The sequence below is a fragment of the Spirosoma terrae genome (assembly GCF_010435915.1).
Taxonomy (GTDB): Bacteria; Bacteroidota; Bacteroidia; order Cytophagales; family Spirosomataceae; genus Spirosoma; species Spirosoma terrae.
In genome coordinates, this window is record NZ_JAAFZH010000013.1 from 115,344 (window position 1) to 173,014 (window position 57,671).

Below are 57,671 nucleotides of genomic sequence, written 5' to 3' on the forward strand. Positions count from 1 at the left end.
CCATTCGTGACTTTACGTACAAGACGAATCAGATAGTTTTTTCATCGCCGATTCGCAAGTTCGATTATCTGGCTGGTCGTTTCCTGGGCTCCTTTACTGTGGCTCTGATTCCATTTCTGGGTATTTCGCTTGGGATGATTTTGGGCACCTGGATTGGCCTGCTGACAGGCGCCACCGATGCCGAGCGCTACGGTCCAATTGTCTGGTCGGCTCACCTGAACAGCTTTCTGATTTTTGCTATACCGAATACGTTTCTGGCCGGAGCCTTTATCTTCATGCTGGCCGCGCTCACGCGCTCGTCTATCACGGCTTTTATTGGAGCCATTGCCTTGCTCGTTGCTCAATTAGTAGCCGGAAATTTCCTGGGCGATGTTGAAAATGAACATCTCGCTACGTATTTCGATGCGTTAGGCGTTGGCCCTTTTCAGCTGATCACGAAATATTGGACAGTCAGTGAAAAGAATACGCAGTCGGTGGGTTTAACGCACAGTCTGGAACTGATCAACCGCCTGATCTGGCTTGGTGTTGGCGTGCTTTTTATTGTTGTTACGTATTTCCGTTTTTCATTCGAAGAAAAGGTTAAAAAGGTACGCAAACGCCGGAACAGCCTGTCCGATGACGCAACCGGCAAAGACGTTTTCACACCGCTTCATAGCCTGCCTCAGGTAAGTCTGAATTTTGGGAAGTCGGCTCAGTGGGTGCAGGCGCTACGTGTCTTTAAAACCGATTTCTGGGGAACGATTACAGGAACAGCCTTTATTATTATCCTGCTGCTCGGCCTCATGAACATGGGCTTTTCATTGCAGTACGCCAACAAATTTTACGGTCTCAGCTCCTATCCCGTTACGTATCAGGTTATCCAGCTCATCCACAGCACTATTTCTCTCTTTCTCTTTGCCATCATCATTTTTTATTCCGGGGCAATTATCTGGAAAGAGCGGGACGCCGACCTCGATCAGATTTATGATGCCATGCCGCACCGCAACTGGAGTGTGTTTGTCGGGAAGTTTCTGGCCATGATGGGTATTGTTGTCATCATTCAGATTCTTTGTATAGTGGCGGGGGTTATGACTCAGCTACTGATGGGCTATACCAACATTGAGTTAGGGCAATATCTCATTGAATTCCTGGCCATCGACATTCTCCGATTAGCTCCCATCGTGATGCTATCGATGCTGACGCATACGCTCGTCAACAACAAATACGTCGCTTTTTTTGTCGTGGTCGCCTTATTGATTGCCAACGCGTATATCTGGACACCGCTTGACGTGCAAAGCAATTTAGTGCAATACAACGCATCGCCCAGCTATACATACTCAGACATGAACGGCTGGGGACCCTACATTAAATCGCTGGTATGGTTCCGCGTGTACTGGACGTTATGGATTGCCGTGTTGGGAATGGTCGCTATTCTATTCTGGGTTCGCGGTAAAGATACGAGCTGGCGGAACCGGTTCCGGGCGGCCAGTCAGTCGCTGAACGGCTCGAATCGGCTTATTCTGAGCAGTATAGCAGTCACTCTGCTGCTTGTTGGCGGATTCATCTTCTATAATACCAACGTAGTAAACAACTACGTAACGCCGAAAGTGACCGAAAAGCGGCAGGTATCGTACGAACAGAAATACAAGCGTTACGAAAAGCGGCCACAACCCCGTATCAGCACTGTTAAATACAACATTGAGGTCTATCCGGCAGAGCGCAATCTGATCGTCAATGGCGACTACGTACTGGTCAATCGACACGACAAACCAATCGATTCCGTACACATTGTATTACCCAACCGGCTCGATTTCTCGATTAGTCTGGATCGGTCCAAACTAGCCTTAGACGATTCGTTGCTTTCGTACCGCATTTACAAACTCAGCCCGGCACTCGCCCCCGGCGATTCGCTACATCTGCGTTTTGTAACCAGAAAAATGACGCATGGCTTTGAAAATGAGGTACAGTATACCAAGCAAATCAATCAGAACGGCTCCTTTTTTGATAGTTTCGACATTGCCCCGCAAATCGGCTATCAGGAACAGGGCGAGCTATCGGATAAAAACGACCGTAAGAAATACGGCTTACCCGAAAAGGCCCGTATGCCGAAGCTCGAACGAAACTGTACGGGCAACTGCATGGATCATTACATCAGCAACAATTCGGACTGGGTCATGGTCGAAACCACCATCAGTACGTCGCCCGATCAGATTGCGGTTGCGCCCGGATCATTGCTGAAAGAATGGAAGGAAACAAAAGATGGTAAGCCTCGCCGGTATTTTCAGTACAAGCTCGACCATCCATCGCTTAATTTCTATTCATTCATTTCGGCCGATTATGAGGTCGCCCGTGAAAAATGGAATGGTATCGATGTGGAAGTTTACTACGACAAAAAACATCCGTACAACGTCCGCGATATGATGGAGTCCATCAAAGGGTCACTGGCTTATTACACCAAACATTTTGGCCCGTATTACCACAAACAGGCGCGTATTATTGAATTTCCGCGTTATTCCCGATTTGCGCAGGCATTTCCTGGCACGATGCCTTACTCAGAGTCTATTGGCTTTATTTCCAAAATAGACCCCGAAGAAGATATCGACATGGTCAAATACGTAGTAGCGCACGAAATGGGCCACCAATGGTGGGCGCATCAGGTAATAGGCGCCTATATGCAGGGCGCTACCATGCTGTCAGAAACGCAGGCGCAATATTCAGCGCTGATGGTGATGGAAAAAGCCTACGACAAAGGCCGGATGAAGCGCTTCCTAAAATACGAAATGGATCGGTATCTGTCATCGCGCGGAACGGAGTCCTTGAAAGAAGTACCGCTCGAGCAGGTGGAGAACCAGGGCTACATTCACTATAACAAGGGTAGTGCGGTTATGTATTATCTAAAAGAGCTGATTGGCGAAGAAGCCGTGAACAAGGCTCTTCGGGCTACCATCGATCAGTATGCCTATCGACAGCCACCTTACCCGGTTTCGTATAACATGGTAGACCTGTTCCGTCAAAACACACCCGATTCGCTGCAAGCGGTTATCACGGATCAGTTCGAGCGAATTACCATATTTAATAATCGGGCTACGGCTGTTTCATCGAAAAAACGGCCGGATGGTCAATACGACGTAACGATCAACGTTCAGGCTGAGAAATTTTATGCCGATTCGCTGGGTCGGGAAACACCAACGAAACTCAACGACCTGATCGACGTTGGTGTGTATGGTAAACCAGCCGACGGGAAAAAGCAGGGAAAATTGCTCGCCATTCGTCGGGAACGGATGCGGCAAAAGGATGGAAAATACACGTTTGTAGTAAAAGAGGAGCCGTATGAAGCCGGAATTGATCCAATCAATTTTCTGGTTGATCGGGTACCAGACGACAATTTGAAACGGGTAACGTCCTTGTAAGTACAGAATCGTATCGACGCCCGGCAGATTCTTATGATCTGTATGATTATTATAACTAGTAATCATACAGATCATAAGAATCTGCGTTCTATATTTCCGATGCGTGCTATCTTTGCCAGATTTTTAGCAGCATCACTCCCATGGCCCAATCGCTCAGTGTCCGCCATCTGGTGGGTATAAAAGACCTCACTCCATCTGATATTCAGCTCATTTTAGAGACGGCTAGTCAGTTTAAGGAAGTAATCAATCGCCCAATCAAAAAGGTACCTTCTTTGCGCGACGTAACGATCGCCAATGTTTTTTTTGAAAACTCAACGCGCACACGACTATCGTTTGAACTGGCTGAAAAACGTTTATCAGCCGACGTAGTGAATTTTTCAGCGTCGGGCAGCTCGGTAAAAAAGGGGGAAACCCTGCTCGATACGGTCAACAATATTCTGGCCATGAAGGTCGATATGGTGGTGATGCGCCATAGTAGCCCCGGCGCTCCGCACTACCTCACCAAGCACATTAAAGCCAACGTAGTGAATGCAGGCGACGGTACGCACGAGCATCCCACTCAAGCCCTGCTTGACTCGTTTTCGATCCGGGAAAAACTCGGCGACGTAGCCGGCAAACGGATTGCCATTATCGGCGACATTACCCATTCCCGCGTTGCGCTGTCGAATATTTTCTGTTTGCAGAAGCAGGGAGCCGACGTAATGGTCTGTGGCCCGAAGACACTTATTCCAAAGCATATTGAATCGCTCGGCGTTAAAGTCGGCCACGATGTTCGGGCAGCATTGGCCTGGTGCGACGTAGCAAACGTGCTACGTATTCAGCTGGAGCGCCAACAGATTAAGTATTTTCCGTCTTTACGTGAATATTCGCTTTACTACGGTATTTCGAAACAAATGCTCGACGAGCTGGATCGCCCTATTGTCCTGATGCACCCCGGCCCAATTAACCGCGGTGTCGAGCTAACATCTGACGCGGCTGATTCAGCTCATAGTATTATTCTGGATCAGGTCGAAAATGGCGTTGCCGTACGTATGGCTGTACTCTACTTACTAGCCCAGCTTTAAGCACCTAGATTCTATAAGATTAATATCAGCACAGAGCTACCTCTTTTGGGTAGCTCTATTGCTACATGAGCAAGCAATTTTACTTAAGTAATCAACAATTACTGCCTTTAGTAGTTCTATACGAGATTAAAATGCGTATAAATACAAATGATGTCTCAATGTGTAGACTAAGCAAAAATTAAGCGAATCTCTTTTTAATACAAGACACGCTTACCCATAAAATATTAATATCCAGCCAATTATAAGACTAAACAAACAAAAAATCTTGCCTGATTTTTATTATTTACCTAAATAATACAATTAGTAAATTGTTAAAAAATGTGAATTTTTCTGCTCAAATTCCTCTCTTTCCTCAATCAGCGTAAACCAAAATCCTAATCACGTCGTTGTCATTACAAGGATTTTAATGCCTTTTTAATGTTAATATTTATTTTGAAATATGGCGGTTAATACGCACCATCCCCCACCATCGCCGTTCCGACGATTGATGCGGCTGCTGGGTACAGAACGAAAAGATATCGTCTACACACTTTTATTTGCCATCATCACAGGCATAATCGGCCTCACACTACCACTTGGTATTCAGGCCGTTTTCAATTTGGTTTCCAGTGGTATGCTGTTCAGCTCCGTATACGTAATGATCGGTCTGGTCATTATTGGCGTACTCGTGGGCGGGCTCTTAACAGTTGTCCAATACACACTGGTTGAGATTATCCAGCAACGAATTTTCGTTAAAGCAGCTTTTGAATTCACCTACCGTTTACCACGTATCAAACCCGAGGCATTAAATGCTTATTACCCACCGGAATTAATGAACCGATTTTTCGACATGGTCACCCTACAAAAGGGTATGTCGAAAATCCTGATTGATCTGCCTTCGGCAATCATTCAGATTTTGTTCGGGATCATTCTACTGTCTTTTTATCATCCTGTTTTCATTGGATTTGGCGTAGTGACCTTGCTGGTTATTTACGGTGTTGTTCGTCTGTTTGGACCAGAGGGGACTTATACGAGCATTAAAGAATCGAGCGACAAATATCAGGTTGTTGGCTGGCTCGAAACATACTCGCTGGCCGTATCCCAAAATCGTGCGCTAGATGACCCACGCGAACCCATCGATCAGATTGATCAGCACCTGGCCAGTTATCTAAAAAACCGGAACAAGCATTTTAGCATTCTCAAACGATTTTACTATACCTCGATTGCTTTCCGCATGCTGGTTACGGGCGGTTTATTGATTTTAGGTACCTCGCTGGTCGTGAGTCGCGAAATGTCGTTGGGCCAATTTGTTGCTTCAGAGCTAGTTATCGTATTAGTGACAGCTGCTGTCGACAAATTAATTTCCAGCTTCGACACAATTTTCGATATGCTGGCCAGCATTGAAAAAATTGGAATGGTAACCGATTTACCCATCGAAACAGATACACCAGCCCATGCTTAATATATCGAATCAGGAAATTGACGCCGAGCAGGTTATAGCTGCCCATCCGCTCAAATCCTTACAGAAACTTCCGCATCCGCGAAGCAGCCGGAAACTAGGCCGCTGGATGTTGTTTTTTCTGATTTTAACCATCATTATCCTCTTCCTGCCCTGGCGGCAGAACATCAGTGGTACAGGTACAATAACGGCTCTTTCGCCACAGGATCGCCCTCAATCGCTCCAGAATGCGATTGCTGGCCGAATCGAACACTGGTCGATACAGGAAGGTCAGTACGTGAAGAAAGGCGATACGTTGCTGATTATTTCCGAAATAAAAGACGAGTATTTCGATCCAAACCTGCCACAGCGACTCCGCGAACAGTTGGAAGCGAAAGAAGGCTCACGTATAGCCAACGACGCTAAAATCAATGCGCTGGACGGTCAGATGCGGGCGCTGGGCGAAGGCGTTAAAGTAGATCTTGCTTCGGCTCGTAACCGAGTCAAACAAAGCCAGTTACAGGTACGAATCGACAGCGCTGACCTGGAAGCCATTCGCCGAAATTATCAGATTGCGGTGGCCCGGCTCGAACGGTATGAGAAGGGCTTTAAAGATGGTTTGTTTTCGCTGACCGACCTGGAAAGCCGACGAATCACGCTTCAGCAGGATTATGCGAAAGTTATCGTTCAGGAAAACAAACTGGACGTATCACGTCAGGCATTAACCAATGCGCGACTTAATCTGCAATTGATTCAGGCAAAATATGAGCAGGAAATAGCCAAAACGTTGTCGGACCGGAGTTCGGCAGTATCGAGTAAGGCCAGCGCTAACAATGAAATTGCCGTTATGCGTAATAAAATTGGCAACGTAAACGTACGTCGCGGTCTTTACGTGATTCGTGCCCCACAGAACGGCTACATTGTCCGCGCTCTCAAGGCTGGTATTGGCGAAACAATCAAAGAGGGCGAATCGATTGCTACGTTGCAGCCCGACAATCCGGCAATGGCCGTTGAACTCTACGTCCGTGCCATGGACGTACCGTTGATCCAGCGGGGCCGTATTGTGCGACTCCAGTTCGACGGCTGGCCAGCTATTCAGTTTTCGGGATGGCCGGCCGTTGCTGTCGGTACGTTTGGAGGTAAAGTGGCCGTTATTGATGCCGTCAGCAGCACGGATGGTAAATATCGGTTGTTAGTACGTCCCGAGGTAATGCCGGGTGATCAGCCCTGGCCCAGACAATTACGGGTAGGATCTGGCGTAGTAGGCTGGGTGATGCTCGACGATGTTCCCATCTGGTATGAAATATGGCGGCAGCTCAACGGATTTCCACCAAGTTTAAAACAAGAACCTGATAAGGCTGAAAAATAATGAAACCACACCTCTCTTACAGTTTGATTGGGGGTTTCCTACTTTGGTCAAGTTCTCTTTTCGGACAGCAAACACCCGCTCCTATCAATGCACCAGGTGGATTGATACCGCCAGTGGAAACGAACGTTCTATCACGTACGGTCATTGCTACATCGGGTACTACGTCAGGCGCGGTAACTCCCCCAAAGAACCTAACGCTGGCAACCGACACGTTGCCAACCTTTACGGCAGAAGAGTTCTACCAGGCGGTATTGCAACACCATCCTATCGTAAAACAGGCTACGTTGCTAAGCCAGGAAGCCCAAACGCAGGTTTTGCAGGCACGTGGGGCGTTCGACCCTAAACTGTTGACTGATTACGCCAAAAAGAACTTCGGCAATACATTGTATTACGAAAAATGGCGGTCGGGCCTATCGGTACCTGTGTTGCCGGGGGGACTTGATGTAAAGATGTATTACGACCGTAATGTCGGTAAATACCTGAATCCCGAAAATAACGTACCGCCGACTGGTCTTCTGAACCTGGGGCTAAACGTACCGATTACCCAGGGATTACTGATCGATTCACGGCGAAACACGTTACGTCAGGCCCAATTGTCGGTCAATATGGCCGAAGCCAAACAGCTCGACCTGATTAACAAAACGCTGCTCAACGCAGCCAAAGCCTATTGGGACTGGTATCAGGCCTATCAGCAATTTCGCTGGCTTGAGCAAGGGTACCAACTAGCCCAGACACGATTTCTGGCTATTCGGGAACGTAATCTGATCGGTGATGCCGCTGCAGTTGATACAACCGAGGCACTGATTACGGCTCAGGATCGTCTGGTACAATTGCAACAGGCCGATGTTCAGTTGCAAAATACACGCCTGCTGCTTAGTACATTTCTGTGGAGTAGTCAATCGGATGCCATACCCCAGCCGATTGATTTACCGGCTACGGTCGTTCCGCAGGCGGCTCCGCTCAACCAGGCCAATCAGATTCAGATTCAGGAGCTGGTCGAACGAGCGTCACAGCGACATCCCGAACTGATTCGGCTCAGCAATCGGCAACAGCAGTTAACCCTTGAAGAGCGTTATCGTAGGTCATTGCTGTTACCGAAAGTAAATCTGGAAGCCATGTTGTTAAGCCGGGGACCATTGCCCGCCGGTGCCGCCGATGGTGTCAATTACTACGGTTTTCAAACGGATAATCATAAAATTGGCATTGATCTGGCCTTCCCGATTTTTCTACGTTCGGAACGGGGCAGGCTTCGGCAGGTTCAGCTACAGAATCAGCAAACAGGTCTCGAACGGCAGCAGGCAGGCCGCGATATTGTCAACGATGTGCAACGTGCCTGGAACGAACTGGCTGCTCTTGAACGACAAATTACTACGCAGCAGCAAACAACAGCGAATCAGCAGATTCTGGTGCGGGCCGAAGTAGAGAAGTTTCAGTTGGGCGAAAGTTCCCTGTTTCTGGTCAACAGCCGGGAGTCGAAGCTGATTGATCTTCAGGTAAAACTGGAAGAACTTCGTTCGAAACAACAGAAAGCCCTGGCTAGCCTATGGTATGCTGCTGGCTCTAACGTAAGCACACGGTAAGCAGTAATCAGGGTCATAAAACAAAAGCAGGGGCTACCACGTGGTAGCCCCTGCTTTTGTTTTATGACCCTAAATGCGTTATTTCACTACGTAGCCTACTCATACAACCTCATCAATGAAACACCCCTCTACATTCTTCCCACTTTTTTTTCTGTGTTTTTTGTGCCTTACGCACTACGTGCACGCGCAGGACGATGTACTCCGGCAATTGCAGGAAATCGCCATCATCGAACAAAAAATAATGATGCCCATGCGCGATGGCGTTCGACTGGCAACCGACATTTATCGTCCTAAAACGGATCAAAAAGTCCCCATTGTTTTCTCGAAAACACCCTACAACTTCAACAGCTGGGGCGACGGCGAACAAAAGCCCAATACGTATCAGGCAGCGCTCGACGCCGTAAAACGAGGCTATGCGTATGTTGTTCAGAACGAACGCGGTAAATTCTTCTCGGAAGGCGACTGGGATATTCTGGGGCCACCCACTACCGACGGTTACGATGCATTTTCCTGGATGGCCAAACAACCCTGGTCGAATGGCAAGATTGGTACGTATGGTTGCTCCTCAACGGCCGAATGGCAGATGGCCGTAGCAGCCCTGGATCATCCGGCTCATGCTGCCATGGTTCCAATGGGGTTTGGTGCGGGTGTTGGGCGAGTCGGACCCTTTTATGAGCAAGGTAACTGGTACCGGGGTGGCGCACAGCAGATGCTGTTTACGGCCTGGCTATACGGTACGCAGGTCGATCAGTTTGCACGCCCACTTTTCCCTAAAACCGCCACCAGCGACGACCTGACCCGTGTTTCGCGCTTTTATGATCTGGCGCCTGAAATGCCTAAAGTCGACTGGTCGCAAGGATTGAAATTCCTGCCGGTTCAGGACATTATCAAAAATGTAAATGGTCAGAAAGGGATCTACGAAAAAATGATCGCCCGTAAACCGAATGATCCCGATTGGTACAAAGGCGGACTCTATCACGACAATATGCCGTTTGGTGTTCCGAGCTACTGGTTTGCGTCCTGGTATGACGTATCGACCGGGCCTAATCTGGCTCTATTCAATCACGTTCGCAAAAACGCCACTGATCCGCAGGTTCGTGATAATCAGTATCTGGTCATTGCTCCTACCCTACACTGTGCTTACAAACGGGCCACGGCTAATACCGTCGTGGGCGAACGTAGCGTGGGCGACGCCCGGCTGGATTACGACACCATGATTTATGGCTGGTTCGACCATTGGCTTAAAGGCGGTAATAGCGACGTAGTAAAAAATATGCCCCGTGTCAAATACTACACAATGGGTTCTAACAAATGGCAGACCTCCGATACATGGCCCCCGGCTAATATCGACATGACGACGTATTATCTGTCGAGCGGTGGACGAGCCAATAGTCTATATGGTAACGGTAAACTGACAACCAAGCCATTGGGGAAAGACGAAAAACCGGACTCCTTTGCTTACGACCCCGCCTACCCGGTACCTTCCTATGGCGGCAATGTATGCTGCACCGGCAATGCCGTTCAGGGTGGCTCCTTTGATCAGCATCAGATGGAAACACGGCAGGATATTCTGGTTTATACAACCGAGCCCTTCGCCGAGGGCGTTGAACTTACCGGCTCAATCGAACCGACGCTCTACGTATCATCGGATGCTAAAGACACCGATTTTACGGTTAAGCTGATTGATGTATATCCCGATGGCAAAGCCTATAATCTGGACGAAACCATACTACGTGCCCGCTACCGCGATGGTTTCGATAAAGAGGTCTGGATGGAAAAAGGGAAAGTGTATAAGCTTACGCTGAGCCCCATGTCGACGAGTAATTTCTTTGCGCCAGGTCATCGCATCCGGATTGAAATATCGAGCAGTAATTTTCCGCGATTTGACCGAAATATGAATACGGGTGGCGATAATTATACCGAATCAAAGGGAGTTATTGCGCATAATCAGATTATTCACACAGCGCAGTATCCGTCACAAATTCGATTGCCAGTTGTGAAAAAGTAGTTTTTCCATTACCATCTTTGACAAAGTTCTAAACTTTGTCAAAGATCAAGCGAGCGGATCATTCCAGAAAGCATTTTGGAATGATCCGCTTTTCTTTTTTTATACCTAAGATGTTGATCAGTTTGTGCCAAACAGCATAATCGTAGACACGAAACAAGATGCTGTTGGAGACAACTCACCACTTGACTTGAAGCCTAAACACACGTACCAGAGCAGGCTAAAGTTTAAAATTTTATTTGTAAAGAGTCTAAATAAAAAAATGTTTCCTACTTTTGCAGCCGATTCCAAATACAACTATGAAGAGAAAAATACATCTGCTGCTTTGGTGTCTCTGTCTTGGCAGCGGTATCGCGCTTGCTCAAACTGGTGGCATTCGTGGCAAGATTACATCAGCTGACGGTAATCCAGTAGAATCAGTTACGGTACATCTGAAAGGCACTCGTTATGGTACGCTGTCAACAGACGAGGGCACGTATGAATTGAAAAACATTAAAACTGGAGAGTACACGCTTCAAATTTCCCTGATTGGCCTGGAAACGCGGGAGCAGGCTATCAGCGTACAGGCCGGTCAGGTTACTGATGTAGCCGTTATTTCGCTAAATGAGAATACGAATCAACTCCAGGAGGTGATGGTAACAGCCGGGCGAGGCAAATACACCGATCCTAACATATCATCGTCGCTACGTCTGGCCGCTCCTATTGTCGAAATTCCGCAGAACATTCAGGTTATCACCAGCAAAGTACTGTCCGATCAGTTGGTAACCAGCATGAGCGACGGCGTAATCCGCAATATCAGCGGAGCCACCAAACTCGAACACTGGGGCGACATGTATTCGCGGGTCAATGCCCGGGGTGGGCGACTATCAGCGTTCCGTAATGGCATGAACATTACCTCTAGCTGGGGACCCTTGAACGAAGACATGAGCTTTGTCGATCATATTGAGTTTGTGAAAGGCCCAGCTGGCTTCATGATGTCGAACGGCGACCCGACGGGGATTTATAACGTAGTGACAAAACGGCCAACGGGAGTCACGAAAGGCGAAGCCAGTCTGATTCTGGGTAGCTATGACTTCTACCGGGCCACGCTTGATCTGGATGGCAAACTTAGTGCTGACGGCCGATTGCTCTATCGCTTCAATGCAATGGGGCAGACGAAGAACTCCTTCCGTCCCAATGAATTCAACAATCGCTACAGTATAGCTCCCGTCATCAGTTATCGTTTGAACGATCGTACTACGCTCACAGCCGAATACATTTACCAGTATTCGAAGATGTCGAACGTAGGCAGCTACTACCTGTTCGATACCCGTGGCTATGCAACGCTACCCCGCGACTACACCTTTGCCGAGCGCGGCCTTGATCCAACCACCATCAACGACCACAACCTGACCGTAAATATTCAGCATCAGATCAACTCAGACTGGAAAATCACGGCACAGGGTTCTTATTTCAACTACCAGCAAGTAGGCAGTTCGATGTGGGTAAATTCGGTAAACCCTAACGGCGATATTATCCGCAATGTCAGTATCTGGGACGCATCGAACATCATGAAATTCGGGCAGGTCTATGTCAATGGAACAGCACAGACGGGCGGTATCCAACATCGCGTACTGGCTGGTCTGGACCTGGGCAACAAAGAATACATGGCCGACTGGAATCAGGCATTTGATCTGGACACAGTAGGTTCATTTAATATTTATAGCGCCAACCGGGCGGCAACGCCCTATTATGGTTTCCGCTCTTTTGACCGGAGCCGCCCCCTTGTTCAACGGGCGGGGCCTTATGGTGTACTCATGCAATCCTACACGGGTGCCTATTTGCAGGATGAACTGGGTTTCCTTAATAACCGCATCCGCCTGACACTGGCTGGCCGTTACACCGACGTTAGAGATAATTCGTACGGCACCGTCACGAATGGCAAACGCTTTACGCCACGCGTAGGATTGAGTTTCTCAATCGACCCACAGACGTCCATATACGCTCTATACGATCAGTCTTTCGTACCACAAACAGGTATTCGGCGCGATGGTGGCGAGGTCAAACCAGTAACGGGTAACAACCGGGAAATTGGTCTGAAACGCGACTGGTTTGATGGCCGCTGGAGTACAACGCTTACGCTGTATAGCATTCTGCAAAACAACCAGAGTTCCGCCGACCCCACCAACACCGCCGGAGAGCAATATATTATTCAGTTTGGGCAGACTAAAACCCAGGGTCTTGAATTTGACCTGCGGGGCGAAATTGTTCGCGGTCTGAACCTGGTTGCCAACTATGCGCTTACGGATTCCAAAATTTCTCGTTCGGCAACCGAATCGCTGGTAGGTAACAAAGTGCCGGGCTATGCCAAGCACAATGCCAATGCCTGGTTAAGCTATCGGGTTCAACAAGGCGCACTACGTGGTTTTGGCGCATCGCTGGGCTTCACGTATCAGGGCGAACGTACCACCTGGGCCTGGACTGGCGCAACGGGTCAGCAAGCGTTGCCCGATTACTTCAAACTCGACGGCGGTTTGTTCTGGGAACAGGATCGGTTCCGGGTTACTGCCAACGTATTTAATCTAACGGACGCTTATTTGTATTCAGGCTCACCGTATCTGTCATTCTACTACTGGCAGGCTGAACCAGGCCGAAACTCGCGCATTGGTGTAAGCTATCGATTCTAGTCGGATTACCTTCCTTTTTTATAGAAGTCGCGCTCATTGGCAACCGGTCAATAGCGCGACTTTTGTATCTTTATACATGTTTCGACTTCGGGATAGTTGTTACGTAGCAGTCAGTATGGACAGTGCTGAACAAATCCGGAAAACGTTCTGTTCTCTCGATACAGTGTTCATGGCTATTTACGATTCAACGTACCGACATTTCAGTCAACCACTCATTAACCTATGAAAGGCTTTCAGTTCTCAAATTATATTCCGCCCGAGCAGAAAGAAGGCAGCAACTTCGACAAGCTGCTTAATATTTTTCAGCAACTTCTGCTGCTAACCTCGGGCGATGTGGAGCAGGCGATGTCGTGGATGAACCAGCTCGATCGTCAATACGGCCTGACCGACGACAAATACGGGATCGGTAATTTCTTCGATGACCTCAAAGAGAAAGGGTATCTGACCGAAGATAACCAGGAAGGACGTATTGTGATGACCCCGAAAAGTGAGCAGACCATCCGACGGTCGGCCCTGGACGAAATATTCGGGAAGTTGAAACGCTCAAAATCGGGCGGCAATCACAACACGCCCTATTCGGGGTCCGGGGATGAACTGAGCAGCGACCTTCGTACCTATCAGTTTGGCGATACGCTGGAGCAAATCTCGATGACCGAGTCCATTAAAAACGCCCAAATCAATAGCGGTGTCGACGATTTTCGGCTTATGGAACGGGATCTGGAAGTAACGGAGAAAGAGCAGAAAACGCAGACGTCGACGGTGCTGATGATCGACATCAGCCATTCTATGATTCTGTACGGCGAAGACCGCATTACGCCCGCCAAGAAAGTGGCGCTGGCACTGGTCGAACTGGTGAAACAGAAGTATCCGAAAGATACGCTCGACATTGTCGTATTCGGTAATGATGCCTGGCAGATACAGGCCAAAGAACTTCCCTATCTGGAAGTCGGTCCGTATCATACCAATACGGTGGCAGGACTCGAACTGGCTATGGATTTGCTACGTCGGCGGAAGAATAAGAACAAACAGATTTTCATGATCACCGACGGAAAACCGACCTGTTTGAAAGAAGGCATCAAGTACTATAAGAACTCGTTTGGCCTTGACCGGAAGGTTGTCAGCAAAACGCTTACGCTAGCCGCTCAATGCCGTCGTCTGGAAATTCCGATCACTACGTTTATGATTGCCTCCGATCCTTATCTGAAGCAATTCGTACAGGAATTTACGAAGGTCAATAATGGCCGCGCGTACTACAGCGGATTGCAAGGCCTGGGGAATATGATGTTTGAAGATTTTCAGCGCAACCGCCGGAAGAATATTAAGGGGTAAATAGTACGAGTAGTACTAGTTTTTTGTCATCCCGACGGCAGGAGGGATCTTCGATGTCCAACGTTTCTTTTTTCTACCGAAGATCCCTCCTGCCGTCGGGATGACAAAAAATATCGTTTAGTTATCAGGCAATCTGGTTCTGATCACGACTGAAAAAGTAGCAGACAGGCAGCCGGGACGAGAAATAACGAAATAACCGATGAAAAGGTGACCAGGATCGACGCGTTTTCCGTTTCGGTGTCGATAAAGGTGGCAAACACAACCAGGTTAGCCGCAATCGGGAATGATGCCATAAGTAGCATCAATTTTTGTTCATCGCCTTCTAATTGTCCAATCAGCACAGATTCCAGCCAGACCAGCGCTCCCAGTATGACAGCCGCTGCTACGTAGCGCACGGCCATTAATTTGCTGAACAAGCGATAATCGACCTTCTTCACATCAACCGACGTTAGTGTGATACCAATAATGGTCATACCCAGCGCCGACAACGTCCAGCTTACGCCTTTCGTGACTGGTTCCAGCGACTCGGGCATTTTGAAACCATAGGCGTTGGCAATGATGGCGGCCAACAAGGCGTAAATAGCCGGAATTTTCAGGACATTCTTGATCGAATCACCAACGCCCATGTCTTTACTGCGCGAAATCAGGTAGTAGCCTACGGTATCGCCGTACAGTACGTTCCCCATGTAAGCACTGATTATCAATGGCATCTTCTCTTCGCCGAATAGAGCCATTACAACCGGAATTCCAAACCAGCCGATGTTGAAGTACGAAAAAGAACAACGTAGCAAATCCTGATTGATGTCGCCACCTAATCGTCCGGCTAGCTGAGCTGGCAGATTCATGAGTGCAGCCAACAGAAAAATAATCGACATAGCCGTTGCCAGCTGAGCCGGTTCGGCCTTCAGGATATTATCGAAAATAACCAGCGGAATCAGAACATACAGCAGCAACTTCGAAATAGGTTTGCTTTTCAGACCGAGCCACCGACTGGCAACGTACCCAAGTATGATAAAACCGTACAGCGGTACAACACTAGTAAGCAACTCGTTCAGTACGTTCATGCTGGATTCGTTTGATAATCGATTGCGTTAGTGGATCGATTCGGGCAACATTAAACCAAACCGAGTTGGTATCGAACAACTCACCAACGAGCAGGTGTCCAATCCCATAAGCAGGCGCATCGCCCAGATTAGGTACGTAGAGCTGCATGGTATTGACGTCGGCTTGTACCCCGCCCGCTTCGCAGGGAACCAGCTGTTTTTTGGCCAGTAGCTGCTCCAGAACGGGCACCAGCATTTTTTCGGCTTTGATCGCCGGTCCGGTTGCATTAATCACATAATCGGCCTGATCGGTAAATCCTTTTTCCGTCGTCATCGTAAAACACTCGCTCGTATCGTCCCAGGTTATTTGATCCGAATAGGCCGTAACGGTTACCTGGCCTGACGCCAGCAAATCGCGGAGTATGTAGGCATTTTTGAGCGGAATAGCGTGTCGGTTAATGTCGGAATAAGGCTTAAGCCATTTTGAGAACCGGATTCGCTCATCCTGCGGTAGTAATTGCCAGATAGCAAACGAACTGTAACGAGTCGAGTAAAGAATATTCTGAAAAATGCTATCACCCTGAAGTGCCTGCTCAATATCGTCAGTCAACAGATCGAGCTGCGATTTACCGACTCGCCGAAACTGCTTCCAGTCCAGCGGACCTCGTATTCGCTCGACTTCTTCCCGAAACAACCGAAATAAGTCGCTGGCCCGTAACGCCCGCTTCTGTTCCCTCATAATCCGCCGAACATTCCCGATGGTCAGTACTTGCCGATCGAACGGAACTTCTTCCGGCGATTGTACGCGGGGAAGCAGCCCATCTTTCGAATACAATTTAATGGGGCCTTGGTGACCATTATTGATGAGTGTAATAATGGCATCGATAGCTGTCAGACTAGCTCCCAGTACGCACACCGACGCATCTTTGTCCGTAATTGTATTCAGAATGCGACCAGCGGGCCAGGGCGAATCCAGATAATGGGGCGAGTCTTCCAACTCGTTAAAGTTATTGGACTTGGGCGTTCCCGTTGCCAGTACCAGTACATCAGCCTCAATAGTACGCCCTGATTCGAGAACGACGGTAGCGCCCTCTTCAGTGATGGTAGCATCAACTGCCAGCTCATGATACAGATTGACGGTCATGCCGTGTTGACGGGCCAGTTCAACGTATTCGTTGACTATCTCTTTGAGATATGTTCCATAGAGTTCGCGGGGCGGATAACTATGCTCATCAGTCGCGATGCCGGGGTATTCAGCATCGATTAACTCACGGTGTTTAGCCATCCAGTCAACGAAGTGGTTTTGTTCGTGAGCGAATATACCCATCAACCCAGCCGACGTATTGAGCAGATGCCCTTTCTGGCCTGTATCGTAAGCCAGCCCCGGCCCTATTTCTTCCCGTTTCTCGATAAGAGCAAACGACACCGGCTCCGGCTCGGGAGCCACTATTAGTTTCAACACGAGGTGAATGAACGTAGCCGTCCCACAGGCTCCCCCTCCTACAATTGCAATCGTTCGCTGGTCCATTTTTCGTAAAGAAGCAGGGTAATCGAATCAAGATGATCCGCAATGATCCTGCTTCTTTAACCTCTTTTTAATGCTATTGTTATGGTTTTTTAGCCCCTGCTACCTGCATTTGTAAGGTATAAATCGATTCCGATGCCGTAATAAACAGCATCCGTCGGTCTGCTCCACCAAAGCAGATATTACCTGTCCAGTCTTCGTCGACCGGTATCTGGGCTATTTTTTCGCCAGCCGCGCTATAGACCGTTACGCCGTCGCCCCCGGTCAGATATAGGTTACCACGTTCGTCGAGAATCATGCCGTCGGAACCCTGTTCGACAAACAGTTGGCGGTTGCTCAGACTCGCATCAGGATTTATGTCGTACCGATACGTTTTGTCATCGTCAATATCGGCCACGTAAAGGCGCTGTCCATCAGGAGTGCCAATAATACCATTGGGCTTTACGTAATCGGTATCGATCTTTTCGGGCTGCGACGATCCATAGGGCAGAAAATACAGATGTTCCCCATCGATGTCGGGCCCATCATGTTTCCAGTAATCCCGTTCGTAATACGGATCGGTAAAATAGATATTACCCGTTGCATCGACCCAGAGATCGTTGGGCCCGTTGAGTCGACTCCCCTTATGATCGGTCATTAGCACCGTTACGTCTCCCTGCGGGCTGATCGACCAGATTTCGTTGTTTTCGTCGGCGCAGGTTACTAAGTTACCGGACGGATCGAAATACATTCCGTTCGAGCGTCCAGCCTTCTCCTTGAATACCGACAACGTACCATCAGTGCTATACCGCCAAATCCTGTCGTTTGGCTGATCGGTAAAAAACACATTACCTGCTTCGTCCACGGCAGGGCCTTCGGTAAAACTAAACTGATTGGATACGCGGATTAACGTAGCGCCGGGCGCTATGAGATTGGTTGTATCGAAAGCAGTAAAAACCTCCTGTTCAGATTGAGCCATAGTTTTTGCAATAAGGGTTATTGTATCATGTCCTGAAAAAAGAACCGCCACCGCCAACCGCTTGTTTATAAATAAACGGGTTCATGTGTCCTGAAAAGCTAACAACCCCTGCCCTCTATGACATTTTCTGACAACGCCATTGCCTATTACAACTCCCTTGCCGCACCGACCAACCTGCCTCCTACCGTCGACGTACTGAATCCCTATCAGGAGCCACCGGTGAAAGCCATTGTTGAGGAGTTTTACACACGCTTTTTTAATGATAACCGACCGCGTGTGTTTGTGCTGGGAATTAATCCAGGCCGGTTCGGTGCGGGCGTAACGGGCATTTCCTTTACGACACCTCAGAATCTGCGCCGGTATTGCGGTATCGACAACGACCTGCGCGATACACCTGAATTGTCGAGCCGGTTTATTTACCAGATTGTGGAAGCGTTTGGTGGTGCCAGGGACTTTTATAGCCGTTTTTTTCTGACCTCATTATTTCCGCTGGCGCTAACAAAAGGTGGGAAAAATTACAACTTCTACGACGATCGCCTAACGACCGAAGCTCTTTGGCCTGCTATTACCAATACCGTTCGGACCCAGCTTGCGTTTGGCGGTGACAGACGTGTAGCCGTTTGTCTGGGGCGAAAAAACGAAACCTATCTCCAGCGACTCAACAAGCAGCAGGGCTTTTTTGACCGTATCGTTACGCTCGACCACCCCCGCTATATTTTGCAGTATAAAACCAAAGATGTTGACCAGTATCTGGACACCTATATTGCTACGTTACATGACTGTCTGGAAAGCCAATAAAAAATCGGCCTGTATTCAGGCCGATCGAACAATCAACAATTCAGGACAGATGTAGAGGCAGTACTACGTTCGTGTCAGAACCATTGTCATGGTTGTCTGAACCATATCTCCGTTTACACCCTCTATATCTTTCTGGGAGCTTAAGGTAACGGTATTCCCATGAACAACGGTGTCGTAGGTTTCTACCGAGCCGTCAGACTCTATTATCGTCAGCTTATTACCCTTCATTGACCATTGTGCTTCGTCAGCGATTGGTGTAATCTCGTTGATTTCATCGATACGCTCTTTGCCATCAATGCTATCATCCCCTTCCTGGCAGGAGATGGGATTAAGCGCCGATGCCGTACCGTTACTATCAAAGGTAAATGTTAGCTCTTGTAAGCATGATTCGGCGCCAAGATTGACCAGCAATTGATAAAAATCATCGATCTTACCAAAGTAATTCGTCTCAACAGCTGGATTAACAGTCATGCTGGCTATTTTCCAGCTTCCCTCAATGGAGCCCGGAACAACCGCCGGTCTGTTGGTTTCTTTCGTACAATTACTAAGCCACAAGGGCAGGGCTATCAGCAAAGCCCAGCTTAGTAAACGGTAGTGATCTCTTTTCTTCATTCGCTTTATAGAATAGGTCGTATTAAAAGCCAAAAATGAAGCATAAAGGCCAAAGCCAGTCATACGATTCCTTGTATTTAGTAAACGGCAGACCTATCTACCCATACGCTGGCAACCGGTCAATTCATTCTGGTACAAACCTTTCCCATGTCTAAAAGCTTAGCGTTTCTATTTGCCGGAAGGCATAAAAAAAGACCGTCCACCAGTAGTGGGCGGTCGTGAATGACGTAGCATTATTGATTTATGCTTTGGTCATTTCCAGCGTCATGGTGTAGGTTTCATCTTTGCCATCGCCATCCAAATCATCGGTTTCCTTAGCTGACAATTTCAACGTATTACCACTTACTACGACGTCATACGTTGTTACGTCGGAACCGCTGGTAATCGTTAGTTTGTTGCCATCCAACCGCCAGCTCGAATTTTCTTCAATCGGGTTCATATCATCAGACGTATCACATTTGTTACCCGCCTTGCCGGTAATTTTACCGTTACTGTTAAATGTAACGACCGTAGTCGTCAAACACTCAACGGCATCATTTCCAAGGCCACCTGGCAGTGATTTTAGCGCAGCCAGTAAATCATTGCTTTTTTGACCATTTCCCAAAAAATCTATGGCCGGATCAACCTTATAACCTGATATACGCCAATTGCCTTCAATAGCGGAAGTAGACGGTGCAACAGCGTCATCTTTTTTGGAACAGCTTCCAAACCAGAAAGGCATTACCGCAATAAAAACCCAGGCGAGCGATCGGGAGAAATAACTTCTTTTCATAAAGCGCTATTGTGAAAAATATGAACAAATAGGATTCGAGATCAAAAGTCATCAATAGCCTACTTTCCCTATTCCAATCGTTGAGTAAACGGTCTAATCGGTTCGTAAACGGTCCTGTTTCGCTACGTTTACCAGCAAAAAAGGCAGCCCATTTTTCAATAGGCTGCCTCAACCGGATGAGAGAATACTACTTATGCACGCTTAAATTCGATGATTGTAGTGTAATTGTCGATTACGCCGTCGCCATCCAAATCGTCCTGCTCGTTAATGCTCCAGGTCATTGTGTTTCCACTAACAACCAGATCGTACGTTTGAGCTCCGTCGCTGTCAGTAATGGTCAGTTTATTGCCATTTACTTTCCAGGTAGAGTTATCGGACGCCGGACTCAGATCGTCAGCACCAGCCGACTGACATTTTGGAGAGGCAACACCCGTTACTTTACTGTTACTGTTGAATGTAATTTTAGAGTCGGTTAGACAAGCTATTACTTCTTCGCCAAGATATTGCTTAATGAGAGCCAGGTAATCCTGAGTCTGGTTACCCATTTTCAGCTGGATACCCGATACTTTCCAGCTTCCTTCTACTCCGTTCGGTGTCAGTACGTCGCCACCGTTTTCTTTTTTACAACTGCTCATCCAGAATGGCATTGCCACTACAAATGCCCAAATGAGTATACGACCTAGTTTCATTAGATTTGTGTTTATAGAATGATTGAGTTCCTTTGACTGACACAAAAGTATAGGGCCACATACAGGCTCACACGGGCAATCGGGATGAACAGTAAAAAGCATTTAACGAAGTGTCATAAGCGCTGACTGAATTGCCAGTTTTGCCCTTCAGACTACCCGTAGCTTTTATCAGAGAGCATACGGAGCGCTCACAACCGCAAAAAATAAACCCTTTGCTATCAGGGCGTTCTGGTAGCGTAGTACGCCAGCACTTGTAAAACCTCGCTGCCGATTGTAGTATTACGACTAATTCCTCAATGCTACGTTCACCTCATTCAGCAAACATGGTCCGCTTTTTAGGTATCATCAGCCTGCTCTTTTCTCTCTCCCAGCTATCCAGCGCTCAAGTCAATTCACCCGCGTCATCAAAGCCCGCCAGTTATCAGTTTACCAAAGGGTTGCTGGCTCTAACGGGCAGCCGATACGGACGGGAGGCCATTTATATGGACCCGTTGGCCTATCAGTTATATACAAACACGCTGAAAAAACCCATCGAAGGCGCTGTATTTGGGCAGAACGCACAAGGTCAGGACATTACATGGCAGACCGTAACCGCCGACAGTCTAAATAGAATACGGCCAAGAAATGGCTTTCGAATGGGCGCCGGTGGTCCGGCGGGCCCTGGAATTTCGCCCGGTAGCATTCGCAACGGCATCGGGAATGGGGGCGGCTATATTTACCTGACGTATTCATCTCCAAAAGCGCAAACCGCGATTCTCAATATCAAGGGCAATAGTCATGTGTACGTGAACGGCGAACTGCACATGGGCGATGCCTACAGCATGGGCTTTCTGTCGCTCCCTATACAGTTGAACAAAGGGCTGAATGAATTTTATGTTCGCGGCCTGTCCATCACCGCCAGCCTGACGTTTCCGACGAAACCCGTTTTGCTACATGTAGACGACCCAACTATTCCAGGCATTAGTTTGGGTGGCCCTAACTCGGCTTTGCAGGGAGCTGTTGTGGTTATCAACACTTCCGCCAAACCCTTAACTGATTTGACGATCAGGAGCGTGGTACAAGGCAAAGAAGTTCTTTCTTCTCTACCCGCTATTCCAGCCTTATCGTTACGTAAAGTACCGTTTACGGTTGATGGCAGTGCCGCAACAACACCAGGTAAAGTGAACTGCGCCTTAACATTGCTCAAAAACGGGAAACCAATCGACGAGAATACCATAACACTAGACGTAGTAGCGCCTGGTGCCTCTTACAGTAATACGTTCGTCAGCGCTATCGACGGAAGCCTTCAGTACTACGCCGTAACTCCGCAATCGTCTCCCGCTACGTCTAATTCGGCACTGTTCCTGTCGGTTCACGGAGCAGGCGTAGAAGCCATTGGTCAGGCCAGAGCCTATAAACCTAAAGACTGGGGAACGCTGGTAGCCGCCACCAATCGGCGACCACGTGGTTTCAACTGGGAAGATTGGGGACGCATCGATGCACTCGAAGTCCTGTCTATTGCTAAAGACAAATTCAAACCGAATCCGCAACATATCTACCTGACAGGTCACTCGATGGGTGGACACGGCAGTTGGTTCCTCGGTGCTACGTATCCCGACAAATGGGCGGCTATTGCTCCCTGCGCGGGCTATCCGACACTCAAGGAATACGGGTCGGCCGATGGCGTTATTCCGGATAGCAGTTCGGTTCCCGTTGAACGACTTTTGCTACGTTCCGGCAATCAGAGCGACGTATTGAAATTGGTCAGCAACTACAAGCCACTGGGCGTTTACGTATTTCACGGCGACGCAGACAAAACCGTACCGGTTACCTACGCCCGGCAAATGCGCAAATTACTGGGCGATTTTCATAGTGATCTGAGCTACTACGAATATCCCAATGGCGAACATTGGTTCGGCAATCATAGTGTTGACTGGAAACCGTTGTTCGATTTTTTCAAGTGGCACAAGCGCCCGGCCGATTCAACGGTCAATTCCATTGATTTCATGACAGCCAATCCGGGCATTTCGTCTTCGTACTACTGGGCCTCTATCGAACAGCAAAACCAGCCGTTGCAGTATAGCCGAATCCGACTGAATCGGAGTACCAAAACGCTTTCGGGCAAAACGGAGAATGTGCAGTTGTTGAAACTCAAGCTGGCCGACTTTGGGGAAAATGCCGCAGTCAACATTACGCTCGACGACACGACTCCGATCCGTTACACTACCCAAAGCGCCAACGACAGCTTGTTTTTGCGCCGGGAAAATAATCAATGGCAGATAGCCCAAAAGCCTACTGTGCGGGAGAAAGGGCCGCATCGGTACGGTACGTTCAAAGATGCCTTTAATCACCGAATGGTTTTTGTGTATAGCACACAGGGCAGCAAAGAAGAAAACGAGTGGAGCCTACAGAAAGCACGATTCGATGCCGAAACCTGGTATTACCGGGGCAATGGTGCGGTAGATATTATTGCCGACACCGATTTTTCGTTACAAAAATATGCCAACCGTGGCGTCATTTTGATCGGCAATGCTACGTCTAACGCGGCCTGGAAGGTACTCCTGGCCGACTGTCCGATTCAGGTCGAACGCAATTTGATTCGGATGGGCAATCAGTCCTGGAAAGGCGGGGACCTGGCTACATATTTTGTCTGGCCTATTAGAGACTCCCCTGTTGCATCGGTGGCCGTTATTGGCGGAACGGGGTTGGCCGGGATGAAAGCCGCTTCGGCTAATCAATATTTTGCGGGAGCAAGCGGTTTTCCCGATTTCATGATTTTTGGGCTAGACATGCTGCAGAAGGGCAGCCAGGGAGTGCAAGCAGCAGGCTTCTTCGACAATGCATGGAACGTAGTCGGAACGAACGTAGTTACCAACGAATAGTTGCCATTTCTCTACTACACGTACCGTTAATACGGTTGTTTTGCCAAATGACCTATTTTTATACATTCATATAGTCGGGAACAACTAATTTGCAGCCATTGGTAACCACTAACCTTACGATTTCATAACACTAGAATCTTTTCATGCTTATAACTACCACTTCCAATATTGAAGGTAAACACATTTCGAAATACGTTGGTCTGGTCAATGGTGAAGCCATTATTGGGGCAAATCTTGTCAAAGACTTTTTTACCAGCATCCGGGATGTAGTGGGAGGTCACAACGGTGCCTATGTTCAGGCGCTTCGCGAAGCGAAAAGCATTGCTATCAAAGAAATGATCGATCAGGCGACCCGGCTTGGCGCCACGGCCATCATCGGCGTCGACCTCGACTACCAGACTATCGGTAGCAATGGGGCCATGCTCATGGTTAGCGCCAATGGCACCGCCGTTGTTGTTGAAAAAGGCTGAGACTGGTAGCTTGCCAAATTTCATGTAATTTTACTGGCAAACCGAAACCAGCTACATTTTTTGTGACTTCATCAACCTTTTCAGTTCGCCAGGTTCTCTTCACCGCCTGGCTTAGTGTTACTGCGTTTTCTTCCTTTGCTCAGATCCCTGGCCGCCAGATACACTGGTCGACCGATGGCAATGCCTTCGCAACTGTAGAACAAGGCAATCTGGTTAAAACAGATATTCGTTCTGGACGAAAAATAGCCCTGATCGCCAAAGAGAAATTCCAGAAGTCGGGGTCAAACCAGCCACTGGCAATCACCGATTTTGCGTTTACACCCGATAGTAGTCAGGTACTTATTTTCACGAACACGGCCCGCGTATGGCGCTACAACACGCGGGGCGACTATTATCTTCTAAATAAGGCAACAGGACAGCTTCGTCAGCTTGGATCTGGTTCCAGCCCGTTACCGGCTCAATCGTTTATGTATGCCAAATTTTCGCCCGATGGCAAAAAAGTAGCGTACGTGAGCGACCATAATCTGTTTGTCGAAGACGTAGCGACCGGGCAGCGGACGCAACTCACAACCGACGGTACGCGCAAACGCATAAACGGTACGTTCGACTGGGCGTACGAAGAAGAATTCGACTGTCGCGATGGTTTCCGCTGGAGCCCTGATAGTAAATCGATTGCGTACTGGCAGGTCGATGCGACCAAGATCCGGGACTATCTGATGCTGAATACGACCGATTCCATTTATTCGCACGTTGTGCCGGTCGAGTATCCTAAAGTTGGCGAAAACCCTTCGCCCGCCCGCATCGGAATCGTTTCAGCAACGGGTGGCAAGACAAACTGGCTCGCTATTCCCGGCGATCCACAGCAGCATTACCTGGTTCGGATGGAGTGGTTTCCTACCGCTAACACGATCATTGTCCAGCAGTTGAATCGCAAGCAGAACGAAAGCAAGTTGTTTGTCTGCAACCCAGCAAATGGGTCGGCCAATTTGATCGCAACCGAAACCGACAAAGCCTGGATCGATGGGAAAGACCGTTGGAACCCCGACGGTCCCGCTGGCTGGGAATGGCTCAATGGTGGTAAGGCCTTCATCTGGGTATCCGAAAAAGATGGCTGGCGTCATATTTACCGAGTCAATACTGACGGTAAACAGGAAGTGTTGCTGACGCCGGGCGCCTACGACATTGCATCGATTAATCGCATCGACGAGGCAACCAACCAGATTTATTTCATCGCATCGCCCGACAATACCAACCAGCGCTATTTATACAGAACCCGTCTGGATGGCAAAGGCAAAGCCGAACGCGTGACGCCTGCCGGTTTATCGGGTACGCATGGGTATACTATTTCGCCGAATGGCCGGTTTGCCATGCATACGTTTACGAACTACCAGACGCCCCCCGTTCTTGAGTGGATAAGCTTACCGGATCATAAACCCATAAACGAAAGCGCAAGCATAGCCACCCGAGTAAACCCAGTAGCCAAATCGAACATCAGCTTTTTCAAACTGACAACCGACGATGGCATTACGCTAGATGGCTGGATGGCCAAACCGACTGATTTCGATAGTACGAAAAAATACCCCGTTGTCTTCTACGTGTACGGCGAACCGGCCAGCAGCACCGTCAACGATGTGTTTTCGGTCGGCATAAACCGTTTATTTCTGGGCGATATGGCTAAGGCGGGTTACGTCTACGTAGCGCTTGATAACCGGGGCACGCCCAACCTAAAAGGAGCCACCTGGCGCAAAGCCATTTACCGGCAAATAGGACGTATTAATATCCGCGATCAGGCGATGGGTGCGAAGAAGCTGTTTTCGCAACACGCCTACCTCGACACAAGCCGGGTGGCGGTTTGGGGATGGAGCGGTGGCGGCTCTACAACGCTCCATCTGCTGTTTCAACATCCCGACATTTACAAAACGGGCATTTCGATTGCGGCAGTAGGCAATCAGTTGTTCTACGACAATATTTATCAGGAGCGTTACATGGGTCTGCCTCAGGAAAATCGCGAAGATTTCGTAGCTGGCTCGCCCATTACGTATGCTAAAAACCTGCGGGGCAACCTGTTGTATATTCACGGAACCGGCGACGATAACGTTCATTACGACAATGCAGAAGTATTGATCAATGAACTGGTAAAATACAACAAGCAGTTTCAGGTTATGCCGTACCCTAATCGTACCCACAGCATTTCGGAAGGAGAGGGTACGTCGGAGCACCTGCGCACGTTGTATACCAACTATTTGTTACAGCATTGCCCTCCCGGCCCCCGTTAAGCCACTTCACGACTATGACCCGACTGAGAATCCTGTTCGTACTGTTATTGCTGCCATTACTGGCTGCTGCACAGCAGTATGAATTTACGCACGACGATACGCTACGTGGTTCCATTACGCCTGAACGAGCCTGGTGGGATCTGGCTTTCTATCATCTAAAGGTTCGTGTTCAGCCTACTGATAGCACCTTAAACGGCTCTACTCTGATTCGGTATCGCGTTCTGAAACCAGGCCAAACCCTACAAGTCGACTTGCAGCGACCGCTTCGGGTACTGAAAGTGGAGCAGGACGGCGAATCGCTCAAATTTCGGCAGGATGGCAATGCCTATTTTGTTACGTTGACGAAGCTTCAGCAACCCGGACAAACCGAAGCCATTACGGTCTACTATTCTGGGAAGCCACGTATTGCCCGACGTCCGCCCTGGGATGGGGGTATGGTGTGGTCGCGCGATAAGTCGGGGAATTGGTTTATTGCAACCGCCTGTCAGGGACTCGGAGCCAGTGCCTGGTGGCCTTGCAAAGATCACATGTACGATGAGCCCGATTCAATGGCTATCAGCGTTACGGTACCAGAGGGGTTAATAGACGTATCAAATGGTCGATTGCGGAAGGTAACGACCAATGCCGATCATACGCAAACGTATGACTGGTACGTATCGAATCCAATCAATAACTACGGCGTCAACCTGAATATCGGCAAATACGAGCACTGGAACGAAACCTATACCGGTGAAAAAGGCCCACTTTCTGTCGATTTCTATGCCCTTCGCGACGATATCGATTCGGCCCGAACGCAGTTCAAGCAGGTCAGTAAAATGCTGAAAGCGTTTGAATACTGGTTTGGTCCTTATCCCTTTTATGAAGATGGCTACAAGCTGGTTCAGACGCCTTACTTGGGTATGGAGCACCAGAGTTCCGTTACGTACGGCAATAAATTCCGTAACGGCTATCTGGGCCGAGATCTATCACAAACCGGCTGGGGCTTGCTCTGGGACTTCATTATTGTTCATGAATCAGGCCACGAGTGGTTTGCGAACAATATTACCTATAAGGACGTAGCCGACATGTGGATTCATGAGAGTTTCACCAACTACTCCGAAAACCTGTTTACGGAATATTATTACGGGAAAGATGCCGGGGCCCAATACGTAATAGGTTGTCGCAATAATATACGTAACGACAAACCGATTATCGGCACTTACAATGTAAACCACTCAGGATCAGGCGATATGTACTACAAAGGTGGTAATATGTTGCATATGATCCGGCAACTGGTTAACGATGATGAAAAATGGCGGCAGTTGCTGCGGGGTATGAACAAAACGTTTTATCACCAGACCGTTACGACACAGCAGATCGAAACCTATATGATCCAGCAAACAGGGCTGAACCTCAAACCGGTTTTTGATCAGTATCTGCGCGATACCCGTATTCCGATACTGGAATATCGCCCGGTAGCCGGCGGCCTTCAATACCGCTGGACCAACTGCGTGGCTGGTTTCAACATGCCTGTCCGGGTTTGCCTTGATGAAGCCGGACCTTACAAGCTCTTGACGCCAACGGCTCAATGGAAGACCCTGTCGGCTAAAGGCGTTACTGTCCTGACGCCCGATGCAAACTACTACGTACTAAGCAAAACAGCCAGCAGCCTGTAGGCAAGCTTATTTCCCGTAAACTAAAACATCCCGAAAGATCAGTTCTTTCGGGATGTTTTAGTTTACGGGCTTTGTAGAAACTACCTGGCACGAAACTACCATTACGTTAAAAAACAGTTAAGTATCCGCTACAAATCAACTGACATACAACAACTTATTACAAAATTAGTTATTGATCGCCGTACTACCTTATGAGTGTATGCAACACTCATAAGGGGTAAAACGTATTACTATATGACACGGTAACAAAACACGACTTAATATATAGAACTACATGAGATCATATCCTATAATCAACGTATCGGCCGATATATCTGCATGGCAAAAGCCAGTTTTATGGATGCTGGCGAGTTTCACATGTCTCTTATCGTCCTGCAACAAACCAGCCGATGAAGTCGCCCCTCAAACTACCACTACGTCAGTCTCTAATGCGAACAGCACCGTAGACAACTGGATTCTGGAAAACATGCGGGACTATTACTACTGGAATGATAAGATTCCGGCAAATCCAGATACGACGCTTGCGCCGAGTGATTTTTTCGATTCAATTCTCTATGCATATGACGCTACGTTACGTCCCGACGGCGACCGGTTTTCGTGGATCGAAGAAAGCGCCGACCAGTTAGCCGCCGAACTAAGTGGAGAAAGCAAAACAACCGGCATGGAATTTACGCTTTATCTGCGATCGTCAGGCTCTAGTGATGTCATCGCGCAGGTTCTGTACGTATTGCCAGGTTCACCAGCCGCTACGGCCGGTTTGAAACGAGGTGACATTATCAGCAAAGTAAATGGGCAGGGGATTACTGTTTCGAACTATGCATCTTTGTTGTTTGGCGATATTTCCACCTACACGTTCGGACTCGCTCAATATAGCAATCAGACGATAGTGGATACAGACGTAACAAAAACCGTAACAACAGCAGTGTTCCAGGAAAACCCCGTTTTCCTCGATTCAATCTATACGGTTGGCAGCAAGAAAATTGGCTATCTGGTTTACAATCAATTCGTTCCTGCACCCAACGGGAGTGAAGGCAGTGAATATGATAATCAGGTAGACGCTATCTTCAGCAAATTCAAAGCAGCAGGAGTGAACGAGATGGTACTGGATTTACGGTATAATCCGGGTGGGTACACATCGTCGTCCGCTAATCTGGCCAGTTTGCTTGGGAAAGGCGTCGACGCCAGCAAAACATATTTCAAGGAGTCCTGGAATGCTACGTTAACACCTTATCTGACCAAACAGTATGGTAGCGATTTTTTCATCCAGAAATTCAGCACTAAAGCTCAGAATATCGGCGCTAACCTGTCGAGGCTTTACGTCCTGACCACCGACATGACAGCCTCGTCCAGCGAGCTGATTATTAATGGCCTACGTCCTTACATGACGGTCAATACAATTGGCACCAAAACGGTCGGCAAGAACGTAGGATCAATTACGATAACGGACGACAGTGGCAAAATCAAGTGGGGTATCCAGCCTATTGTGTTTAAATCGTTCAATAGCCTTGGCCAATCCGATTACTCATCTGGTTTCACCCCCACTGTTGAAGTTGAGGAACCGATTTCGCTCTATCCACTCGGCGACACCCGCGAAGCCTTGCTGAATGTAGCCTTAAGCCAAATTACGGGCTCTGCAGCCAGCGCTCGACAGGGCATATCAGCCAATTCGTTTAAAATGGTAGGGTCATCCATTCAACGTAAGGCGGGTGGTAGCCAAATGTTTAAACCAATAAAAAAACTCAACCTGTGAGATACAGTGTCTTCCAGCAATGGTCTCTAAGTAATCCATATAACCCAGTTTCGGTTACACTGAAAGACCATCTCTAGCCATTTTTGCAGTAAAATTTGCCTCACTCCCCAACAATTAAGAATTTTTATGAAGTGTGCTCGTTAGTAAGTAAGAGCAGTTTAAAGTAATTTTGCAAAGCGCATTTGAGGTTCCGACCCGCTGGCATCAGGAATAGAAGGTAGATTCTCATCCACAAGAGCTGTTCTATATTCGTCCTATCCGGTCTAGTCTGAGCGTCAAATGCGTTAGTCTTAACGCAAATACGTGTAACTTTACGGTTTAGTTCTTTCGTTTACGCTATCTTTCATGATTCATTTTCCAATCCGATTTCGTTCGGCAACTGGCTCAGTGCCGAAGTCAACAACCCCCGCGACTGCAATTTCTCTAGAAGACCAGGATACAAAAAAACATCGTCGGTCACAGCTCATTAACTGGGCACTTGGCTTAGTCTGTATTGGCTGGACTGGGGCGCTCATCGGTTGTAGTAGTTCTGATACAGCGTCTACCCTGGGCGACTGGCGACGTCGTTCCGATTTTGAAGGGGTCGCACGGTCGGCAGCCACGGGATTCGTTATTGGTAATTTTGGCTACCTCGGCACTGGTGTTGATGGGTCGAGCAACCGTCTGAAAGACTTCTGGGCCTACGATCAGACAAAAAACACCTGGGTACAATTAGCCGATTTTGGTGGTGTGGCCCGGACTACTGCCGTAGGTTTTTCGGTTGGTACAAAAGGCTATATCGGAACCGGTCTTAATGCAAACAGCGATAAGCTGAAAGACTTCTGGGAATACGATCAGGCTACCAATAAATGGACGCAGATTGCCGACTTCGGTGGTACTGCCCGCTATAGCGCTACCGCCTTTTCTATTGGTACGAAAGGCTATGTAGGTACCGGTAACGATGGCAACTACGTAAAAGATTTCTGGGCTTACGACCCAACGCAGAAGACCTGGACGAAAGTAAGCAGCTATAGCGGCTCAAAACGCATGGGCGCTGTCTCTCTTGTTATCAATGGCTTAGGCTACGTAGGTACGGGTAACAACAATGGCAGCACACAAAGAGACTGGTATGCTTACGATCCGGCTCAGGATTTATGGGTTGAAAAGGCACAATTCACTTCAGACCAGTCTACCATTGCTCGCAGTTATGCAGTTGGTTTTGTTATCAACAACCTGGGCTATATTACAACAGGAGATGCCAGCAGCACGACGGTTTGGCAATACACGCCGGGAACTGACACCTGGGCTACCCTCGGCACTTTTGAAGGTGCTTCTCGTCAATATTCGGTTGGCTTTGCTATTGGCGGCAAAGGCTACGTAACAACGGGACAACCTGTTGGCGGTACAACTCGTTATGATGATTTGTGGGAATTTGATCCAACCATAGCACAGGATCTTGACAACAACTAAGCGTATCGACCGTAAAAAACGATATTCCAGCACAGACCTGATCCGAACTGGGCTGCTATTGATGATGCTGGGTCTTGCTATCATAACAGGATATTTGTTTTATAGCTGGAACCCTCACTATTCAGTAAAGGTCTTTCATACACCATCTGGCTGGGGTTATGATATACTCAATAACGACAAACCGTTTATTCATCAACCTACCATACCAGGCGTTCCTGGTCTGGTAGGTTTTCCTAACCGGGAACAGGCCCAGCGAGTGGGCGAACGGGTTGTTGAAAAACTACAAGATGAGAAGGCTATGCCGACTCTGACCCATGACGAATTGCGCCAGTTAGGCGTAACAATTCCCTGATTTGTTTTTATGATGCGTACTATCTGGTACGCCGGTTTGTTATTGCTGACCGGTATTGTACTTTTCGCCTGCGAGTCGGGCGACCTTAATGTCGGGCAATCGGTTATCAACCCTACTGAGTTGGATATTCAGCCAATTGATTCTGTAACCATTCGGACATCAACGGTACTGAAAATAGACTCACTTCCCACCTATGGTCCTCTTGACGCTAATATTGTTGTTGGGCAATGGACAAGTGCACAGACGGGTAAACTAACAGCAAAAGGTTTTTCATCCATTGCTTACACCAATCACTCATTATTATCCCAGACAAATTTTCGTTTGGACTCCCTCGTACTGGAACTGAACTATGCCTACGCATATGGCGACACAACAACCGCGTTTAATCTGGGTGTCTATCGGTTAACCAGACCTTTAAGTGTAGAGCGAGCTTATTACAATACCAGTACGGTTAGTTACGAAACAACGCCTTTTCTTCAGCAAACCACCGTTCCAAGACCCAGAACCCGCCCAATACGGATGCGGCTGCCTGATGCTGTTGCACAGGAGTTTTATACGAAACTGGTCAATGGCGAAATTACTGATGGTACTACGTTGAACGAGTTTTTTACCGGATTTGCGTTCGTTAGTCAGGCGGCCAATGGAAATACCTTTTTAGGGTTTGTTAGTAGTGCGAGTGGACTGCGGCTTTTTTATCACGACACAGACGTAAGCCAGACGGCTGGCAACGTATTGTTCCCGCTGCAATCAACCGCCCATTTTACGAACCTGACGAATGATCGTAGTGGCACTCCGCTGAAAGCACTGCAACAACGTGCTGATGCCGTCAGTAGCAACTTGACCGACAATACGTCGTTTATTTCGTGGGGAGCTGGTTTACAAACGCGACTGGAATTGCCGTATATCAACCAGTTCGAACGATCAGATCGATATGTTGCGCTGAATAGTGCTTTACTGGTTATAAAACCCGTTCGACAAAGCTTACTGGACAATACGCCCCCCCCTACTCAGTTGATCTTGTATGAAGTAAACGATAGGAATGAAATTCTCTCAACGGTACCGGGTACGGCTTCGGGCACTACAGCAGCCCTCGCCAGTTACGTTTATGATCCAACAGGACCGATCTTTACTGACTCCTACACGTTCGATATCACAAGCTACGTAGGCCAGCTTATTAAACAGCGCATCCCCAACCGGGCTCTGTTGCTGACGGTCTATCCGCCAAGTGCAGCAAATGGACAGCCAACTTCCATACTGGAGATGATTCAGCGGACTACGCTGGGTAATCAACAACGGCAGAATGACCAGATGCAGCTACAGATTTTTGCTACGTCCACTGTTCGCTAGGACGATACGTAGTAAAATTCCTGACAACGCTCAACAAGTTAAAACTTGTTGAGCGTTTTTTTTGCACCATCCTGAGAGATGCTTAAAAAGTCTTAAAATGGCCTAAAAGAGCTCTTTTCTGGAAATACGATTGCAACAAGTTGGCAGGCCACTACGTAATTTATATAGAAGCCAGTACCAACTAAAGATTAGCAACGCTACGTCACGAATTCGAAAAAAGCCTGTATGCCCTACCTGTACGTTACTTCTTAAACCGTGAAACAGCGGCCAAACTGAATAGCCCGACAATGCAACGTACATTCGTGAAAACCGAATCAACCTATCCGGTTCATACACAATCGTCGGCCTTAAGCTCGCTTCTGTCAAATTCTGACGATGACTTCTACGGCAGCTTACAACGAATATGGAATAGTGTTGTTCAGTTGGAAGACCTGGGTATGATCCAATCGGAACAAGAAAAGTTTGTGTATGCCTACCGATTTGCCGAAGCCGAGCTCCATCGGGCCTATTCTGAAAAAGAGCCGATTTGTCTATCTCCTTCCTATCGCTAGTCCCAAACTCCCTTTGCCTGATACCAATGAAATCGTACCAGAACGAACACGTCGCCTTAACAGTAGACTGTAGCATTCATTTGTTGAGTCAGACATGGATCGGGATACCTTCCAGCGACAATTTCCAGCAAGGGTCACGGGTAAGTTTTGTATTAGCTCAACGCCATCAGATTAAGCGGTGGCTTATCGACTTGCAGGATCTGCGGCTGTTTAACCCTACAGATTTGCAGTGGTTTATTCATCACTGGCTTCCTAAAGCCGAACAAACCTTGTCCCATACCAGTCGGATTGCTATTGTTCTCAATGATCTGAATCAATTCAGCAAACAGGGCAGCGACCTGATCGTACGGGCTTCGATGAGCATCAATCCGCTTGTCATGAGTCGATACTGTCTTTCTAAGAAAGAAGCCCGGCAGTGGCTCCTACAATCTAGTTAAACAACCATAAAACGGTACGTAATAAAAGGTGGTTTCACTAACCCAAAAAGCCCGTACATATGGGCTTTTTGGGTTTTCTTTTACGTTTCTCAATTCGTATCAGATCATCTTCTTTGTTCTGCAACAGGAAGCGATAATCCTGCGTATGGTCAAATAATACGGGCGATACGTAGTGCTGCTGGTCAGAAGAACGTTACGTATGGCTTGACGGCTGTTTTGAGCTGTACTATATCAACCACACGTTTTAGAAAAGCGTTGCTCCATAATAAGATTAAGGGATAATGCCCTTACTATGAATGGATTTACTACGTATTATTTTGTATTTTTAGTAGCCCTGATCAGCAACTAATGGCGGTTGCCTAAAATCTAATCAGGAGTTTTGACCGCGTTCACTGCCCGGAGACCTATACAGAAAAGCGGCCTGGTATGGGGGTTATCGATACGATAAAACGACATTATAGCGAATAGGATACTTACGGTTAATCGTTTCGCCTATGCGAATTTCTACGTTCCGAGTCCGATTTATCTTACTGTCCCTTAGTCTCCTATTTCCTTCTGTACTTCTGGCAACACATCAGGTGGGAGGGCAATTAGAAATGCGAGCTGTTGGCGACATACCTGGCCATTACCGAATCATCGTAACCAATTATCTGGAAGATGGTACGCGTGGCGCACAGAATCAGTCCAGCATTGGTTTGATAGGCATTTTTCGCAAACGCGACAATGTGCTGATGCAATCCTTCTCCGTTCGGGAAAGCACCGCTCGCCAACCGGTCATTTTCAGCAACGAATATTGTTCCGAACAGCGAAACCTGCATTTTATTGTACTTATCTACGAAGCCGATATTCAGCTAGCTCCGGCTGATTATACGGATCTGCAGGGCTATTATATGTCCTACCAAACCCGAAATCGAAATGCTGGCATCAATAACATCAACAATCCATCGCAGGTAGGTTTTACGTTCTATCTGGAATTCCCCGCTCTCCAGCAAAACGGCGTATTATTTCAGAATTCGTCGCCAAAATTCGCGCCGATTAATGGTGAGTACATTTGTCTGGGCGATGCGTTTTCGTTTCCCTTTGGTGGTACTGATCCTGACGGCGACGAATTGCGGTATTCGATGGTAACACCTCTGGATCAAAAAATAGCCAACAACCGCCAATCTGCCGTTTCAGCAGGCCCTTACCCCGACATTACCTGGCTCTCAGGCTATGATGCCAATAACGCTATTCCGGGTAGCCCGCCTTTGTCAGTCGATGCTCAAACGGGGAAATTATCCGTAACAGCCACCAAATTAGGCTTATATGTTTTTGCGGTTAAAGTAGAAGAGTATCGGAATGGCGTAAAAATCGGGGAAGTGCGACGCGATTTTCAACTGCTGGTCATTGATTGCCCGCCGTTAACAACACCAGACCCTACCGTTCAGATTCAGAACCGATTGCTTACCAGCCGGGACGCAACCATCTGTCGGGGAGACTCCATTAAGCTCCAGGCAACCGTCAATGCGGACTGGAATTATCAATGGCGTAAAAACGGTATCAATCTTGCTAACGCAACCAACCCTACTCTATCTGTTCGTGATGCCGGTGTGTATACGCTTGTCGTTTCTCTAAAAACAACCTGTAGCAAAACCGGCAACTCCGCCCCTATTACCATAAACGTATCAGGCGCCGACGGCAAACTCTATACAAGCGGTCATTTATGCGCTACTACAGGCGCCGTCGACATTACGTTGACAAGCAGCGCTGGAGTTTCTTACCAATGGTATCGAAATAGCCAGCCTATGTCAGCCCAAACGTCCGATTCCATCCACGTTTCTGAGGCCGGTCGCTATTGGGTTGCTTTGACAGAACTGTCGACCGGCTGTATTACGACTACGGATACAGCCTATCTTGATCGTTCTCCCGCCGTTCAGGCTCTTATCCAATCAACAACAGGCTCGCATCGAATTTGCCCCAATGATTTTTTGGTCCTAACCGGCAACGGTGGTATACAGTACAGTTGGGCAAAAGATGGACAACCTATTTCAGGGCAGAATGGCTCCGAGTATCGGATTTCTATTGCTGGTGTGTACAGTTTAACGGCCAGCGACCAATATGGATGTATCGGCATTGCACCCGCTTTTTCAGTGGAGCAGATTCCACCCGTTACCGTTACGCTCGATTCAATTGCCGATATGTGCGGCTCTAATGTTCCTATTGTTAATTTGATCGGTAGCCCACCCGGCGGAGCCTATGCGGGCGAGGGCGTAACCGGCTCATCGTTCAATGCCGAAGCAGCAGGAGTTGGCAATCATGTCGTTACGTATACAGTTAAAGCAGCTCCTGAATGTACCGGCACCGTAGCCACCCGACTGGCAATAGTAGCCCCGATTCCGACCATACAACTGACCGACTCGCTAACAACGTATAAAGGAAATACCTTTTCTCTAAACGCGGTTTATACGGGTAACCCCAACCAGTTTCACTGGGCGTCTGCTACGTATCTGGATGCCGACAACGTAGCGAATCCCACCGTAACCAATATTGCGGATGATATTACCTATACCGTCGAAGTCGAAAACAATAGTGGATGTATAACAAAAGATACCATTCATATTACTGTCTACGAACGTATCTGGATTCCTGATGCCTTTACTCCGAATGGCGACGGCATGAACGACGTATTGAAACTGCCAGGCATTGAAGCCTTTCCGGAAGCTGTCGTCACTATTTTTAATCGGTGGGGAGAAGTTGTCTACCTTTCCAAAGGTATTTATGCAAAGCCCTTCGACGGCATGTACAATGGTAGCGAATTACCGACAGGTGTATATCCCTATACCTTAAAACCGATCCCTGGCAAACCATCCCTGGAAGGTCGCTTATTCCTGATTCGCGATCACCATTAATAGTCGTCAATTCTGGCCTAAACTGAATTTCTCAAGTCTTGTTCATTGCCTTTTCTGGAATCGATACCAGACTAACCAGCCTGCGCGTCTGCTAAAAGTCATATTATACCAACAAATAAAAACAAAACAAATTAAATATTAACAATAAAACAAAAACAGTAACTTAATTCTTATGATTTTTAGTAATTAACATTTTTCTTTATCCTGATAAAATACATAATCGAGCACAGAAACAGGCCAACACCACACCAACATAGGAGTCTACCTACCTGGTCATGAGTGACTGAGACGTTAATCCAGAATGGCTGATTTATGCGTTTATTTATTTTGCTATTGCTGCTCCTGGCAGGAGTTCCTGTAGGTGCGATAGCCTCACATCAGGTTGGCGGTCAATTAGAGATGCAGGCAATTGGCGACACACCGGGGCACTACCGGATTACAGTCACCAACTATCTCGAAGCAGGAACTCCCGGCGTTACCAGTCAGTCCAGGAGAGTGTTCCTGGGTATTTTTCGTAAGCGTGACAATGCATTGATGATGACATTTGTAGTCTTCGAAAGTGCTGCTCGCCAACCCGTTATTTTCAGTAATGAATACTGTGCCTCCCAACGCAATTTACGGTTCCTCGTTCTGACCTATCAAGCAGAAATTCAGCTTAACCCCTCCGAGTACACGGATACGCAGGGTTACTATCTTTCTTACCAAACCGGAACCCGAAATACAGGCATTAGCAACGTAGTGAATCCGGACAGGGCCGGATTTACATTTTATCTGGAATTTCCGGCGCTATGGCAAAATGGACGTAATGTCAAGAACTCTTCCCCCCAGTTTCCTGCCATCAATGGTGAATACATCTGCCTGAACGAGCCCTTTGCCTTTTCCTTCGGCGGCTCCGATCCCGATGGCGATGAACTTCGCTATTCGCTGGTAACCCCACTCAATGGGCGTTCTGCTCCAGAGGGCCCCAACATAGTGTCGGCGGCTCCCTATCCCGGGCTTCGCTGGCGGCCAGGTTATTCGGCTACAAATGCAATCCCCGGAAGTCCGCCCTTGTCTATCAATGCCAGAACAGGCCAATTAGCCGTAACAGCCAATCGGGCAGGGCTTTTTTTATTTGCTGTCCGAGTAGAAGAGTATCGTAATAACCGAAAAATTGGTGAAGTCCGGCGCGAATTTCAGCTTCTTGTCATCGACTGCCCGGCCGAAACGGTACCCCTTCCCGAACTACGAGTCAACAATCAACCGGCTACGAATCAGGCAAAAACGCTATGCCGGGGCGACTCTGCCCTTCTTCAAACACCAAATGACTCCAACCTGCATTATCAATGGCGCCGGAATGGCATCAACCTGCCTAATGCCACCACTCCTTCGCTAGTTGTTCGGGACACAGGTGCTTACGATGTCATCGTAACGTCGCAGAAAGAGTGTCTGAAACCAGGACAATCACAGACGATCACCATCCGACGCGACACAGCAAGCGGACAAGTTAAGGCCATCGGTACGCTGTGCGCTATCGACGGCTCTGTGTTGCTGCTCGCATCGACTCAGTCTTCGGTTCGATACGAATGGTATCGGAATGGTCGACTGCTTACGCCCACTACCGACTCCATTCGAGTTGATCAGGAAGGTACGTATTGGGCACAATTGACCCATACCGACGGTCGCTGTTCGTTTCAGACTGACACGTTCACACTGGCTCGTCTACCCGCTTCGCCCGCATCGATACGTTCCGTTTCGGGTCGGACAAAACTTTGCCCCAACGATTCTCTGCTCCTGGAAAGTAGCCGAGGCAGTCAATATAGCTGGCAACGTGACGGTCAGCCCATTCCAAATGCCAATAAGCCCCAATACCAGGCCAGTGTAGCCGGGCGCTACGTTGTTAAAATTGTGGGATCGGATGGCTGTGCGCAGCTTTCCAACGAATTCGTAGTTGAACAGATTCCTCCAATTACGGTGCTTTTCGATTCTATACCGCCCAGTTGCAGTTCTACCGCTTTGCCCGTTACGTTACGTGGTAGTCCAGCTGGCGGTGCATTTGCAGGGGTTGGTGTTACTGGCAATACGTTCGATCCACTACGTGCCGGAATAGGTCTGCATTCGTTAAGCTACACCGTTAAGCCCACACCCGAATGCCCAGGCATTGTAGCAACCCAAACCGCTGTGGTTGGCCGTGCTCCTTCCATTGCCTTACCTGATAGCATCGTAACCCACTCAGGTAGTACGTTCCCCATAGTTCCCACAGTTAGTGATGATGCACTGAGGTTCAGTTGGTCACCTTCTACTTATCTTGATAACCCGACCAATGCTACGGTTACTGTAGTTACTATTCAGGACGATATCACGTACACGCTGCGGGCTTTCTCTGAATCAGGCTGCTACGCCGACGGATCGGTACACATCAGGGTGATTGATCAAATCTGGGTACCGGATGCTTTCACTCCTAATGGCGATGGCCTGAACGACGTGCTGGAACTACCGGGTGTCCGAGCTTTTCCCGAGGCCGTCATTACGATCTTCAATCGGTGGGGAGGGGTTGTGTTTAAATCGGAGAAAGGATACCCAAAACCGTTCGACGGAACGCTGAACGGCAACGAATTACCGACTGGCATTTACTCCTACCAATTGCAAACTACCAACAGCCAGCCACCAACAGAGGGCAGTATCATGCTACTCCGAAACTAAAAATGGGCCGCATTTTTCAATACGGCCCGTTTTTCAACAATCATTTGTGAGTTTTCGATGCGCAAACAGAGTTATACGTAACAAGCGGCAGGCATCAGAGCATGGTCAATAAAGCCTACTTAATAACGGCTATCGTCATCCTCGTCTTCTTCATCTTCTTCGCCAAAATTGCTGCCGGGATTGAACATCGAACCCAGTAGATCCTTAAACTGCTGCCCCGTATCCATCGCTTTTTTACCAATGAGCGAGTGCTCGGCCAGACCGTGGAGCGCAAACTCCATCATAAATAGCTTTTCGGCTTTGCTCAAGCGTGGGTGAAATTCATCGACCAGATCATCCAACCCGTCGATCGTACGAAGACGGGCCTCATAATCACGGTTGGCCAGATCGCTCAAGATTTCCATGACGTTGCCATCACCGAACCAGTCCGTTATTTTCTTGTACGGATTACCACGTTTGTCTTTTTTCGCTTTTTCCGGGTTGGGAAAATACTGTAAAAACTGGTTCCGGACGGCTTTTCCGATGAGGTTCTGCGCCACAATGACAGGGCCTTCTACTTCGCCCTCATAGACGAGCTCTACTTTACCGCAGATAGCCGGAACCACTCCGTAAAGATCAGCGATACGTACGTAGGTTTCTTTTTCGCTGTTCAGCAATGCCCGGCGTTCGGCCGACGACAACAGGTTTTCGTAGGCCGAAATTGTCATCCGGGCCGACACCCCACTCTTCGAATCGACGTATTCGCTTTCCCGGGCTTCGATAGCCACCTGTTCGATCAGATCAGTAATCAGATCGTTGGTTTTTACCATCCCTTTTTGCTCGGTTTTCACGATTGCTTCCTGCATCGTAATCTTCTTACCAATCTCAATAGATTTCGGGTAGTGCGTTACAATCTGCGAGTCGATCCGGTCTTTTAAGGGCGTTACGATACTGCCACGGTTGGTATAATCCTCCGGGTTGGCCGTAAACACAAACTGAATATCGAGCGGTAGCCGAAGCTTAAACCCGCGAATCTGGATATCGCCTTCCTGAAGAATGTTAAACAACGACACCTGGATACGCGCCTGCAGGTCAGGCAATTCGTTGATAACAAAAATACAGCGGTGCGAACGCGGAATCAGTCCAAAGTGAATGGTACGTTCATCCGAATAAGGCAGCTTCAACGTAGCGGCCTTGATGGGGTCAACATCACCGATCAAATCAGCAACGGATACGTCGGGAGTAGCCAGTTTTTCGGTATACCGATCATTACGATGCATCCAGGCAATTGGTGTTTGGTCCCCTTTTTCAGCAATCAGATCGATCGAATGCCGGGAAAGGGGTTGCATGGGATCATCGTTCAGTTCAGACCCTTCCACAACGGGGATATATTCGTCCAGCAGATTCACCATCAGTCGGGCGATCCGGGTCTTTGCCTGACCCCGTAGCCCCAATAGATTAATGTGGTGCATAGACAGAATAGCCCGTTCCACATCGGGAATAACGGTATCTTCATATCCCCAGATACCGGGGAAAACAACCTCTTTATTCCGAATCCGGTCAATCAGATTATCGCGTAATTCCTGTTTAATAGATCGGGGTTGGTAGCCTGCTGCTTTTAGCTCGCCAAGCGTTTTAATTTTCAATAAGTTGGAGGATTTCAGACTGCGGTAGTTCATTCGCGTTTTATGGATGAATGAGAGTGTACAAGTACCATCTGCTTAGTTAGTTATAGGCAATCGCGCTAACCTTCCGACGTAGTTGCTGTACACTATTGCTAACAGGCTTTCGGCAGAAATGGTTTTTTGACCGTAAAATTGGCTACTTTTACTACGTTGCAACACGTGTTTGCGCTGGGCAAGATCGCCCCATGCCAGCTATGAAGCCAGTTTTTGTTGTCTTTAGTTTCCTCTTTTTATTACTCGGTATATCTGCCTGCCGCGTTAAGAACAATCCGCCAGAACTGACGGCTGTTCTTCCTAAACAAGCCTTTGTTGGTCAGGAAATCACGCTTTCAGGCTACCAGTTCGGCGATGACCCCGTTGTTACGTTTGGGCGTTCGGGGTCAGCTATCGTAGGAAAAATCGTTAGCGCTGCCGATCAAAGCATCCGGGTAACGGTACCTCTCGTCACGCCGGGTATAACGCAGGTGCAGGTACAAACCAGCGAAGGAACGTCAGATCCACTCCCCCTCAACGTACAGCAACCGCCCCCGGTTGTGTCTGCCGTTACCCCTTCGAATGGACTTCCCGGTACGAACGTAGTGATTACGGGTACCTATCTGAATCAGGTTCAGGAACTGCGCATTGAACAATCGGAAGCCATCGTGGTCGACAGTACAGCCGACAAACTAACACTACAGATTCCGAAAGACATGCCCCACGGGCCGATCAACATTGTGATCGGCACCAAAGGCGGAGTAACCAACGCCAGTTTTATTGTAGCGGGCACCCCACAAATCAATAGTATATCGCCCAAAGTAGCTCGGCCCGGGTCTGAGCTGGTTATTCAAGGCGTAAACCTGCTGGATGGAATCGTACGGATCAACGGCTTAACGACTGACAGAAGCCAGACGACCATTAAAGACACTGAAATCCGAACCATTATTCCCACCAATGCTACGTCGGGCAAAGTGACCGTAACCGTTTTTGAAAAGCTGATTGCGACCAGTACTGATAGTCTGAAAATAGTTCTGCCACCTGCCGTTGCCAATTTGAGCGCTCGCGAAGGTATAGCAGGCGATAAAATTATTCTGACCGGGATGAATATGCGCGACGTAACAAATGTCCAGTTTGGCAGTACGGTAGTTCCGTTCCGGATGTTGAGCGATACCCAGCTGGAAGCTACCGTTCCGAGCTTAGCCTCATCGGGCGCGCTGACCGTTGCCGTATCCAGTGCTGGGGGAAATGCCAGTGCATCCGATCAGTTCTTTTACTACGTTGCCCCTTCTGCCATTGTTGTAAGCCCGGCCCGTCAGGTCCCTCTCCAGCCTATCACCATTACGGGGCAAAATCTATACCGAATCACCGAAGTACGTGTCAGCGGTATCACAGTTCCTGTAACAAGCCGAGTTGAGGGTTCTCAGTTGCTTGTCAGCGTACCGGCAGCAGCCGTCAATGGTCCCGTTACCGTAACCAACCGAGCGGGCACTGCCACCAGTGCTCCATTGGTAGTTATTCAGAAGCCGGTTGTCACTAGTATTCTTCCGGCAAAGGCCCGCTCCGGCGAACGTATTGTTATACAAGGCAATTTTCTGCTGAACGCCCAGTTTTATTTTACTGGATCGACAAGCCCGGCGGCCGATGGCGGCAAAAACGAAGATACGGAACGCTGGATACTTGTTCCGGCCGATGCCCAGACGGGGCCTATTCGTGTCGTAAACGTAACGAATCAGCCAACCAATACCGATCTGTTTACCGTTCTGCGACTGGCCACTATCACTGACTTTACGCCCAAAACGGCCAAAGTTGGCGATGAGATAACGATTACCGGACAGTATTTGACTAGCACAACGGCCGTAAAATTCAATGGCGGTACGTTGACTGCTACGTTCCGGCTGTCGGGTAATTCCTTACTCGTTACCGTTCCTACGGGAGCAACTACCGGTCAGGTCTGCATCACTAACGATGCAGGCATAACCTGTACGACGGCGAATTTTACGATAGACAAGTAGGCTATAGTTTATGGTTGGCTGACGCAAGATTTTGCTGACGCGTCAGCCAACTATAAACTATAAACCATAAAATGAAAACCCTACAACTGCTCAACAAGCACTTCGTTGATGCGGACGTAGCTTTCGTGCGTCCAGCCAGCAATGTGGGGAGTCAGAATGACGCGATCCGATTGCTTCAGGTAATCGAAAGCAGCCTGCTGCTCCGGTGTCAGTTTGGCTAGTTTTTCATTTTCGAGAACATCCAGACAGGCCCCGCGGATTTTACCGCTTTCCAGCCCTCGCACAACAGCCGACAAAGAAACGATTTCACCACGAGCGGCATTAATCAGGTAGAATGGCTTTCCGAAACGATCAATAAAATCATCGTTTATCATCATCCGCGTTTCGTCTGTCAGCGGAATATGTAGACTCAGGACATCTGCTTCTGCTATGATCTGCTCCAGAGAGGCTTCCTGAGCAAACTCGTTTCCGTAATTCTGCAGGTATTTATCATAGGCCAACACCCGACAGCCAAATCCACTAAGCCGACGAGACGTAGCACTCCCATTGTTACCATACCCAATCAACCCGACCGTCATACTGCCCAGTTCATATCCTCTATTACCTTCACGGTCCCAAACTCCCTGACGAACCTCCCGATCCGCTTTAAGAATGTTGGCCAGCAGGCAAAGTAGCATGCCGACCACATGCTCAGCCACCGCGTCGCGATTGCCCGTACCGGCATGAAAGACCTTAATATGTCGGCGTTCGGCGGCTTCCAGATCGATCAGGTCCAGCCCGGCTCCGGCCCGGCCAATAAATTGTAGGTTTGGTGCGTGATTCAGCAGCTCTTCGTCGACGGTGGTTTTACTACGTATAATTAGGCCAGTAAACTGAGATAATTGCTCAATCAAACCAGTTCGAGTGATTTTTGGTTGATAGTCATAAGCAAAGCCAGCCTCATCGAGCATGGCAAAAAGCGATGGGTGCATCTCATCGGCGATGAGAATGGATCGTTGATTCTGGGACATCCGTGCGGTTTTCGTAACTTGCGAACATTATAGACATTAGATACTGCCAATTGGCGTTGGAATCTCTGACTCCATCAGCCCAAATTCAGTACCTGATAGCCTTTTAAACTAGTTGGCGAAACTAATAAAAGTAGATGGAACAACGCCAATCCGACGATCCGAACGAAACGCGCACACCCGCATCAGCCAATCCAAAATCGGTTGAGCGCCCCGGCAATAATCAATCAGCTTCAGCCAAGCAATCGGCTGAGCAACCCGCAAACGGTCAACCAGGCAACGAACAGCGCCGACGTGAGGCCAGTCAGCGCCATACCCAACAGCGCGACAATCGCCAGCCCAATAATCGTTCTACGAACCAGCGCGATGAACATCAACAAAATACCCGTCCTGAACGGGAGTCTAAAGATGCTCAAAGTTCCGACAACGGAACCAATCAACGGAACGAACGTAACGCGCCCCGCAATGAGCGCGACCGCAATCAGGGGCAACGCGATCGCCAGCAGACAACGGAACGAGAAACAAACTCACCGGAGCCAGCTAACCGTCTGCAACAATCGCCTGAAAGTACAGCGCGCGTTGACCGGGATAACGCCATCGTCCGTGAAGCCGGATCACCAGAACGGCTGGTTATCGGGATCAGCCTGGGGGATTATAACGGCATTGGCCCTGAAGTAATCCTTAAAGCACTACAATACAACCGATTACAGAAAATATGTACGCCTGTAATCTACGGGTCCATGCGGGTCCTGAACCGGTATCGGAATTTGCTGAACCTCAAAGACTGGAACCTCAATGGAGCCCCAACCATTGCGCAGATCAGCCATAAAATGACCAATGTCATTACGTGTTGGCCCGATCAAAATCAGGATATTCAGCCGGGACACGTAACGGCCGAAGCTGGACAGGCGGCATTTGCCTGTCTGCAGCGCGCTGTTGATGACCTGAAAGCCGGTAAGCTTGACGCATTGGTAACAGCTCCGATCAACAAATACAACATACAGTCGGAAGAGTTTAAATTTCCGGGGCATACCGAATATCTGGCACAAGAGTTTGATGTTCAGGATAATCTGATGTTCATGGTTAGCGAACAGCTTCGGGTTGGTGTTGTTACGGGTCATGTACCACTCGGCCGCGTTCGACAGAACGTAACACGTGATCGTATCGCCCAAAAACTAACCCTAATGATGCAATCGCTACGTCAGGATTTTGGTATTGACAAACCCAAAATTGCGGTTCTGGGCCTTAATCCTCATGCTGGCGAAGAGGGCCTGCTGGGTAACGAAGAGCAGGAAATCATCAAGCCATTGATTGCGGACTGGCGTAATAAGGGGCAACTGGTTTTTGGCCCCTATCCTGCCGACGGTTTTTTTGGAACCCGTGCTTATACCAAATTCGATGCCGTGCTGGCTATGTATCACGATCAGGGGTTGATTCCGTTTAAAGCAATTGCCTTTGAGGAAGGTGTCAATTTTACGGCTGGCATGGCCGCCGTTCGAACATCGCCCGATCACGGAACCGCTTACGATATTGCCGGTAAGAATCTGGCCGACGAAACCTCCATGCTACAGGCTATTTATACTGCCGTTGATGTAGCTCGCCATCGGAAAGAATTTCTTGAGCTGGAAGCTAATTCGCTGAAGAAACAGCCCATTGATATCAAATAGTAATTGCCGCTCAATGGCTTAAAGGAGAGCCATTGAGCGGCAATCCATTCATCAGAAGGGCTATCTTACTGCCCACCGACTATAAACCAAAAAAACCTTCACCAATGCTTAAATCAATGACCGGCTACGGTAACGCGACAGTTGAGGAAAACAACCTGTCCGTAACGGCCGAAGTAAAAACACTAAACTCTAAATTTTTGGACATTTACTGCCGTTTACCCCGGCAGTTTTCGGATAAAGAAATTGAATTACGCTCCCTGTTGACGCAACAACTGGAACGGGGCAAAGTAGAGTTATCGATCAATTTAACCCGTAGCAGTGGCCTCAAACCGGGGGTGGTTATTAACCGGCCAATGGTGGCAGCCTACGTTAGCGACCTGAAAGAAACCGCCAATGGTATGCTGATGAGCGTATCTGACAGCGACGTATTACAATTAGCTCTTCAACAACCGAACGCTTACCTGACTGAATCCCTCGATACATCGGCAGATACGTCAGACTGGACAACCATACTGACAGCCATACAGGAAGCCATTCGCCGGTGCGATGCGTTCCGCAAACAGGATGGAGCGATCCTGGAAGGGAAATTTCAGGAGTATATTCAGACTATTACAGACCGACTGGCCGATATTGAAGAGCAGGATATTCGTCGTATTCCAGCCGTACGCGAGCGGATGCGTAACTCAGTCAAAGAACTACTCGACAACGAAAGCTTCGACCAGAACCGGTTTGAGCAGGAATTGGTCTATTACGTTGAGAAATTCGACATTTCGGAAGAAAAGGTTCGACTCAAAAACCATCTCGCCTATTTCCTCGAAGTGTTGGCAACAGAAGAAGCTAACGGAAAGAAATTGAACTTTATCTCTCAGGAGATTGGCCGTGAAATCAACACGATCGGTTCAAAAGCCAACGATGCCGCCATTCAGCGCTTTGTGGTTCAGATGAAAGATGAGCTGGAGAAAATTAAGGAGCAGACCATGAATGTGATTTGATTGTACTGCTGATTGACACAGCAGACAGTAAACAAGGTCATTGGCATCGATTATAGGTTTATACCGTGGCCAGTTTTTCAAGGAAAACAAATAGGATTACATCGCCCTTTCTCTGACAAAATGGGGCGTTTTGTATCCTTTTTTTTTATCTGATTAAGAATTACCTTGCTAGTTGTATACAAATTCTATGGCCTTAACTCTCAAATGCTTTATTATTGACGATGAGCAGCCAGCACGCGCCGTTCTGGAAAAGTTCATTCAACGCGTGCCTTTTCTTGAGTTGGTCGGTCAAAGTTATAATGCAGTTGATGCGTTGTGGGAGATTAAACAGGTTCAGCCCGACCTGATTCTGCTGGATGTAGAAATGCCTGAAATGACAGGTATCGAGTTTTTACGGGCCCTGGGCAACCCTCGTCCTCAGGTAATTATGGTGACGGCCTCTCCGCAGTACGCTGTTGAAGGTTTTGAGCTGGAAGTTCTGGATTATTTACTCAAACCTGTTGCTTTCGACCGGTTTCTGCGGGCTATCAATAAAGCCGTGAGTAAGCTGCAGCCATCGGCCCAACCAATGGTTGGTTTACCATCCATTCCCGCCCCCTCTGTTAGCTTCACGCCCGAACCTGTACCTGCTCAACCAGCAACTGCTAACTTTTTTCTGGTTAAAGAAGACAAAAAACTAATTAAGGTAGTGCCTGAAGACATCCTTTTTGTGGAGGCCATGAAAGACTACCTGACCATCTATTTACCGAACCGAACGATTGTTACCCACATGACAATGACCAAGATCGAAGAGATGCTGCCTGCTTCTCAGTTCCTGCGGGTCAATCGATCGTACATTGTCCGAAAAGGCGCGATTCGGGAAATAGACGGCAATTTGATTACAACAACTGACGGAAAACGTGTGCCGATTGGAGTTACTTACCGGGAGTCTGTATGGAAGGCCATGAAAGAGAACCTGATGTAGCTTCTCCCCAAACGGATCTGGTCAACCGGGCGTTTGCGCTAGTTAGTCGGCATGTACGTTTTTTTCGTATTGCAGGACGGATTCTGGCCGTAAGTCTGATTATTGGTGTAGGTTTGGGAATGGCTTCGCTGTCAGTTGGCAACGACTGGCAGGCCTTTACCTGGCTGAGTACCAATTTAGTAACGCAGCATCTGCTCATCTATTACCTGGTGGGTTATTGGCTGTTGCCGCGTTTATTCTACAAACGTAGATTGGGATGGCTTACTTTTTTTATCCTACTCGGCTTCTGGGGCGCCTACCTCGTCAATACATCTGTTTTTTACGCCGTTGATCCTGTTACAACCCAATCGATTCGCTACGTTAACCGGATCCGATCCTTACTCGACGGCCAGGGGCTATTCGGCTGTTTTCTGTCGTTACGTTTATTTCTCTGGAATTTCGTCTTCAGTATTTTCCCACCGTTTATTTTCCTGGCTGTCAAACTCATCAAGGACACGATTGTTCTTCGTCAGCAGCAGTTCCAGTTGCAGCGAAACCGACTGTTGCTCGATCGGAACAATGCCATTCTAAAGCAGGATTTTTTAAAAGCGCAGGTTAGCCCTCACTTTCTGTTCAATACGTTAAACAGCATTTATTCCCGTGTAGTAAACGTCGACGATGCAGCAGCTGACATGGTACTTCGTCTGGCTGATCTTATGCGGTATAATCTCGACACGGCCAGTGCGCCAATGGTTTTGCTGGAGCAGGAAATCGATTACCTCAAGAGTTATATTGTTCTCGAACAGGCACGGCACGGACAACGGCTTTTTGTCGATCTGGATATAAGCGGAAACCTTGCCGACTACCAGATAGCGCCCCTGTTGCTGGTTACGTACGTCGAAAATGCCTTCAAGCATGGGATCAAATCAGGGGCAGACGGTGCCTACGTTCTCATCAGGATTGTTCTGGAAGCCGACACGCTGTTCTTTGTTGTCGAAAACTCGATTAGCCAGGGACCAACGGTAGTGGTAGCCAAAAAATCGGGGGGCGTAGGTCTTCTCAATGTCCGTAAACGACTGGCCATTTTATACCCGGATCACCACAGCATCGAACAGGACGTTACTGACCAGTATTACCGCATCACCCTACGTATTGATCTGCTCAGAAATAACACCGCCACGTCGTATGTCAACCCGGCTCCTTTATGACTAGCATAGACTATCCCGCCGTCATTGCCCGACTACCGCGCCGTATTTTTATCTGGCTACTCATCACAGGATTTATTGTTCTTGTGGAGGCTCCCTTGTTCAAACCAGAGGAGCAGTCTTATTTCTGGATCATTGTTTTACTGACGGTTAGCCTGAGCCTACTCATTTATGAACTATATGCTCACTGGCTTTTTCCCAGCTATTTGTATTCCGGACGGCTGTTCTGGTTTTTTCTCCTGTCGGCGGGCGTTTTCGTCCTGATTTACGGGTTAGAATATGCAGGTTACCCAGTTATCCAGCGATTTGCGAAGATTCCCGAACGTCTTTTATCGAAGGAAACGTACCGTCAGCTGAACTATTGGTTTCTTGTTCATAAGGCTGGAATCGTTGGCTGGTCGTACAGTATGCAGGCACTTGGCATTGTTCTTGGCGGCCCTTACCTATTTGCCGGACTTTTTTTGTTTGCCCAGCTGATTGGCCATTACTTCTCCCAGCGCCAGCAGAGTCAGCAAACCGAACTTGATAATCTACGGATCAGTAACGAAAATAAACTACTGGAGCTCGAACTGCTAAAAGCCCAGCTCAATCCCCACTTTTTGTTCAATTCGCTCAACAGCATTTATGTCCGCGTTATTGACGTCGACGAACCTGCCGCCGACCTGGTGCTACGTCTGGCCGAATTGATGCGCTACAATCTGTACGAAGCCGACGCCCAGACCGTGACTCTCGATCAGGAGCTGGACTATATCGAAAACTATCTCCAGCTCGAACAAGCACGCCATGGACAGCGACTCGAAATTCTGTTTAGTAGCGAAGGAGATTTTAGCCGATTGATAATTGCTCCTCTCATTTTACTGGCCTTTGTTGAGAATGCATTCAAGTATGGCCTGGGAGGTACCCAGCAGGGGGCTTACGTGTGGGTTGAAGCTCATCTGGAAGAGACCAACACGCTGGTTTTTACCGTTCAGAACAGTATAACCACCACCACGAACAGGCTTGCAGCAGAGCGGCAGGCGGGCGGTATAGACCTGCCCAACGTGCGTCAGCGCCTTACCATTCTTTACCCCGGTGCGCACCGGATCGAAACCGAACAGTCGGCGGACAGCTACTCCATTTCGCTCTACATTACGCTCATTCCCTTATCATCAGACCAGGGTTAAATCTGACCGCTACACAGGGCTGTATTTCATTCGTCTATAAAAATCGATCATTCATCGAAGACTGCCTGTTCATCGGTCTAAATTAGTTGATTACACCCTCTGCAGGCTATTACCTTTGATTCATCAACCAAGCCGGTTGCCACTCAAGAATCCCTAATCATACACAATTTAACCATCAATAGCCATGCAATCTCCAGCTCAAAACAACCGCCTGTCTGTTAAAGTACAACGTGTCGTTAACCTGAATGCAGTAGGCACAAGCACCGCATCGACCAAGTCTGGGGTTCTCTGCGATTTATTCACTATTGGCACCGGTCGCTAATGATCCATTCCATTAACTGCTCACTGATCAACTACGATGAGAGCAGCCAGGCCTTACTTCAACAATATATTCGTCGGGCTGGTTGTCGGGAGTTTTCCTGGCCAGCCAGCCCGATGAAATACACTGACGAGAATAGCCCACTTCTTCATTCAGACTTAATTTTCCTGCACCTAACCTCTCCCGAAGAGGTAGTGCAGACCGAATTGGTATCGTTGCTCAGGCAGCATTCAGGCGTAGTCATTACATCGCCGTTTCCCAGGCATCAGTTTCTGGATCTTTTCATCCAACCGTTCGCTTTTTTGGCGGAGCCTTTTTCGTTTGCTCAATTCAACAAATGCTTAACCGCATATTATCAGTTAATTCAACAATAAAAACTATATATTTTTTTTATTAACAATATACATTTCCATTAAACATATACTGTAGAAATAAATAAATTAGAGGGTTACACCAGCCTTTCTGATTTATGATTCAATCTTTAGACTTTTTTGTACTACGGCGCCCTGTTTTTCCGATTAACTCGCTTGATGCATTTTATCAGACCATTCGGAACAATCCAGACGCCCTGTCCAACATACTTCGAAACTGGTACAGCAATCCTCTTCAGCAACAGGCACTAGAAACAGCCTCTCCTCAGCTATTTGGTCGGGTCCAGCGGTGGTTAGCTGGCGAAACCCTCTCCGACGAAGCCAAAATCGTTGCTACGTTATGGAAGTACTTGATCAGAATGACGACCCGCAGTACACCCTACGGTCTGTTTGCCGGTTGTTCGATTGGGTCAATTGGTGTAACCTCCCAACTTCAGGCAGGCTTATCCGACGATACGATTCCACACATTCGTCTGGATATTGATTATCTTCAATCGATTAAAGACTGGTTATTAGCTCAACCTGACATTCGTCAGCAACTCCGCCTATATACAAACTCTACGCTCTACCAGGCTGGCAATTATTTCCGATTCATCGAACAGCAGCTGGATACTACGGGTCGAACGTACTTCATCAGTGCTGTTGGTAACGATGCCTTGCTCGCCGATCTATTTACCTATGCTCAACAGGGCGTTACGAGCAGCGAAATCACCAATTTTCTACACGCCCGATATCAGGTCTCGGCAGAGGATGCGACCCTCTATATCAATGAACTGATCGAGAGTCAGTTATTGGTATTTGATCTGGAACCGTCGCTGACTGGCGAAGACTACCTCAGCAAGATGCAAAACCGGCTGAACGACCTTGTCGAATCAACGACTGTTACGTATTCCCAGTGGGTCATTGAGGAAATTGGCCACTTACTAACAAGTCGCCCTTTCAGGCTTCCTCCTCTACTGAAGCATCTGGAAGAAAATCAGATAAAATTAACGGGCTCAGACCCTATACAGATTGATACTTTTTTTTCCAATGATCACTGTCAGCTAAGCACTCGCTGGTTCGCTACGTTCCAGCGACAATTGAAAGGACTATTGGCGCTCAATCAACCTTTTCAAAGCAACGATCTCGACGACTTCAGGCATCGGTTTTATACCCGCTACGAAGGAGAAGAAGTGCCGCTGGCTCTTGCGCTGGACCATGAAATGGGCATCGGCTATGGCAACCAGTCGACGCTGGGCGTTGGCAGCGCTCCCATGATCGACAGTTTATCGCTGCCCGGCGCTCCTTCGGCGCAGTCGACAACATCGCTGACCACCTGGCAAACATTTCTGCTCAACCGCTATACAGAAGCGCTACGGTATAATCAGGAAGAAATTGAATTAACGGATAAAGACCTTCAGCATCTCGATCAATCGCCTGCTACGTTACCATCCAGTTGTTACGCTTTTGGGAGTCTGCTGGCTACATCGGCGCAGGCCATCGACAACGACGATTATCTGTTTTTGCTAAAAGGATTTCGCGGCCCGTCGGCGGTTAATCTGATGAGCCGGTTTGGCGATTCCAATCCCGATCTGGCCGAACGGATCAAAGCCTGCGCTCGTCAGGAAGAAGAAAGCCACCCCGACGTTATCCTGGCCGAAATCATTCATTTCCCAGAGTCGAGAGCAGGTAATATTCTGACCCGACCTACCCTGCACCGCTACGAAATTCCGTATCTGGGGCAGGCATCGGTAGCTCCAGAGTACCAGATTCCCTTATCAGACTTATATCTGTCGGTGCGTAACGACCGACTGGTGCTACGTTCCAAACGACTCAACAAGCGGGTTATTCCGCGGTTGTCGAATGCGCATAATTTTCAGGGCGGGCTACCCGTTTATCAGTTCCTCTGCAATCTTCAGTATCAGGATGCGTATATGGATGTTCGCTGGAATTGGGGCATACTGGCGCAACAGGCGTATCTGCCCCGCGTACGTTACCAACGTATCGTTTTGAGTCGTGCTACGTGGCAGATTACGGGCAGGCAGTTTGCGCTCGGCAACCTGCTACGTTTCCGGGAACAACTCCGAGAACTTGGGTTGCCTCAACAGTTTATGATTGTCAATGGCGATAACGAGCTTCAGGTTGACGTGGACGTAGAGGCCTCTGTTCGGTTACTGATTCAGGAACTGCGTCGAGGCTTAACGCTGCGACTGGCCGAGTGTTTAACCACCATCGACCGCTGTCCTGTGCAAGACACAAACGGTCATGCGTTTACCCACGAACTGGTGCTCCCATTCCAAAATCCATCGGCGCCACGGTACTTACCGTTTGACTCAACAACCTCAGATTGTCCACAACGTCGGTTTTCGGTAGGCAGCGAGTGGCTTTATCTGAAAATTTACGCGGGCGAAAAAGCATCGGACAGCTTATTGGTCGATGCCTTGTATCCGGCCATTCAGGAGTTGATCAATCAACAGATTGTGCAGAAATTTTTCTTTATCCGATACAAAGATCAGGACCCACATCTGCGGCTACGTTTCCAGGGAAATCCGTTTATTGAGTTTTACCACTACGTTATCCGGCGTATTGAGAAAGCCCTTCAGCCTTACGTGCAAAGTGGCGTTGTTCATAAGATGCAGACCGATACGTATCAGCGCGAACTCGAACGATACGGTATGCAATCCATTGAAACCTGTGAGCATATTTTCCATCACGACAGCTTGACAACACTCCAGTTTATGAGCCAAACGGGCGAAAGTTTCGACGAAAATCTACGCTTTGCGTTTGCAGCCCATAAGGTCGATCGACTGCTTAAAGGACTTAATGTATCCATTGATGACTGCTACGACATCATTGGCCATCTGAAAGAACGGTTCTTTGCTGAATTTCATGGCGATGCTACGCTACGTCAGCAACTAAACGACCGCTTCAGAACGTATAAACCACTCCTTGAGCAGGCCCTAAGTCGTCCGTTTCCGCTGGCGAACGGGTTGGAAAATTGGGCCGAACAGCAGCAGCCTCTGTTAACAATACTTAGTCAGACCGACCAGTCATCATCCCAATTCAAAAGCCTTGCCGGAAGCCTGATCCACATGATTCTCAACCGATTATTCCCGTCCAAACAACGGGCCTACGAACTGGTGCTGTATCACTGTCTGGCCAAATTATATGCGTCACAGCGTGCTCGTCAGCAACCGACGTCTCAACCGATAGCAAGGTCCTAAATTATTCGAAGAGCGAATGAGTTAGTCGGCAGACTTATTGAAATCAGGGATTTGAAGGGCGAAATTTGATCATACCAAAACCCCTGATAGCCATGAAAAACGTTAACCGTACCAAACAAAATCGCTCAATGTCGTTTGCCAACGATCTGTACCTCGATGAAACCGACGGCATTTTCGACGACAACTGGATTGTTTCTGCCAATGATCTGTTTGGCTCATTCATTCCCGGTAGTAACGAAGCGGATCTTCTCACATTTTACGACCAGGCCGCATGACAAACCTTGACTCAACAAAAAGCTCCTCAGATCATAGTTGAGGAGCTTTTTGTTTGTAGCCTGGCCGGGCTAGCGTTCTAGCGTCTACGTCCGGGTGAATGGTGAATCAATACGGTCTATACCCGAACGTGGACGTCCAGGCTACTCGATTTCCAGCACCAGTTTACCGGTATTTTGTCCGCCGAATAATTGTCCCAGCAACGTAACAAAGGTATCGACGCGACCCGTTACCAGATGAACATCGGAACGGATCGAGCCTTCCCGAATCCAGCCCGCGATTTCGGTACGGGCGTCGGCGAACTCGTCGTAATAGTCGATACCGACAAAACCTTCCATCCGGGCGCGGGTCGAAATGAGCGTTAGGTAATTGGCTGGTCCGCGCATAAACTGCATATTGTTATACTGCGAAACGGCACCGGATATAACAACGCGCCCTCGTCTGGCCATCAGTGGCAACGCCCCATTCAATACGTCGCCACCGACATTATCGAAAAAGACATGGATACCATCCAGACATAAGGCCGCCAACTCATCGCGCCAGGTTGGTGATTTGTAGGACAAACAGGCATCAAACCCAAACTCCTGCTCAACCAAACGGCATTTTTCCTCGGTGCTGGTCACGCCAATAACCCGACAGCCAAACCGTTTGGCGATTTGTCCGGCCAGACTACCAACGCCACCCGCAGCCGCTGAAATCAATACCGTTTCACCCGCCTGAATCTGCCCTACCCGTAGCAAACCAAAATAAGCCGTCATGCCGGGAAGGCCCAATGCACTCAGATAAGTTGGCAACGGAGCCAGGTTTGGGTCAATCCGGTACGGTTTGTTTCCATAGTCGGGTTTGGTCAGATGCTCTTCGGTCAATAAGGCATACTCCTGTATACCCAGATTCGTATACAGATGCTCACCAACGCTATAATTGGGATTGCGTGATTCAATGACTACGCCCGTTCCCAGCGCACGCATAACAGCGCCGACGGGTACGGGATTGATGTATGATTTCCCGCCAGCCATCCAGCTTCGCATAGCCGGATCGATGGATACGAAGCGGTTTTGCACCCGAATTTCATTGACTCCCAGCGACTGAAAAGGCTGTGTGTCTACAACGAAATCCGTTGCTTTAGGAAGGCCAAGCGGCCGATTGATGAGTCGAACCTGCGTGTTTTGCATAAGTACTAACGATTAATGTCAACTTCTCTTCTACCAAATGCTAATATTGTAGGGGTTCATGTAGTGGTAAATCTGAAGGATTTGGCAAGTCTTTACACCCCTAAATCCCCTAAAGGGGACTGCTTGGCAAGTCTAGGACCAGTCCCCTTTAGGGGATTTAGGGGTGTAAAGACCTAGATTGTACTAGAGTTAAAGTCCTTTTACCCCCTCTCCCAAACTGGGAGAGGGGGCAGGGGGCAGGGGCGGTCGGCCGCTGCCGTGAGGGATTTATAGAAATTAATTCGGGAGTAAATCGTTAAGCGTTTTGCTACGTTTGTCGATGCCCCAGTTTATGAACAGTCCCAGATAATAGAACCGCTTGGCCAGTGGCATCACAGCCTCCCGTGAATTGAGCGATGTGTATTGATAGCCAAATACCTGCTGACTACCCAGAAGATTATTGGCCGAGAACGCAAGCGTGGTATTGGCTTTGCCCAGGTGCGTCAGATACGCAATAGTAGCGCCAACGTTATGATAAGCCGATGTCTTATCTGTCATGAACTGATCAGCCAGCCGGTTTGGGTTGTAATAGGGACGACCCGATGCAAACGTGTAGGTCATGCCAATGTTGAGGGGGATGGATGGGATCAATACGTTCACCACCGTAGCGGCTGTATGTGTAGCCGCAAAATTGGGCTGAGCCAACACCGGATAGTTCAGATACTGCCGTTTTGTATCGAGGAATGAGTACGACACCCAGTAGTTGACGTTTGGCAGGCGATTATCTTCCTTCCAGAGCACCTCAAAGCCACGTGCATAGCCAGTTCCGGTCGAGCTGGTATCGGGAGTAGTACGTAGCAGATGGCTGTACGTTTTCTGGTAGAGTTCGACCCGCAACAGCTGGTTGGTACGTACCATCTGATAGCTGGCGATGTAATGTGTAGCCTTCTGAAAACGTAGGTTGTCCCGATTGCGGTTTGTAATCAGATAATCAAAGGTTGGTTGCTGGAAAAACTGGCCGTAGCTAAGCGTCAATTTATGGGCTTTCGCGGGGGCATATGATAACGCGACACGTGGAGCCAGTGCCATACGATTGATGGACGAAACGCCTTCGGCACGCAGACCAACCCGAGCGCTGACGGTTCGGCTAATCGATAGGTTACTTTCGGCAAAAAGTGCTCCGTATTGCTCCGTTAGATAGCGCGTTGGTGCATAGCGATTCTGCTGAGTCAGTTGCTGGCCCGTATTGGTCAGTACGTGATCCATGCCCAGGTATAAATCGGAGCCTCTGCCAATCGACCGGCGAAACACAAGTCGGGTATTATAGACCTGCTGTTTAATCTGCCGGGAACGTAGCAGCGATGTTTCTCCTTCCAGCCGGGGCAACGAGTCGATGGAAGCCGTATTATCAGAAATGCTGGCCCCAAACCCGGCGTTCATAGTCCAGTTTTTACCGGCACTACCTGCATACGATACACTGATGAATCCGTTGCTACTCAGCAGACCATATTGAGCGGTTCGGCCGGACGTCGGTTGTAAAAACTCGACGTTGTTACGTCCTATCGTTCCCAGAACCTTCAGCGCGCCTTTATCGCCAGCCCGATATTTCAGATGAAACAACCCATCAAGATATTCCGGCCCAGCCGTGAAGGTCCGACGTTGCGGAACCACGCCGTAGTACGGGCTCATGTTGGTATACGTAATAGAACCGCCCGCCGATAGTTTTTCGGGACGTATTACCCGATTCATCTCGATCATAGCACCCGTTGTACTGACGTTACCGCCAATCGA

At 48.4% G+C, this 57,671-nt stretch carries 41 protein-coding genes (2 of these 41 cut by a window edge); 31 read left to right on the forward strand and 10 right to left on the reverse strand.

Annotated elements, in window-relative coordinates:
* The 8 genes from GK108_RS23255 to GK108_RS23290 all read left to right on the forward strand — a co-directional run.
* A protein-coding gene (locus tag GK108_RS23255; RefSeq protein WP_163953676.1) for an ABC transporter permease/M1 family aminopeptidase crosses the window boundary here: on the forward strand, positions 1-3,389 show its 3' portion. Its footprint begins 235 nt before the window's first position; only the last 3,389 of its 3,624 coding nucleotides appear in the window; the start codon falls outside the window, past its left edge; it ends in the stop codon at positions 3,387-3,389.
* A gap of 140 nt (positions 3,390-3,529) precedes the next feature.
* On the forward strand, positions 3,530-4,453 hold the full coding sequence (locus GK108_RS23260; RefSeq protein ID WP_163953678.1) for an aspartate carbamoyltransferase catalytic subunit: 924 nt from the start codon (positions 3,530-3,532) through the stop codon (positions 4,451-4,453).
* A 439-nt stretch (positions 4,454-4,892) separates the two neighbouring features.
* Positions 4,893-5,894 (forward strand): ABC transporter transmembrane domain-containing protein, encoded by a 1,002-nt coding sequence (locus GK108_RS23265; protein ID WP_163953680.1) that lies wholly within the window; start codon positions 4,893-4,895, stop codon positions 5,892-5,894.
* Positions 5,887-7,239: an HlyD family secretion protein gene (locus tag GK108_RS23270; RefSeq protein ID WP_163953682.1), complete on the forward strand. Its 1,353-nt coding sequence runs from the start codon at positions 5,887-5,889 to the stop codon at positions 7,237-7,239. Before GK108_RS23265 ends, GK108_RS23270 begins: the two co-directional genes overlap by 8 nt.
* A complete protein-coding gene (locus tag GK108_RS23275; protein WP_163953684.1) occupies positions 7,239-8,819 on the forward strand; it encodes a TolC family protein in 1,581 nt (526 codons plus the stop codon). The genes GK108_RS23270 and GK108_RS23275 overlap by 1 nt, the downstream gene beginning before the upstream one ends.
* 115 nt (positions 8,820-8,934) lie before the next feature.
* Positions 8,935-10,827, forward strand: coding sequence for a CocE/NonD family hydrolase (locus GK108_RS23280; RefSeq protein WP_163953686.1), 1,893 nt, complete (start codon positions 8,935-8,937; stop codon positions 10,825-10,827).
* 296 nt (positions 10,828-11,123) lie between these two features.
* Positions 11,124-13,490: a TonB-dependent siderophore receptor gene (locus GK108_RS23285; protein ID WP_163953688.1), complete on the forward strand. Its 2,367-nt coding sequence runs from the start codon at positions 11,124-11,126 to the stop codon at positions 13,488-13,490.
* Positions 13,491-13,712: 222 nt separating this feature from the next.
* On the forward strand, positions 13,713-14,819 hold the full coding sequence (locus tag GK108_RS23290; RefSeq protein WP_163953690.1) for a vWA domain-containing protein: 1,107 nt from the start codon (positions 13,713-13,715) through the stop codon (positions 14,817-14,819).
* Between the two features lie 143 nt (positions 14,820-14,962).
* Here GK108_RS23290 and GK108_RS23295 read toward each other — a convergent pair whose 3' ends face one another.
* The 3 genes from GK108_RS23295 to GK108_RS23305 all read right to left on the reverse strand — a co-directional run bounded on the left by GK108_RS23295 (position 14,963) and on the right by GK108_RS23305 (position 18,345).
* Complete coding sequence (locus tag GK108_RS23295; protein ID WP_163953692.1) at positions 14,963-15,883, reverse strand: AEC family transporter; 921 nt, start codon at positions 15,881-15,883, stop codon at positions 14,963-14,965.
* Positions 15,855-17,390, reverse strand: coding sequence for an FAD/NAD(P)-binding protein (locus GK108_RS23300; protein ID WP_163953693.1), 1,536 nt, complete (start codon positions 17,388-17,390; stop codon positions 15,855-15,857). The genes GK108_RS23295 and GK108_RS23300 overlap by 29 nt, the downstream gene beginning before the upstream one ends.
* Positions 17,391-17,469: 79 nt before the next feature.
* The gene (locus GK108_RS23305) at positions 17,470-18,345 is read right to left on the reverse strand and encodes an SMP-30/gluconolactonase/LRE family protein (RefSeq protein ID WP_163953695.1); all 876 of its coding nucleotides are present in this window, start codon (positions 18,343-18,345) and stop codon (positions 17,470-17,472) included.
* A 117-nt stretch (positions 18,346-18,462) separates the two neighbouring features.
* On the opposite strand from GK108_RS23305, the gene GK108_RS23310 reads away from it, so the two are divergent.
* Positions 18,463-19,143: a uracil-DNA glycosylase family protein gene (locus GK108_RS23310; RefSeq protein ID WP_163953697.1), complete on the forward strand. Its 681-nt coding sequence runs from the start codon at positions 18,463-18,465 to the stop codon at positions 19,141-19,143.
* Positions 19,144-19,206: 63 nt separating this feature from the next.
* On the opposite strand, the gene GK108_RS23315 is transcribed toward GK108_RS23310, so the two are convergent.
* The 3 genes from GK108_RS23315 to GK108_RS23325 all read right to left on the reverse strand — a co-directional run bounded on the left by GK108_RS23315 (position 19,207) and on the right by GK108_RS23325 (position 21,216).
* On the reverse strand, positions 19,207-19,755 hold the full coding sequence (locus tag GK108_RS23315; RefSeq protein ID WP_163953699.1) for a lipocalin family protein: 549 nt from the start codon (positions 19,753-19,755) through the stop codon (positions 19,207-19,209).
* A gap of 241 nt (positions 19,756-19,996) precedes the next feature.
* A complete protein-coding gene (locus GK108_RS23320) occupies positions 19,997-20,527 on the reverse strand; it encodes a lipocalin-like domain-containing protein (RefSeq protein ID WP_163953701.1) in 531 nt (176 codons plus the stop codon).
* Positions 20,528-20,718: 191 nt separating this feature from the next.
* Positions 20,719-21,216: a lipocalin-like domain-containing protein gene (locus tag GK108_RS23325; RefSeq protein WP_163953703.1), complete on the reverse strand. Its 498-nt coding sequence runs from the start codon at positions 21,214-21,216 to the stop codon at positions 20,719-20,721.
* A 323-nt stretch (positions 21,217-21,539) separates the two neighbouring features.
* Here GK108_RS23325 and GK108_RS23330 point away from each other — a divergent pair, with 323 nt between their 5' ends.
* The 12 genes from GK108_RS23330 to GK108_RS23385 all read left to right on the forward strand — a co-directional run bounded on the left by GK108_RS23330 (position 21,540) and on the right by GK108_RS23385 (position 39,934).
* On the forward strand, positions 21,540-24,077 hold the full coding sequence (locus tag GK108_RS23330) for a carboxylesterase family protein (protein WP_163953705.1): 2,538 nt from the start codon (positions 21,540-21,542) through the stop codon (positions 24,075-24,077).
* A 143-nt stretch (positions 24,078-24,220) separates the two neighbouring features.
* Positions 24,221-24,547: a heavy metal-binding domain-containing protein gene (locus GK108_RS23335; protein ID WP_163953707.1), complete on the forward strand. Its 327-nt coding sequence runs from the start codon at positions 24,221-24,223 to the stop codon at positions 24,545-24,547.
* A 158-nt stretch (positions 24,548-24,705) separates the two neighbouring features.
* A complete protein-coding gene (locus tag GK108_RS23340) occupies positions 24,706-26,823 on the forward strand; it encodes a S9 family peptidase (protein ID WP_163953812.1) in 2,118 nt (705 codons plus the stop codon).
* A gap of 14 nt (positions 26,824-26,837) precedes the next feature.
* Positions 26,838-28,478, forward strand: coding sequence for a M1 family metallopeptidase (locus tag GK108_RS23345; RefSeq protein ID WP_163953709.1), 1,641 nt, complete (start codon positions 26,838-26,840; stop codon positions 28,476-28,478).
* 340 nt (positions 28,479-28,818) lie between these two features.
* Positions 28,819-30,228 (forward strand): S41 family peptidase, encoded by a 1,410-nt coding sequence (locus tag GK108_RS23350; RefSeq protein ID WP_246225116.1) that lies wholly within the window; start codon positions 28,819-28,821, stop codon positions 30,226-30,228.
* A 345-nt stretch (positions 30,229-30,573) separates the two neighbouring features.
* Positions 30,574-31,677, forward strand: a complete 1,104-nt coding sequence (locus GK108_RS23355; protein WP_163953712.1) for a Kelch repeat-containing protein — start codon at positions 30,574-30,576, stop codon at positions 31,675-31,677.
* Entirely contained in the window at positions 31,664-32,029 is a 366-nt protein-coding gene (locus tag GK108_RS23360) for a DUF4907 domain-containing protein (protein ID WP_246225107.1), read from the forward strand. The genes GK108_RS23355 and GK108_RS23360 overlap by 14 nt, the downstream gene beginning before the upstream one ends.
* A gap of 9 nt (positions 32,030-32,038) precedes the next feature.
* Positions 32,039-33,376: a DUF4270 family protein gene (locus GK108_RS23365; RefSeq protein WP_246225110.1), complete on the forward strand. Its 1,338-nt coding sequence runs from the start codon at positions 32,039-32,041 to the stop codon at positions 33,374-33,376.
* Positions 33,377-33,663: 287 nt separating this feature from the next.
* A complete protein-coding gene (locus GK108_RS23370) occupies positions 33,664-33,927 on the forward strand; it encodes a hypothetical protein (RefSeq protein WP_163953714.1) in 264 nt (87 codons plus the stop codon).
* A 26-nt stretch (positions 33,928-33,953) separates the two neighbouring features.
* Entirely contained in the window at positions 33,954-34,364 is a 411-nt protein-coding gene (locus GK108_RS23375) for a hypothetical protein (RefSeq protein WP_163953716.1), read from the forward strand.
* A 494-nt stretch (positions 34,365-34,858) separates the two neighbouring features.
* Positions 34,859-37,252 (forward strand): T9SS type B sorting domain-containing protein, encoded by a 2,394-nt coding sequence (locus GK108_RS23380; protein ID WP_163953719.1) that lies wholly within the window; start codon positions 34,859-34,861, stop codon positions 37,250-37,252.
* A 312-nt stretch (positions 37,253-37,564) separates the two neighbouring features.
* Positions 37,565-39,934: a gliding motility-associated C-terminal domain-containing protein gene (locus GK108_RS23385; RefSeq protein ID WP_163953721.1), complete on the forward strand. Its 2,370-nt coding sequence runs from the start codon at positions 37,565-37,567 to the stop codon at positions 39,932-39,934.
* Between the two features lie 119 nt (positions 39,935-40,053).
* Here GK108_RS23385 and GK108_RS23390 read toward each other — a convergent pair whose 3' ends face one another.
* Positions 40,054-41,592, reverse strand: a complete 1,539-nt coding sequence (locus GK108_RS23390; RefSeq protein WP_163953723.1) for a P-loop NTPase family protein — start codon at positions 41,590-41,592, stop codon at positions 40,054-40,056.
* Between the two features lie 200 nt (positions 41,593-41,792).
* On the opposite strand from GK108_RS23390, the gene GK108_RS23395 reads away from it, so the two are divergent.
* Complete coding sequence (locus GK108_RS23395; protein ID WP_163953725.1) at positions 41,793-43,586, forward strand: IPT/TIG domain-containing protein; 1,794 nt, start codon at positions 41,793-41,795, stop codon at positions 43,584-43,586.
* A gap of 80 nt (positions 43,587-43,666) precedes the next feature.
* On the opposite strand, the gene GK108_RS23400 is transcribed toward GK108_RS23395, so the two are convergent.
* Positions 43,667-44,596, reverse strand: coding sequence for a 2-hydroxyacid dehydrogenase (locus tag GK108_RS23400; RefSeq protein ID WP_163953727.1), 930 nt, complete (start codon positions 44,594-44,596; stop codon positions 43,667-43,669).
* Positions 44,597-44,730: 134 nt separating this feature from the next.
* On the opposite strand from GK108_RS23400, the gene pdxA reads away from it, so the two are divergent.
* The 9 genes from pdxA (at position 44,731) to GK108_RS23445 (ending at position 54,731) form a co-directional block, all read left to right on the forward strand.
* Positions 44,731-46,260 carry a 4-hydroxythreonine-4-phosphate dehydrogenase PdxA gene (gene pdxA / locus GK108_RS23405; protein WP_163953729.1) on the forward strand — a complete coding sequence of 510 codons (1,530 nt, stop codon included), beginning with the start codon at positions 44,731-44,733 and terminating at the stop codon, positions 46,258-46,260.
* Positions 46,261-46,364: 104 nt separating this feature from the next.
* On the forward strand, positions 46,365-47,252 hold the full coding sequence (locus GK108_RS23410) for a YicC/YloC family endoribonuclease (protein ID WP_163953731.1): 888 nt from the start codon (positions 46,365-46,367) through the stop codon (positions 47,250-47,252).
* Positions 47,253-47,439: 187 nt separating this feature from the next.
* Positions 47,440-48,216, forward strand: coding sequence for a LytR/AlgR family response regulator transcription factor (locus GK108_RS23415; RefSeq protein WP_163953733.1), 777 nt, complete (start codon positions 47,440-47,442; stop codon positions 48,214-48,216).
* Positions 48,186-49,403, forward strand: coding sequence for a sensor histidine kinase (locus GK108_RS23420; protein ID WP_163953736.1), 1,218 nt, complete (start codon positions 48,186-48,188; stop codon positions 49,401-49,403). Before GK108_RS23415 ends, GK108_RS23420 begins: the two co-directional genes overlap by 31 nt.
* A complete protein-coding gene (locus GK108_RS23425; protein ID WP_163953737.1) occupies positions 49,400-50,563 on the forward strand; it encodes a sensor histidine kinase in 1,164 nt (387 codons plus the stop codon). Before GK108_RS23420 ends, GK108_RS23425 begins: the two co-directional genes overlap by 4 nt.
* Positions 50,564-50,747: 184 nt before the next feature.
* Entirely contained in the window at positions 50,748-50,885 is a 138-nt protein-coding gene (locus GK108_RS23430) for a hypothetical protein (protein ID WP_163953739.1), read from the forward strand.
* On the forward strand, positions 50,885-51,256 hold the full coding sequence (locus GK108_RS23435) for a hypothetical protein (protein ID WP_163953742.1): 372 nt from the start codon (positions 50,885-50,887) through the stop codon (positions 51,254-51,256). Before GK108_RS23430 ends, GK108_RS23435 begins: the two co-directional genes overlap by 1 nt.
* 95 nt (positions 51,257-51,351) lie before the next feature.
* Positions 51,352-54,456 (forward strand): lantibiotic dehydratase, encoded by a 3,105-nt coding sequence (locus tag GK108_RS23440; protein ID WP_163953744.1) that lies wholly within the window; start codon positions 51,352-51,354, stop codon positions 54,454-54,456.
* Positions 54,457-54,548: 92 nt separating this feature from the next.
* Positions 54,549-54,731, forward strand: coding sequence for a hypothetical protein (locus GK108_RS23445; protein ID WP_163953746.1), 183 nt, complete (start codon positions 54,549-54,551; stop codon positions 54,729-54,731).
* 141 nt (positions 54,732-54,872) lie between these two features.
* On the opposite strand, the gene GK108_RS23450 is transcribed toward GK108_RS23445, so the two are convergent.
* Entirely contained in the window at positions 54,873-55,901 is a 1,029-nt protein-coding gene (locus tag GK108_RS23450) for an NADP-dependent oxidoreductase (RefSeq protein ID WP_163953748.1), read from the reverse strand.
* Between the two features lie 276 nt (positions 55,902-56,177).
* Positions 56,178-57,671 carry the 3' portion of a TonB-dependent receptor gene (locus GK108_RS23455; protein ID WP_163953750.1) on the reverse strand. The gene runs 705 nt beyond the window's last position, so 1,494 of the gene's 2,199 nt are visible here — the last part of the coding sequence; its start codon lies beyond the right edge, outside the window; the stop codon is at positions 56,178-56,180.

What these genes read in the sequence shown, in the direction of transcription:
- GK108_RS23260 (WP_163953678.1), top strand. Translation starts at nt 3,530, where the DNA reads ATGGCCCAATCGCTCAGTGTCCGCCATCTGGTGGGTATAAAAGACCTC.
- GK108_RS23265 (WP_163953680.1), top strand. Translation starts at nt 4,893, where the DNA reads ATGGCGGTTAATACGCACCATCCCCCACCATCGCCGTTCCGACGATTG.
- GK108_RS23270 (WP_163953682.1), top strand. Translation starts at nt 5,887, where the DNA reads ATGCTTAATATATCGAATCAGGAAATTGACGCCGAGCAGGTTATAGCT.
- GK108_RS23275 (WP_163953684.1), top strand. Translation starts at nt 7,239, where the DNA reads ATGAAACCACACCTCTCTTACAGTTTGATTGGGGGTTTCCTACTTTGG.
- GK108_RS23280 (WP_163953686.1), top strand. Translation starts at nt 8,935, where the DNA reads ATGAAACACCCCTCTACATTCTTCCCACTTTTTTTTCTGTGTTTTTTG.
- GK108_RS23285 (WP_163953688.1), top strand. Translation starts at nt 11,124, where the DNA reads ATGAAGAGAAAAATACATCTGCTGCTTTGGTGTCTCTGTCTTGGCAGC.
- GK108_RS23290 (WP_163953690.1), top strand. Translation starts at nt 13,713, where the DNA reads ATGAAAGGCTTTCAGTTCTCAAATTATATTCCGCCCGAGCAGAAAGAA.
- GK108_RS23295 (WP_163953692.1), bottom strand. Translation starts at nt 15,883, where the DNA reads ATGAACGTACTGAACGAGTTGCTTACTAGTGTTGTACCGCTGTACGGT.
- GK108_RS23300 (WP_163953693.1), bottom strand. Translation starts at nt 17,390, where the DNA reads ATGGACCAGCGAACGATTGCAATTGTAGGAGGGGGAGCCTGTGGGACG.
- GK108_RS23305 (WP_163953695.1), bottom strand. Translation starts at nt 18,345, where the DNA reads ATGGCTCAATCTGAACAGGAGGTTTTTACTGCTTTCGATACAACCAAT.
- GK108_RS23310 (WP_163953697.1), top strand. Translation starts at nt 18,463, where the DNA reads ATGACATTTTCTGACAACGCCATTGCCTATTACAACTCCCTTGCCGCA.
- GK108_RS23315 (WP_163953699.1), bottom strand. Translation starts at nt 19,755, where the DNA reads ATGAAGAAAAGAGATCACTACCGTTTACTAAGCTGGGCTTTGCTGATA.
- GK108_RS23320 (WP_163953701.1), bottom strand. Translation starts at nt 20,527, where the DNA reads ATGAAAAGAAGTTATTTCTCCCGATCGCTCGCCTGGGTTTTTATTGCG.
- GK108_RS23325 (WP_163953703.1), bottom strand. Translation starts at nt 21,216, where the DNA reads ATGAAACTAGGTCGTATACTCATTTGGGCATTTGTAGTGGCAATGCCA.
- GK108_RS23330 (WP_163953705.1), top strand. Translation starts at nt 21,540, where the DNA reads ATGGTCCGCTTTTTAGGTATCATCAGCCTGCTCTTTTCTCTCTCCCAG.
- GK108_RS23335 (WP_163953707.1), top strand. Translation starts at nt 24,221, where the DNA reads ATGCTTATAACTACCACTTCCAATATTGAAGGTAAACACATTTCGAAA.
- GK108_RS23345 (WP_163953709.1), top strand. Translation starts at nt 26,838, where the DNA reads ATGACCCGACTGAGAATCCTGTTCGTACTGTTATTGCTGCCATTACTG.
- GK108_RS23350 (WP_246225116.1), top strand. Translation starts at nt 28,819, where the DNA reads ATGCTGGCGAGTTTCACATGTCTCTTATCGTCCTGCAACAAACCAGCC.
- GK108_RS23355 (WP_163953712.1), top strand. Translation starts at nt 30,574, where the DNA reads ATGATTCATTTTCCAATCCGATTTCGTTCGGCAACTGGCTCAGTGCCG.
- GK108_RS23365 (WP_246225110.1), top strand. Translation starts at nt 32,039, where the DNA reads ATGATGCGTACTATCTGGTACGCCGGTTTGTTATTGCTGACCGGTATT.
- GK108_RS23370 (WP_163953714.1), top strand. Translation starts at nt 33,664, where the DNA reads ATGCAACGTACATTCGTGAAAACCGAATCAACCTATCCGGTTCATACA.
- GK108_RS23375 (WP_163953716.1), top strand. Translation starts at nt 33,954, where the DNA reads ATGAAATCGTACCAGAACGAACACGTCGCCTTAACAGTAGACTGTAGC.
- GK108_RS23380 (WP_163953719.1), top strand. Translation starts at nt 34,859, where the DNA reads ATGCGAATTTCTACGTTCCGAGTCCGATTTATCTTACTGTCCCTTAGT.
- GK108_RS23385 (WP_163953721.1), top strand. Translation starts at nt 37,565, where the DNA reads ATGCGTTTATTTATTTTGCTATTGCTGCTCCTGGCAGGAGTTCCTGTA.
- GK108_RS23390 (WP_163953723.1), bottom strand. Translation starts at nt 41,592, where the DNA reads ATGAACTACCGCAGTCTGAAATCCTCCAACTTATTGAAAATTAAAACG.
- GK108_RS23395 (WP_163953725.1), top strand. Translation starts at nt 41,793, where the DNA reads ATGAAGCCAGTTTTTGTTGTCTTTAGTTTCCTCTTTTTATTACTCGGT.
- GK108_RS23400 (WP_163953727.1), bottom strand. Translation starts at nt 44,596, where the DNA reads ATGTCCCAGAATCAACGATCCATTCTCATCGCCGATGAGATGCACCCA.
- pdxA (WP_163953729.1), top strand. Translation starts at nt 44,731, where the DNA reads ATGGAACAACGCCAATCCGACGATCCGAACGAAACGCGCACACCCGCA.
- GK108_RS23410 (WP_163953731.1), top strand. Translation starts at nt 46,365, where the DNA reads ATGCTTAAATCAATGACCGGCTACGGTAACGCGACAGTTGAGGAAAAC.
- GK108_RS23415 (WP_163953733.1), top strand. Translation starts at nt 47,440, where the DNA reads ATGGCCTTAACTCTCAAATGCTTTATTATTGACGATGAGCAGCCAGCA.
- GK108_RS23420 (WP_163953736.1), top strand. Translation starts at nt 48,186, where the DNA reads ATGGAAGGCCATGAAAGAGAACCTGATGTAGCTTCTCCCCAAACGGAT.
- GK108_RS23425 (WP_163953737.1), top strand. Translation starts at nt 49,400, where the DNA reads ATGACTAGCATAGACTATCCCGCCGTCATTGCCCGACTACCGCGCCGT.
- GK108_RS23430 (WP_163953739.1), top strand. Translation starts at nt 50,748, where the DNA reads ATGCAATCTCCAGCTCAAAACAACCGCCTGTCTGTTAAAGTACAACGT.
- GK108_RS23435 (WP_163953742.1), top strand. Translation starts at nt 50,885, where the DNA reads ATGATCCATTCCATTAACTGCTCACTGATCAACTACGATGAGAGCAGC.
- GK108_RS23440 (WP_163953744.1), top strand. Translation starts at nt 51,352, where the DNA reads ATGATTCAATCTTTAGACTTTTTTGTACTACGGCGCCCTGTTTTTCCG.
- GK108_RS23445 (WP_163953746.1), top strand. Translation starts at nt 54,549, where the DNA reads ATGAAAAACGTTAACCGTACCAAACAAAATCGCTCAATGTCGTTTGCC.
- GK108_RS23450 (WP_163953748.1), bottom strand. Translation starts at nt 55,901, where the DNA reads ATGCAAAACACGCAGGTTCGACTCATCAATCGGCCGCTTGGCCTTCCT.